57 protein-coding genes and 1 riboswitch (1 of these 58 cut by a window edge) are annotated in these 55,936 nt (G+C 60.0%); of the genes, 21 read left to right on the forward strand and 36 right to left on the reverse strand.

Annotation, left to right across the window (positions count from 1 at the left end):
* Positions 1–138: 138 nt before the first annotated feature.
* From FHT86_RS32380 to larB, 3 genes are read left to right on the forward strand one after another with little or no spacing between them, the layout of a single operon-like run.
* The gene (locus FHT86_RS32380; protein ID WP_246779773.1) at positions 139–1,455 is read left to right on the forward strand and encodes a LarC family nickel insertion protein; all 1,317 of its coding nucleotides are present in this window, start codon (positions 139–141) and stop codon (positions 1,453–1,455) included.
* On the forward strand, positions 1,455–2,252 hold the full coding sequence (locus tag FHT86_RS32385; RefSeq protein WP_133711020.1) for an adenine nucleotide alpha hydrolase: 798 nt from the start codon (positions 1,455–1,457) through the stop codon (positions 2,250–2,252). Before FHT86_RS32380 ends, FHT86_RS32385 begins: the two co-directional genes overlap by 1 nt.
* A complete protein-coding gene (gene larB, locus FHT86_RS32390) occupies positions 2,249–2,935 on the forward strand; it encodes a nickel pincer cofactor biosynthesis protein LarB (protein WP_133711021.1) in 687 nt (228 codons plus the stop codon). Before FHT86_RS32385 ends, larB begins: the two co-directional genes overlap by 4 nt.
* A 3-nt stretch (positions 2,936–2,938) precedes the next feature.
* On the opposite strand, the gene FHT86_RS32395 is transcribed toward larB, so the two are convergent.
* From FHT86_RS32395 to FHT86_RS32425, 7 genes are all read right to left on the reverse strand, one after another.
* Positions 2,939–3,751: a glycerophosphodiester phosphodiesterase gene (locus FHT86_RS32395; RefSeq protein WP_133711022.1), complete on the reverse strand. Its 813-nt coding sequence runs from the start codon at positions 3,749–3,751 to the stop codon at positions 2,939–2,941.
* Positions 3,752–3,790: 39 nt separating this feature from the next.
* A complete protein-coding gene (locus FHT86_RS32400; protein WP_133711023.1) occupies positions 3,791–4,678 on the reverse strand; it encodes an ABC transporter permease in 888 nt (295 codons plus the stop codon).
* Positions 4,679–4,702: 24 nt separating this feature from the next.
* Positions 4,703–5,629 carry an ABC transporter permease gene (locus FHT86_RS32405; RefSeq protein ID WP_133711024.1) on the reverse strand — a complete coding sequence of 309 codons (927 nt, stop codon included), beginning with the start codon at positions 5,627–5,629 and terminating at the stop codon, positions 4,703–4,705.
* Positions 5,630–5,641: 12 nt separating this feature from the next.
* Positions 5,642–6,508 carry an ABC transporter ATP-binding protein gene (locus tag FHT86_RS32410; RefSeq protein ID WP_133711025.1) on the reverse strand — a complete coding sequence of 289 codons (867 nt, stop codon included), beginning with the start codon at positions 6,506–6,508 and terminating at the stop codon, positions 5,642–5,644.
* Positions 6,501–7,469, reverse strand: coding sequence for an ABC transporter ATP-binding protein (locus tag FHT86_RS32415; protein WP_133711026.1), 969 nt, complete (start codon positions 7,467–7,469; stop codon positions 6,501–6,503). The genes FHT86_RS32410 and FHT86_RS32415 overlap by 8 nt, the downstream gene beginning before the upstream one ends.
* Positions 7,470–7,479: 10 nt before the next feature.
* The gene (locus FHT86_RS32420; protein WP_133711027.1) at positions 7,480–9,087 is read right to left on the reverse strand and encodes an ABC transporter substrate-binding protein; all 1,608 of its coding nucleotides are present in this window, start codon (positions 9,085–9,087) and stop codon (positions 7,480–7,482) included.
* 82 nt (positions 9,088–9,169) lie between these two features.
* Positions 9,170–10,273 (reverse strand): LacI family DNA-binding transcriptional regulator, encoded by a 1,104-nt coding sequence (locus FHT86_RS32425; RefSeq protein WP_409527638.1) that lies wholly within the window; start codon positions 10,271–10,273, stop codon positions 9,170–9,172.
* Between the two features lie 295 nt (positions 10,274–10,568).
* Here FHT86_RS32425 and FHT86_RS32430 point away from each other — a divergent pair, with 295 nt between their 5' ends.
* Entirely contained in the window at positions 10,569–10,988 is a 420-nt protein-coding gene (locus FHT86_RS32430) for a heme-binding protein (protein ID WP_133711029.1), read from the forward strand.
* 15 nt (positions 10,989–11,003) lie between these two features.
* Here the strand turns inward: FHT86_RS32430 and FHT86_RS32435 are convergent, their stop codons facing one another.
* From FHT86_RS32435 to FHT86_RS32460, 6 genes are all read right to left on the reverse strand, one after another.
* Positions 11,004–12,206 carry an aminotransferase class V-fold PLP-dependent enzyme gene (locus tag FHT86_RS32435; RefSeq protein WP_133711030.1) on the reverse strand — a complete coding sequence of 401 codons (1,203 nt, stop codon included), beginning with the start codon at positions 12,204–12,206 and terminating at the stop codon, positions 11,004–11,006.
* 13 nt (positions 12,207–12,219) lie between these two features.
* Positions 12,220–12,681 carry a RidA family protein gene (locus FHT86_RS32440; RefSeq protein ID WP_133711031.1) on the reverse strand — a complete coding sequence of 154 codons (462 nt, stop codon included), beginning with the start codon at positions 12,679–12,681 and terminating at the stop codon, positions 12,220–12,222.
* A 20-nt stretch (positions 12,682–12,701) separates the two neighbouring features.
* Complete coding sequence (locus FHT86_RS32445) at positions 12,702–13,496, reverse strand: amino acid ABC transporter ATP-binding protein (protein ID WP_133711032.1); 795 nt, start codon at positions 13,494–13,496, stop codon at positions 12,702–12,704.
* Between the two features lie 5 nt (positions 13,497–13,501).
* Positions 13,502–14,149: an amino acid ABC transporter permease gene (locus FHT86_RS32450; RefSeq protein WP_133711033.1), complete on the reverse strand. Its 648-nt coding sequence runs from the start codon at positions 14,147–14,149 to the stop codon at positions 13,502–13,504.
* Between the two features lies 1 nt (position 14,150).
* Positions 14,151–14,816 carry an amino acid ABC transporter permease gene (locus FHT86_RS32455; RefSeq protein WP_133711276.1) on the reverse strand — a complete coding sequence of 222 codons (666 nt, stop codon included), beginning with the start codon at positions 14,814–14,816 and terminating at the stop codon, positions 14,151–14,153.
* 80 nt (positions 14,817–14,896) lie between these two features.
* Positions 14,897–15,772 (reverse strand): transporter substrate-binding domain-containing protein, encoded by an 876-nt coding sequence (locus FHT86_RS32460; RefSeq protein WP_133711034.1) that lies wholly within the window; start codon positions 15,770–15,772, stop codon positions 14,897–14,899.
* Between the two features lie 154 nt (positions 15,773–15,926).
* Between FHT86_RS32460 and FHT86_RS32465 the strand changes: the two genes are divergently transcribed.
* Positions 15,927–16,733: an IclR family transcriptional regulator gene (locus FHT86_RS32465; RefSeq protein WP_166656997.1), complete on the forward strand. Its 807-nt coding sequence runs from the start codon at positions 15,927–15,929 to the stop codon at positions 16,731–16,733.
* Positions 16,734–16,748: 15 nt separating this feature from the next.
* Here the strand turns inward: FHT86_RS32465 and FHT86_RS32470 are convergent, their stop codons facing one another.
* Positions 16,749–17,357, reverse strand: a complete 609-nt coding sequence (locus tag FHT86_RS32470; protein ID WP_312862611.1) for a DUF922 domain-containing Zn-dependent protease — start codon at positions 17,355–17,357, stop codon at positions 16,749–16,751.
* 245 nt (positions 17,358–17,602) lie between these two features.
* On the opposite strand from FHT86_RS32470, the gene FHT86_RS32475 reads away from it, so the two are divergent.
* From FHT86_RS32475 to FHT86_RS32485, 3 genes are all read left to right on the forward strand, one after another.
* Positions 17,603–18,382, forward strand: a complete 780-nt coding sequence (locus FHT86_RS32475) for a glycoside hydrolase family 19 protein (protein ID WP_133711036.1) — start codon at positions 17,603–17,605, stop codon at positions 18,380–18,382.
* A 50-nt stretch (positions 18,383–18,432) separates the two neighbouring features.
* Positions 18,433–18,828, forward strand: coding sequence for a hypothetical protein (locus tag FHT86_RS32480; RefSeq protein ID WP_166656998.1), 396 nt, complete (start codon positions 18,433–18,435; stop codon positions 18,826–18,828).
* A 98-nt stretch (positions 18,829–18,926) separates the two neighbouring features.
* Positions 18,927–19,038: riboswitch (TPP riboswitch) on the forward strand.
* A gap of 89 nt (positions 19,039–19,127) precedes the next feature.
* Complete coding sequence (locus FHT86_RS32485) at positions 19,128–20,426, forward strand: LLM class flavin-dependent oxidoreductase (RefSeq protein WP_133711038.1); 1,299 nt, start codon at positions 19,128–19,130, stop codon at positions 20,424–20,426.
* 16 nt (positions 20,427–20,442) lie between these two features.
* Here the strand turns inward: FHT86_RS32485 and recX are convergent, their stop codons facing one another.
* The 3 genes from recX to uxuA all read right to left on the reverse strand — a co-directional run bounded on the left by recX (position 20,443) and on the right by uxuA (position 23,740).
* Positions 20,443–20,979, reverse strand: coding sequence for a recombination regulator RecX (recX, locus tag FHT86_RS32490; RefSeq protein ID WP_133711039.1), 537 nt, complete (start codon positions 20,977–20,979; stop codon positions 20,443–20,445).
* 155 nt (positions 20,980–21,134) lie between these two features.
* The gene (locus tag FHT86_RS32495) at positions 21,135–22,541 is read right to left on the reverse strand and encodes a mannitol dehydrogenase family protein (protein ID WP_133711040.1); all 1,407 of its coding nucleotides are present in this window, start codon (positions 22,539–22,541) and stop codon (positions 21,135–21,137) included.
* Positions 22,541–23,740 (reverse strand): mannonate dehydratase, encoded by a 1,200-nt coding sequence (gene uxuA, locus FHT86_RS32500; protein WP_133711041.1) that lies wholly within the window; start codon positions 23,738–23,740, stop codon positions 22,541–22,543. The genes FHT86_RS32495 and uxuA overlap by 1 nt, the downstream gene beginning before the upstream one ends.
* Positions 23,741–23,894: 154 nt before the next feature.
* Here uxuA and FHT86_RS32505 point away from each other — a divergent pair, with 154 nt between their 5' ends.
* The gene (locus tag FHT86_RS32505) at positions 23,895–24,596 is read left to right on the forward strand and encodes a GntR family transcriptional regulator (RefSeq protein WP_133711042.1); all 702 of its coding nucleotides are present in this window, start codon (positions 23,895–23,897) and stop codon (positions 24,594–24,596) included.
* A 223-nt stretch (positions 24,597–24,819) separates the two neighbouring features.
* Positions 24,820–25,851 (forward strand): aldo/keto reductase, encoded by a 1,032-nt coding sequence (locus FHT86_RS32510; protein WP_133711043.1) that lies wholly within the window; start codon positions 24,820–24,822, stop codon positions 25,849–25,851.
* Between the two features lie 173 nt (positions 25,852–26,024).
* On the opposite strand, the gene FHT86_RS32515 is transcribed toward FHT86_RS32510, so the two are convergent.
* The 8 genes from FHT86_RS32515 to FHT86_RS32550 form a co-directional block, all read right to left on the reverse strand.
* On the reverse strand, positions 26,025–27,092 hold the full coding sequence (locus tag FHT86_RS32515; protein ID WP_133711044.1) for an isocitrate/isopropylmalate dehydrogenase family protein: 1,068 nt from the start codon (positions 27,090–27,092) through the stop codon (positions 26,025–26,027).
* On the reverse strand, positions 27,092–28,459 hold the full coding sequence (locus FHT86_RS32520) for an MmgE/PrpD family protein (protein ID WP_183868994.1): 1,368 nt from the start codon (positions 28,457–28,459) through the stop codon (positions 27,092–27,094). Before FHT86_RS32520 ends, FHT86_RS32515 begins: the two co-directional genes overlap by 1 nt.
* 115 nt (positions 28,460–28,574) lie before the next feature.
* Complete coding sequence (locus tag FHT86_RS32525; protein WP_133711046.1) at positions 28,575–29,330, reverse strand: SDR family oxidoreductase; 756 nt, start codon at positions 29,328–29,330, stop codon at positions 28,575–28,577.
* Positions 29,327–30,709 (reverse strand): MmgE/PrpD family protein, encoded by a 1,383-nt coding sequence (locus tag FHT86_RS32530; RefSeq protein ID WP_133711047.1) that lies wholly within the window; start codon positions 30,707–30,709, stop codon positions 29,327–29,329. Before FHT86_RS32530 ends, FHT86_RS32525 begins: the two co-directional genes overlap by 4 nt.
* A complete protein-coding gene (locus FHT86_RS32535) occupies positions 30,706–32,244 on the reverse strand; it encodes a tripartite tricarboxylate transporter permease (protein ID WP_133711048.1) in 1,539 nt (512 codons plus the stop codon). Before FHT86_RS32535 ends, FHT86_RS32530 begins: the two co-directional genes overlap by 4 nt.
* 10 nt (positions 32,245–32,254) lie before the next feature.
* A complete protein-coding gene (locus FHT86_RS32540) occupies positions 32,255–32,740 on the reverse strand; it encodes a tripartite tricarboxylate transporter TctB family protein (RefSeq protein ID WP_133711049.1) in 486 nt (161 codons plus the stop codon).
* 55 nt (positions 32,741–32,795) lie between these two features.
* On the reverse strand, positions 32,796–33,758 hold the full coding sequence (locus FHT86_RS32545) for a tripartite tricarboxylate transporter substrate binding protein (protein WP_133711050.1): 963 nt from the start codon (positions 33,756–33,758) through the stop codon (positions 32,796–32,798).
* Between the two features lie 69 nt (positions 33,759–33,827).
* Positions 33,828–34,526 (reverse strand): FCD domain-containing protein, encoded by a 699-nt coding sequence (locus tag FHT86_RS32550; RefSeq protein WP_246779787.1) that lies wholly within the window; start codon positions 34,524–34,526, stop codon positions 33,828–33,830.
* Positions 34,527–34,684: 158 nt separating this feature from the next.
* On the opposite strand from FHT86_RS32550, the gene FHT86_RS32555 reads away from it, so the two are divergent.
* Positions 34,685–35,233 (forward strand): chromate transporter, encoded by a 549-nt coding sequence (locus FHT86_RS32555; RefSeq protein ID WP_133711052.1) that lies wholly within the window; start codon positions 34,685–34,687, stop codon positions 35,231–35,233.
* Between the two features lie 13 nt (positions 35,234–35,246).
* The gene (locus tag FHT86_RS32560) at positions 35,247–35,777 is read left to right on the forward strand and encodes a chromate transporter (protein WP_133711053.1); all 531 of its coding nucleotides are present in this window, start codon (positions 35,247–35,249) and stop codon (positions 35,775–35,777) included.
* Positions 35,778–35,834: 57 nt separating this feature from the next.
* Here the strand turns inward: FHT86_RS32560 and FHT86_RS32565 are convergent, their stop codons facing one another.
* Positions 35,835–36,668: an alpha/beta fold hydrolase gene (locus tag FHT86_RS32565; RefSeq protein WP_133711278.1), complete on the reverse strand. Its 834-nt coding sequence runs from the start codon at positions 36,666–36,668 to the stop codon at positions 35,835–35,837.
* A gap of 286 nt (positions 36,669–36,954) precedes the next feature.
* Between FHT86_RS32565 and FHT86_RS32570 the strand changes: the two genes are divergently transcribed.
* Positions 36,955–37,395: a MarR family winged helix-turn-helix transcriptional regulator gene (locus FHT86_RS32570; protein ID WP_133711054.1), complete on the forward strand. Its 441-nt coding sequence runs from the start codon at positions 36,955–36,957 to the stop codon at positions 37,393–37,395.
* Between the two features lie 49 nt (positions 37,396–37,444).
* Here the strand turns inward: FHT86_RS32570 and FHT86_RS32575 are convergent, their stop codons facing one another.
* A complete protein-coding gene (locus FHT86_RS32575) occupies positions 37,445–37,885 on the reverse strand; it encodes a DUF4142 domain-containing protein (RefSeq protein WP_166657000.1) in 441 nt (146 codons plus the stop codon).
* Between the two features lie 454 nt (positions 37,886–38,339).
* Here FHT86_RS32575 and FHT86_RS32580 point away from each other — a divergent pair, with 454 nt between their 5' ends.
* Positions 38,340–39,101, forward strand: a complete 762-nt coding sequence (locus FHT86_RS32580; protein ID WP_312862613.1) for a TIGR01458 family HAD-type hydrolase — start codon at positions 38,340–38,342, stop codon at positions 39,099–39,101.
* A 45-nt stretch (positions 39,102–39,146) separates the two neighbouring features.
* Here the strand turns inward: FHT86_RS32580 and FHT86_RS32585 are convergent, their stop codons facing one another.
* From FHT86_RS32585 to FHT86_RS32600, 4 genes are all read right to left on the reverse strand, one after another.
* The gene (locus tag FHT86_RS32585) at positions 39,147–39,377 is read right to left on the reverse strand and encodes a hypothetical protein (protein ID WP_133711057.1); all 231 of its coding nucleotides are present in this window, start codon (positions 39,375–39,377) and stop codon (positions 39,147–39,149) included.
* Between the two features lie 131 nt (positions 39,378–39,508).
* Positions 39,509–39,826 carry a DUF982 domain-containing protein gene (locus tag FHT86_RS32590; RefSeq protein WP_133711058.1) on the reverse strand — a complete coding sequence of 106 codons (318 nt, stop codon included), beginning with the start codon at positions 39,824–39,826 and terminating at the stop codon, positions 39,509–39,511.
* Between the two features lie 308 nt (positions 39,827–40,134).
* Entirely contained in the window at positions 40,135–41,535 is a 1,401-nt protein-coding gene (locus FHT86_RS32595; RefSeq protein WP_133711059.1) for an FAD-dependent oxidoreductase, read from the reverse strand.
* Between the two features lie 131 nt (positions 41,536–41,666).
* On the reverse strand, positions 41,667–42,344 hold the full coding sequence (locus FHT86_RS32600; RefSeq protein ID WP_133711060.1) for a peroxiredoxin-like family protein: 678 nt from the start codon (positions 42,342–42,344) through the stop codon (positions 41,667–41,669).
* Between the two features lie 115 nt (positions 42,345–42,459).
* Here FHT86_RS32600 and FHT86_RS32605 point away from each other — a divergent pair, with 115 nt between their 5' ends.
* On the forward strand, positions 42,460–43,353 hold the full coding sequence (locus tag FHT86_RS32605) for a LysR family transcriptional regulator (protein ID WP_133711061.1): 894 nt from the start codon (positions 42,460–42,462) through the stop codon (positions 43,351–43,353).
* A 7-nt stretch (positions 43,354–43,360) separates the two neighbouring features.
* On the opposite strand, the gene FHT86_RS32610 is transcribed toward FHT86_RS32605, so the two are convergent.
* From FHT86_RS32610 to FHT86_RS32625, 4 genes are read right to left on the reverse strand one after another with little or no spacing between them, the layout of a single operon-like run.
* Positions 43,361–44,518: a mandelate racemase/muconate lactonizing enzyme family protein gene (locus tag FHT86_RS32610; protein WP_133711062.1), complete on the reverse strand. Its 1,158-nt coding sequence runs from the start codon at positions 44,516–44,518 to the stop codon at positions 43,361–43,363.
* A gap of 43 nt (positions 44,519–44,561) precedes the next feature.
* Complete coding sequence (locus FHT86_RS32615; RefSeq protein ID WP_133711063.1) at positions 44,562–45,647, reverse strand: ABC transporter ATP-binding protein; 1,086 nt, start codon at positions 45,645–45,647, stop codon at positions 44,562–44,564.
* Between the two features lie 14 nt (positions 45,648–45,661).
* Complete coding sequence (locus tag FHT86_RS32620) at positions 45,662–47,395, reverse strand: ABC transporter permease (protein ID WP_133711064.1); 1,734 nt, start codon at positions 47,393–47,395, stop codon at positions 45,662–45,664.
* 9 nt (positions 47,396–47,404) lie between these two features.
* Entirely contained in the window at positions 47,405–48,538 is a 1,134-nt protein-coding gene (locus tag FHT86_RS32625) for an ABC transporter substrate-binding protein (protein WP_166657001.1), read from the reverse strand.
* 179 nt (positions 48,539–48,717) lie between these two features.
* Between FHT86_RS32625 and FHT86_RS32630 the strand changes: the two genes are divergently transcribed.
* Together FHT86_RS32630 and FHT86_RS32635 are read left to right on the forward strand one after the other, a co-directional pair.
* Positions 48,718–49,473: a GntR family transcriptional regulator gene (locus FHT86_RS32630; protein ID WP_133711066.1), complete on the forward strand. Its 756-nt coding sequence runs from the start codon at positions 48,718–48,720 to the stop codon at positions 49,471–49,473.
* 28 nt (positions 49,474–49,501) lie between these two features.
* Positions 49,502–50,590 carry a mandelate racemase/muconate lactonizing enzyme family protein gene (locus FHT86_RS32635; protein ID WP_133711067.1) on the forward strand — a complete coding sequence of 363 codons (1,089 nt, stop codon included), beginning with the start codon at positions 49,502–49,504 and terminating at the stop codon, positions 50,588–50,590.
* Between the two features lie 36 nt (positions 50,591–50,626).
* Here FHT86_RS32635 and FHT86_RS32640 read toward each other — a convergent pair whose 3' ends face one another.
* Positions 50,627–51,271, reverse strand: a complete 645-nt coding sequence (locus FHT86_RS32640) for a GntR family transcriptional regulator (protein ID WP_133711068.1) — start codon at positions 51,269–51,271, stop codon at positions 50,627–50,629.
* A 192-nt stretch (positions 51,272–51,463) separates the two neighbouring features.
* Here FHT86_RS32640 and FHT86_RS32645 point away from each other — a divergent pair, with 192 nt between their 5' ends.
* The 4 genes from FHT86_RS32645 to FHT86_RS32660 all read left to right on the forward strand — a co-directional run.
* The gene (locus FHT86_RS32645) at positions 51,464–52,888 is read left to right on the forward strand and encodes a M20 family metallopeptidase (RefSeq protein WP_133711069.1); all 1,425 of its coding nucleotides are present in this window, start codon (positions 51,464–51,466) and stop codon (positions 52,886–52,888) included.
* On the forward strand, positions 52,881–54,563 hold the full coding sequence (locus tag FHT86_RS32650) for a M28 family peptidase (RefSeq protein ID WP_133711070.1): 1,683 nt from the start codon (positions 52,881–52,883) through the stop codon (positions 54,561–54,563). The genes FHT86_RS32645 and FHT86_RS32650 overlap by 8 nt, the downstream gene beginning before the upstream one ends.
* 74 nt (positions 54,564–54,637) lie before the next feature.
* Entirely contained in the window at positions 54,638–55,489 is an 852-nt protein-coding gene (locus tag FHT86_RS32655) for a transporter substrate-binding domain-containing protein (protein ID WP_133711071.1), read from the forward strand.
* A gap of 167 nt (positions 55,490–55,656) precedes the next feature.
* Positions 55,657–55,936, forward strand: partial view of an ABC transporter permease gene (locus tag FHT86_RS32660; RefSeq protein WP_133711072.1) — the start only. Its footprint extends 440 nt past the window's final position; only the first 280 of its 720 coding nucleotides appear in the window; its start codon is at positions 55,657–55,659; its stop codon lies off the right edge, out of view.

Raw genomic sequence — 55,936 nt, forward strand, 5'->3', positions numbered from 1 at the left:
AGCTCTATACCACTGGGCTTGCCGGCGACGACCGGACCTTGACCGGTGTTACGATGATCGACGATATCAAGGCAGCAATCGACCGCAGCATCGCAGCATCCGGCGATCCCACCGTCGCCATCATTCCGGAGGGACCTTATGTCGTTCCCCGTTATGCCGCGTGAGCCGACCATGATACCGGAACGTCTCGAATTGCATCTCGATCCTCTCGGCGGCATCGCGGGGGATATGTTTGCTGCCGCCCTGCTCGACCTGAGGCCAGATCTGGAGGCGGGATTGAAGCGAACGCTTGCTCTCTGCCCGCTGATCGAAGATGTGGAATTCGAATTTGCCGCTCACAATGACGGTGTGCTGACCGGTCACCGCTTCCTTGTGCGCCGCGATGGCAACAGGCGCATCGCGGAAGATCAACACCATCATCACCATTCGCATGAGCATCATGATCACGATGAACATGGTCATGTGCACGGCAGCCACCATCACACGCATTGGAGCTTGATCCGCGAAGCCCTGATCACATCCAAGCTCGACCGCGACACCGTAAAACACGCCGTCGGCATCTTCTCCCGGCTCGCCGAAGCGGAGGGAAAAGTACATGGTGTCGACCCTGATGCCGTCAGCTTCCACGAGGTCGGCGCCTGGGATTCGATCGCCGACATCGTTGCTGCCGCGTGGCTGATATCGCAATTCGATACTATCAGTTGGACAGTCGGCCCCTTGCCGCTCGGCGGCGGCCGGGTGCACACGGATCATGGTCTGCTTCCCGTTCCTGCGCCTGCCACGGCTCGCCTGCTCGAAGGCTTTTCCACGATCGACGACGGCATCGGCGGCGAGCGCGTCACACCGACGGGAGCCGCCATTCTCGCCTATCTCTGTGGCCGGACGCCGGTGCCACCGAAGCCACGAACCCTAACGGGGTCCGGCTACGGTTTCGGCACGCGCCGGCTGCCGGGCATCAGCAACTGCCTACGTATCCTGGCCTTCGAAAGTGCGGAAGCCTACACCGACCTGAAAAACCAGGTCGCTGTCCTGGAATGTGAAATCGACGATCAGACCGGAGAAGACCTCGCACAGGCGGTCGAACGATTGCGTGCGCAGACAGGCGTTCTCGACGTTATCCAGGCGCCGGTTTTTGGCAAGAAGGGTCGGATGATGACGCATTTGCGCATTCTCGCAGAACCTGCCGCGCGGGACGATATCCTGGCAAGCATTTTCGACGAGACCACGACCATCGGTGTCCGTCATATTCTGGTGGAGCGCAGCACCCTGCCCCGGCAGGCGGCGACGACCGAAGCCGACGGCCGGACGCTACGGCTAAAGGTCGTCGAACGACCCACAGGCCGCACCGCCAAGGTCGAAGCCGACGATCTCGCCGATGTAGCTGGAAGTGCGGCCCGCAATAGGCTGCGCCACATCGCAGATACCGCCGTTCGGAAAGGTGAAGAGGAAGACTGATGCAAGCCGCCCTGGAAACCGTTCTCTCTTCACTCGGGCCTTCCGCCGTCGCCGTCAGCGGCGGTGTCGATTCCATGACGCTTGCCGTCTTCGCCAACCGGCTTCTCGGCAAGGAGCGCATCACCATGATGCATGCGGTCTCCCCGGCCGTACCGCCGGAAGCAACCGAACGCGTCAAGGAATGGGCCGGACGCGAAGGCTGGACGCTGCGCATTCTCGATGCCGGCGAGTTCAGCGACCGCAATTATCTCAGCAATCCCGTCAACCGCTGCTTCTTCTGCAAGAGCAATCTTTACAGCGCGATTGCCGGCCTATCCGACCGGCTTATCCTCTCCGGCGCCAATACCGACGATCTCGGCGAATATCGCCCCGGCCTCGATGCCGCACGCGACCACGGCGTACGCCATCCCTATCTTGAGGCGGGCATCGACAAGCAGACGGTTCGCGCGCTCGCCCGCGACCTCGGCCTCGGCGAACTTGCCGAGCTGCCGGCTTCTCCTTGCCTCTCCAGCCGAGTGGAAACGGCGATCGCCATCGATTCCGAGGTGTTGAAGGCGATCCATGGTGTGGAACGTCTCGTCAGCGAGAAGCTGGCGCCGCAGACGGTCCGTTGTCGCGTCCGTCGAAACGGCGTGGTCATCGAAATGGATGCAACGAGTCTCGCAAACGCCGATGACGAGAAACGCGACGCCCTGTCGCGTTCCATCGCCGGCTTGCTGCCGGCTTCCCTTTCCGGCAAGCCCATCGGCTTCGAGCCCTATCGCAATGGCAGCGCCTTCATCGGAGTAAAATCGTGACCAGCGAAGATGTCGTCTTCGATTTTGCCCGTGCCGGCCGTATCGGCCTCGACGAGTCGGTGTTCTGCGCCGGCAAAAGTGCCGGTCAGATCGCCGGCATCCTCGAAAGTGCGAGGGATCGGAGCGTCGGGTTGCTGCTGACACGATTGGACGCGGACAAACTGGCGCAACTGCCTGCCGAATTGCGAGAGGCGATCGACTATTGCACTCTATCCCGCACCGGTTTCTTCGGTCCGCTCCGGCCGGTCGCGATGTCAGGCAAGATTGCGATCGTCGCAGCCGGCACTTCGGATGCGCCGGTCGCTCGTGAAGCGGCGCGTACGCTGCGCCATGCAGGGATCGACGCGACCGTCATCACGGATGTCGGTGTTGCGGGCCTCTGGCGGCTGATGGACCGGATCGAAGATATACGCCGCCATCCCGTCGTCATTGCGGTTGCCGGCATGGATGCGGCTTTGGCAAGCGTGCTCGGGGGCCTTGTTTCCAGCGCCCTGATCGCTGTGCCGACCTCCGTCGGCTACGGTGCGGCGGAAAGTGGCCGCACCGCGCTCAACGCCATGCTCGCGAGCTGCGCGGCGGGCATCACGGTCTGCAATATCGATAATGGTTATGGCGCCGCCGCCGCCGCCATACGCATCCTCAACAGCTTTGCTGCTTTGACGGACAGATCCGTGCAGAGTTGAGGCTTAGTCTTCGATCTCTGTCGCGGTTTTGGCCAACATGCAAAGAAAGTCGACATCGTCGCCGATCAGGGCGTCGATGAGCCCATCCTTGATGCAGCTGCGGATCATCGGCAGCTTGTCACGCCCGCTTTGCCAGAATACGGCGAGCTTTTCCGGGAGAGGCAGGCTCAGGCGCACCGCAATCTCCGCTTCCCGCAGAGCTTCGGCATCGGCACGGTGAAAATGGTTGAGCTCCAGCGAGACGCCGTCGACGTTGCCGGCGCGCATCGAGTCGATGAGACCAAGCGGACGGTGATACACGATCGCTTCCGTCTGCAGGCGCGGTTCGATTTGCTTGACGCGCTGCAGATCGTGATGATCGAAGGAGGAAATGGCGACATGAGCGAAGGCGTCAGCGTCCTTGATCACCTCGATCATGATATCCGTCATTCGATCCGGGCGCGCACGTTCCTTCATCTCGACGGCAAGACGCGTGTCGGTCCGCTTAGCCCAGGCAACGACTTCGGCAAATGTCGGAACCCGTGTTCCGGCAAAACGCGAATCGAACTTCGCGCCTGCGTCGAGGGTCAGGATATCGTCCAGATCATGATCGGCAACCAGGCCCCAGCCGGAAGTGGTTCGATCCAAGGTGCGATCGTGCATGACGATAATCTTATCGTCGCGGGTCAGCATCAGATCGATCTCGCATTCATTGGCGCCGGCATCCACGCCTTTTTGATAGGCAAGGATCGTATTTTCGGGAAAGTGCCGGCTGAAGCCGCGATGGGCGGCAATACGGAGCGATCCTTGACGGGCGGCATGAAGAGGCAAAGGCACGGGAATTTCTCCTTGGGTTATGAAAAGGCTTTTTGAAGCTCAGTGCAGCGTCGGATCAAAAGCGTCGCGCAGGTAGTCGCCGATCAGGCTGATCGACAGTGACAGCAGGAAGATCGCGATCCCCGGCAACGTTGAGATCCACCACTCGGTCATCACGTAGTCGCGGCCGGCGCCTACCATGCTGCCGAGGCTGACCATGGGCGGCTGGATGCCGAGGCCGAGGAAGCTCAGCGCCGATTCCTGCATCAGGATGTCTGGCAGAACGACAGTCAAATTGACGAGAACGACCGAGAGGATGTTCGGCAGAACATGCATGACCGCGATGCGCGTTGTGCTCGCGCCGTTGCGTTTCAGCGCCGCGACATAGCCTCGTTCCAGCTCCAGACCGGTCATGGTGCGGACGAGCCGGGCATAGCGTTCCCAGCCGTAGAGGCCGAGCAGCGCCATGAAGAGCCAGAGATTGTCACCGAAGAAGGCAAGCACGGCGAGCGCGATAATGAGGAACGGCATCGATGCCTGGAAATCCACCGCGACGCGGATCAGCATATCGGCAAACCCACGACGAAACGCCGCGAGAAGGCCCAGTGTCGTGCCGAGCAGCAGGCTAATCGCCGAGGCGCCGAGCGCGATCAAAAGGCTGGTGCGAACGCCGTAGAAGACCCGGCTCAGAATATCGCGCCCGAGTTCATCGGTACCGAGAACATGCTTTAGAGTACCTCCGAACAGGAACGGCGGTGCCTTTCGAGCATGCAGATCGATCTGCGCAAAGCCGTAGGGTGCAAGCACATTGGCAAAGACCGCGAGCACGATGAAGGTGACGAGAACGACCAGGCAGATTACGGTCGTCAGGTCCAGCCGCGCGCTACGCGACAATCTCTCGGCCTTCGTCTTCGCCGAACTGTCGATGTTCGTCACTACATTCGCCATGGTCATCCCTTTCGAAAATGCGGATCAGGCCGCCGCCCGATGCCGCAAACGCGGATCGGCGAGAATGTAGAGAAAGTCGATGAGCAGGTTGGCGCTCACCATGGTCGCGGTGATGAGGATGACGATAGTCTGCACGATGTTGAGGTCACGCTGCGCCACCGACGAGACGAGAAAACGGCCGACGCCCGGCCAGGCGTAGACGGTCTCGACAACAGCCGCACCGCCGATCATGCCGCCGACCAAGAAACCAAGCATGGTCAAAAGCGGCAGGGCCGCATTGGGCATCACATGCTGCAGCAACACGGCCCGCTCGCCGATCCGCTTGGCGCGAGCTGCCAGAATGTAGCGCTGTCCCAATACCTCCAACGCGCTGGAACGCACGAAGCGAGCGATGATGCCGGCATTGGCAAGGCCGATGACCATAACCGGCATGACGAGATGCGCCGGCGTCGACCCGCCGCCGCTCGGCAACAGACGCAGAGACACGGCGAAAAGCTGGATCAGCAAAATGGCGACCAGAAAATTCGGCAGGGAATGCGTCAGCACCGCCAACCCCATGACAAGGCGGTCGATCAGGCTGCCGCGGTTCTGCGCGGCCAGAATGCCGAGCGGCACGCCGGCGCCCAATGCCACCACCAGAGCGGCCCCCATCAGTTCGAGCGTTGCGGGAACCTTGGAAAGAACCAGCGCCAGCGCATTCTGCCCATTCTGCAGCGACGTGCCAAAATCGCCGCGCAGAAGATGGCCGAGATAGGAAAAATACTGGATGTAGAGCGGCTGATCGAGGCCCCATTGCTGACGCATCAGGGCCACCACCTCCGGCGGCGTCTCGACCGGCAGCAGCGAATGCAGGGGATCGCCGCTGACGCGCAGGATAATGAAGGTAAAAGTGATGGCGAGGAAAAGCGTGACGACGGCCCGCAGGAGGGCGCGCATGACAGCCTGGAACATGGCGGATCTCCTTCAGAGCGTTTCAAGGACGGTATTTGTCTGACGCAATTTCTGCCGCCGTCCGCGCGGGACAGCGGACAGAAGCTTCGCGGTGTAGGGATGGGTGGGATTCGAAAAGACCGCTTCCGTCGCGCCTGTCTCGACGATCTGTCCCGCCTCCATGATCGCCACGCGATGCGAAACATGACGAACGACCCGGACGTCATGGCTGATGAACAGCAATGACAGACCGCGGGTACTCTGAAGTTCCAGCAGGAGATTGAGAACTTGGGCCTGCACCGACACGTCGAGCGCAGAGACGGGCTCATCGCACAGTAGGATTTGCGGTTCGACGATCAGGGCGCGGGCAATGGCAACGCGTTGGCGTTGGCCGCCGGAAAGCTGGTGCGGAAACTTCTGTAATGCCGAAACAGGAAGGCTGACGGCCTTGAACGTTTCGGCGGCGCGGTCGCGTCGGCTTGCCGGCTCGCCGATCGTGTGGATCGCCAGCGTCTCCAGCATCTGGTGCCCAACGGTGCGGCGCGGATCGAGCGCACCCAGGGTGTCCTGCGAGATTACCTGCAAGTGCTTCGCCAGCCCGCGCCGGTTCGGCTTCATCAGGCCGCTGAAGGACTTGCCGAAGAGTTCGATTTCACCCGACGTCGGAGCCCGGTCGCCGCAGAGAAGCGAGGCGAGCGTAGACTTGCCGCAGCCTGATTCTCCGACCAAGCCCAGCGTCTCTCCGGACTTCAGCTCAAGGCTGACATCCCTGATCGCATGAAAGCCTTTGGTTCGGCGGGGCCATATCGTAAAGCCGGGCGAATAGGAAAATTGCAGGTTGCAGGCGGCGAGAGCGATCTCCGTCCCACTCCCATTCAGCGGTGATTTTTCCTCAGGCATCATGTGCGCTCCATGGATTGAAGCAGGCGAGCGAGGCCGCGCCCGTAATCAGGGGCGGAACCGCCGTTGCGCAATGCGTTTCGGCACGCGGGCAACGTGGCGCGAAGGCGCACGCGGAAGGCATGGCGTCATGCAGTTTCAATTCGCCAGGAATATCCGCCAGCTTTTCCAGCGGCGTGCCGTGTCCGGGCATCGCTTCCAGCAACAGCCGCGTATAGGGGTGGTGGGGATTGTCGTAGATGTCTTCGGTGCTGTTGATCTCGACCAGCGATCCCGCATACATCACCGCGATGCGGTCGCAGACCTCGGAGACGAGATCGAGATCATGGCTGATGAAGATCATGGGGATGCCGCGTTCGCGCACCGCCTTGACCAGCAGCGCCACCACTTGCGCCTGCACTGTGACGTCGAGTGCCGTGGTGGGTTCGTCGGCAATGATCAGCCGCGGCTGCATGGCGAGGGCGGTCGCAATCATCACACGCTGGCACATGCCGCCGGAAAACTGGGCCGGATAGGCATTGTAACGTATCTCAGGCTGCGGGATGGCGACTTCCGCCAAAAGCCGGAGCGCCTCGGCCTTCGCCTCGGTCGCCGACATGCCGGCGCTCATCGCGGCCTCGGCGATCTGCGAACCGATGGTGCGGACCGGATCGAGGCAGGAGACAGGCTCCTGGAAGATCAGACCGATGGAGGGGAGTTTCGAGCGCGCCATCGCCCCGAGCTCGCCGACATCATACATCGCATCTTCGAAGGAGATAAAGCCTGTCGCGCTCGCCGTCGGCCCCAGCAGACCCGCAAGAGCAAGGCATGTCACGCTCTTGCCTGAGCCGCTTTCCCCGACGATGCCGAGGATTTCACCCTCGGCAAGGTCAAAGGAGACATTGTTGACCGGATGGGACCAGCCGGCCTTTGTCCGGAACGCAACGCTCAGGTTGTCGACCGAAAGGATAGGAGTGGCCATAGCGAACGGCTCAGCTCTTCTGCTCTTCGAAGGCAAGGCTGCCGGCACCGAGATCCATCTGGAAGGCCGGCAAGGGCTGCCACTTGATGCCGTCGCGAATGCCGTAAAAGACGGCGTTCTGATGCAGTACCGTCTCGCCCGGATCGTTCCATTCGATCAGTTGCAGCATGTCGCGGAATATCTTGGCACGTTCAGCGGGATCGACGGCCTTTTCCATTTTCGCGCCAAGAGCGTCGAAATCCGCATTCTGCCAGATCTTGAACGAGTTCAAAGAGCCGGCCGAGCCGAACTGTGTGTAAAAGGAGATATAGGGATCCGGGATCTGCGCGGTGCTCGACCAGTTGCCGGTCGCGCGGCCAGGCGCATTCTCGAACAACTTGCCGCCCTCGACGAACTTCATTTTCGCATTGACGCCAATCGCCTGCCACATGGCGACCACGGCCTGAGTGACCGGATTTTCCGCCGTGTAGTAATTGTTCTGCGAGCGGACTTCGATTTCTTCGCCGTTATAGCCGGCGTCCTTGAGAAGCTTGGCGGCCTGATCCGGGTCGTATTTATAGGCCGGATAGTCTTTGAGATAGACGGGGCCGTAAAGCTCGAACTGCAGGCCGTTCGGGACACGGGTCCGGCCGTCCCAGATCGAATCGACGATGGCTTGCCGGTCGATAGCGAGGATGAGGGCCTGGCGGACGCGCGGGTCCTTGAGCGCCGGATTGGTCTTGTCGAAATAGAGGATGCGATGATTCGGAACCGGGCCGCCGACGATCGAATGGCCAGGGCTGCCGGTGACAGCGGACAACTGATCCGGCGGCAGGTCGGTTGCGATGTCATAGTCGCCGGCAAGAAGACCGGCGATGCGTGAGGAGACTTCCGGCACGATGCGCAGGGTCACGCGCTTGGCGGCCGGCTTGCCGCGGAACGCCTGATCGTGGGAGGCGAGAACCACGTTTTCGTTCGTCGCGTAGCTCTCGACCTTGTACGGACCGGCGCCGATCGGCTTCTGGCGCCAGGTCGTCCAGTTTCCGCCATTCTTTAGCCAGGCATCCTTGCTGATGACGACGGCGGCATAGCATGCCAGCCGCTGCAGGAAGATCGGGTCCTGGAACTTGGTGATGAAACGCACCGTCAGCGGATCGACCACTTCGACGTGATCGAGGCTGGTGAAACTGGTGAGGTAGACCGGATAGCCCGGCGCATTCTTGTTAAGCAGTCGCTCAGGACCAAACGAGAAGGCTACGTCGTCCGCGGTCATCTCGCGGCCGTCATGGAAAATAACACCGGGACGCAGCTTCATTTCCAGAATGGTCGGCGAAACCCAGGTCCAGGAGGTCCCGAGATTAGGCTTTACGGAAAAATCGCCCCGCATGTCGATGGCGAGAACCGTCTCATGGATCGAGTAGTTGTTGCGGAAGGCGACGTTGCTGGCAGCATCGACCGGCTCCTGCGAGGTCGGGTTCTGCTGAACGGCGATGCGAAGCTCAGGCCGGTTGTCGCCGGCATCGTCCGCGGCCGCGGGCAGCGCCGGCACAAAAGCGGAGAGGCCAGCCGCGGCTCCCATGAGTAAAGTCGTGCGGCGGGTGATGGCCGTATTGAGGCCGGTGAGCGTGTTTTCGGACATCAGCAGACTCTCCTGTTGGTGTTTGCACAAACGTTTGCGCAATAGAAACAGCATAACCTGCGGTGAAAAATTGCTTTTCAAACTACGCAGGAGGAATGTGCTGCAAGCTAGGGAAGTCCGATGACGCACGTATGACAAGTTCGGGCGGAATAAGACGCATCGGTCGCATGCTGGTCCGGGCATCCGCTGAAAGGTTCGTCAATTCCAGAAGCAGATCGAGCGAAGCTTCGCAAAGAGAATCCGTCGGTTGTGCCACCGTCGTCAGAGGGGGCGACCAATAGGCCGTATCAGGCACATTGTCATAGCCGACGACAGAAATATCATCTGGAATCTTCAGTCCTAGCTCCCGCAGGAGCGCCACGACCTCGATTGCGAGGCCGTCGCTTCCGCAGATCAACGCCGTCGGCCGCGTTGACGGGGCCGTTAGTATCCGCCGGAACACTTCACGGTCGATGTCCGCCCTTTCGAAGGAAAGAACATCCCCTTTGATTTCGCCTGCGCTTTCGCTGACCATTTGCCGGAAAATTGATCGGCGATCACTCAAGGCGAGCCGGCTTACGCGGTAGACATAATCAATACGGTGGTGTTTGAGCGCTATCAGATGATCGAGGAGCATGCGCATGCCGATCCAATCATCGGCCAGCACCGCCGGTTTCGGGCCCGTAAGACCGCCGCACAGGGTGACATGCGCCTTGCCCATCCGGTCGAGATGCTCGCACAGAGCTTCATGGCCGGGGAGATCGCTGACCATGATCACGCCGTCGAAAAAATCGTCCTGGAACAGATTCAACTGTCCAGCGACCTCGCCGGCATCGGCTTTTGCCTGTGCCACCAGCAGTTCCACCCCGCGCCTCTGCGCCACCGCCTGCAAGCGGCTGGTCAGATGCGGCTGATAGTGCCCAGAGAGGCTGCCGACGATCGCACCGAAGACGCCCGTTCGGTGGGTTCTGAGCGAAGTCGCCAGCCGGTTGACGACATAGCCGGCATCGCGCGCCGTCGCTTTGACGCGCTCTTGTGTTTCGATACTGATGCGGGCATCGGCACGACCGTTCAAGACGCGCGAAACCGTCCCAGCAGAGACACCTGCCAGCCGCGCGACTTCCAAAATTCCGATTCTCGCCCGCGTTTTCACATCTGCCCCGAAGCACTCTTTTGCCGTGCGGCGACAATGGCGAAAGGCGATCACAGGGGCAAGCCGTCAGCATGATATCAAGCGCACTGGTCCAGACCGGGCGAGGTGGATAGGGGCCTCCAACGCCATCAAGAGGAACAGGTAAATAGGTTTATGCCTTTCCGGAAAATCAGTTTCACCAGACTTCACGTGGACGACTTCGTTTCTCCACGTTGCCAATCAGGAGAATGCCGGTCTAGCTAGGAACCACCAGCGTGGCGCATGAGCAGGCGTCCGCCAAGATCCCCGTTGGCGCGGCCGCACGGCCTGTGTTCACCGTAAGAATTTGATATTGAGGAGTTACAAGCCCATGTCCGTTACGCGCGAAACCCTGATCCTGTCCCACGCCGGCGCAATCCAGGCTCTTGCGGCCGCGATTGCCCATGCCGAGAAGATCGGTATCCCGCAATGCGTCTTCATTGTCGACGCGAGCGGCGAAACCATCGCCAGCGTCCGGATGGATGGCGCGAAATATCTGAGCATGCACACGGCTCGCGCCAAGGCCCGCACAGCCGCCTCAAGCAATGCGCCGACGGGCGCCATGTCCTTCGAATTCGGAACCGCCGCCGGCATTGCCTCGCAGGGCGGCGTCACGCATCTGCCGGGTGGCCTGCCTATCCGTTTCAGCAGCCGGCTTGCCGGTGCGATCGGCGTAGGGTCAGGCACGGGCGATCAGGATTTCGAAGTCGCCCGCGCCGCACTTGCCGCCATTGGAGCCGATGCCGTTTAAGGCATGCCTCCCCGCTCAGTCCGGCCACTTGCGAATGTTGCGTGCCGATTTCTGCGGCACCAGCATCGCGTCCGACGGCCTTTCCTTGGCTGACAACAGCGAATGGAGTTCGCGGGCAACGGTCTCGGCCTCTCCCGGGTGGAGATTGCAGGGATCAAGGAAGAAATGCCCGCGTTCGACCTCATGATTGCGGACGATGATCGGTATTTGCGCGCGGGCAAGGGCAGTAGCAAGTCCTGCCGCCGTAAAGCCGCTCTCCGGCAGTACGTTGATTTCCAGCCTGTCCAAGGGATTGTTGGTCGGATCGGGAACGATCACCGCCTCGATACCCGCGAGCCCCTCCAGCGTGCCCTTCCATAGATCCAGCGCCTCGCGCTCGCGGCGGCGAATGCCGTGGTGATCGCACACCTCCCACGCCTCAAGCGCTGCCATGACACCGGCAATGCTCTCCTTCCCAACCTTCATGCCGCGGCCAATCCCGCGGTTCTGAAGGAAAGTGGCTCGCACCAGATCCTTTCGCCCTGCAACAATGCCTGTCGTCGGGCCACCGAGGAACTTGTGCCCGCTATAGACGACGATATCTGCGCCCTGCTGCAGGAAGGTCCGCAAATCATACTCGGATGCGGCATCGACGATGACCGGCACGTTTCTGGCGTGGCAGATGGCCGCGAACTCCGGCAAGGAGAGCATGCCGTATTGCACCGTATGGTGCGAAACCACGTAGAGAGCGGCGGCCGTACGTTCATTGATCGCGTCGGCGACGTGATAGTCGTTGACGACGCTGACGGTCCCGGCTGCAATGACCTTGCCACCGGCCAGCCGGACGGCTTGGTCGATATTGCCGCCGAAGCTCACCATATGGCCGATCTGCACGATGACTTCTGTCTTCAATCCTTCGGTCCGGTCCGGAAGGTTTTCGATCGCCAGGAGATTGTCGCCGGTGATCGCCGCGGCCAGCGATAGGCTGATGCCGCTCGCGCAGGATGCGGTGACAAAACCGGCTTCCCCACCGGTGAGGCGCGCAATCACTTCGCTCGCGCGCCGATGCAGATCGTCCATCTCCACGAACTGCGAGGCGATTTCGCTCATCGCCTTGATCGCCTCCGGCACGATGATCGACGCACCCAAGGCGGTCATCGTGCCGGAGACGTTGATGATGGGCCGGAGATTGAGGCGTTCTCTGATCGGCTGTTCGGAGCCTTTTGTAGTCGCAACCATTGGATTGGGCCTTCTAACTCTGAATTTCGATAATTGCTTCGATTTCGACGGTGATATTGTTGGGCAGCGAACCAACGCCGATCGCCGAGCGTGCATGCATGCCGATATCGCCGAAGACATCGGCAAACAGATCCGAGCAACCGTTTATGACCTTGGGGTGGTCGGTGAAATCCGGCGTAGCGTTCACGAACCCCAGCAGCTTCACGACCTGCTTGACCTGGCTGAGATCACCAATACTGGCCGACAAGGCCGATAGAACATTGAGCCCCGTCAACCGCGCATGCTGATAAGCTGTTTCCACATCCACATCCTGCCCGACTTTGCCGGTGCGCAGCGTGCCATCGGCATCCACAGGCCCCTGCCCCGAAATGAACAGCAGCGAACCGCATCGAACGAAATTGCGAAAATTGCCGATTGGCGTGGGCGGCGTAAAGAGTTCCAGACCGAGAGCCTTCAACCGATCGTGAGGCGTCATTTCCATTCTCCCATTCAGTCTCAGACGGCCGCAGCCGCGTGGAAGCGGGAAAGAAAAGCCTTCAGCCGTTCATTCTCCGCCACAAGCGCCGGAAGGTCCTTCGGCGCGCCCTGGGCGGACACTTTTCCATCGGCCATGAAGACGATGCGGTCGCTGGCATCCCGGGCAAAGGCGATTTCATGCGTGACCATCAGCATCGTCATGCCCTCCTCGGCCAGTTGCCTGACAACATCGAGAACTTCGTTCACCAGCTCGGGGTCGAGCGCCGAGGTGATTTCATCGAGCAGCAGGATCTTCGGGTCCATCGCCACGGCGCGTGCGATTCCGACGCGCTGCTGCTGACCGCCAGACAATTCCGACGGCAGGTTGTCGATCCGGTGCCCGAGACCTACGCGATTGAGCCAATGTTCGGCTATCTCCCGCGCCTCCTTCTTGGGCTTGCCCCGGACCTTTTGAAGGCCGAGCATCACATTTTCCGCAGCAGTCAGATGCGGAAAGAGATTGAAACTCTGAAACACCATGCCCGTTTCGGCACGCATGCGCGCCAGGTCCTTCTCGCCGCGGCGCTGCTGATTGGCGTCGTCCCGATAGCCGACTTCGACGCCGTCGATCTGGATCGATCCGCCGTCGTAACTTTCAAGAAAGTTCACGCAGCGCAGAAGCGTCGTCTTGCCGCTGCCCGACGGGCCGATGACCGAGACGACCTCGCCTTTGGCGACATCCATATCGATGGAGTGCAGAACCTGGACGGGGCCGAACGCCTTGGCAACATTGCGTATTCTGAGGAGCGGCGTGGCAGATTGCGTGTTGTTCATGACGGTCAATCCCTGATGTAGGAGTAGCGGCGCTCCATTCTCCGGCTCAGGCTGGAGAGACTGTAGTTGATCGCGAAGTAGATGAAGGCTCCGAGAAGGTAGAGCGGCATGGCCTCATAGGTCCGGCCGATCACCTCGTTGATCGACTGCATGAGGTCGACGATGCCGAGCAGCGAGATCAGCGCGCTACCCTTGACGGCGTCGGTGACCCCATTGATCCAGGGCGGCAGAAAGCGGCGCGTCGCCTGCGGAAAGATGACATAGCGCAGGCGCTGCACGAATGTCAGGCCGATGGACATGCCGGCCTCCATCTGTCCCCTGGGGATGGAGAGGACGGCACCACGCACATATTCGATGACTTGAGCTGACTTGAAAAGCGTCAACGCAACCACGCCGGCCCAGAAGGCGACGATGTGGATGCCGAGCGCCGGAAATCCGTAATAGACGATGAAGATGAGAACAAGGATCGGAATGCCGCGGATACAGTCGCTGAAGAAGCGCACGAAAAGCTTGACCGGCCAGGGGCCGTAGATCAGCCCGACGCCCAAGATGATGCCGATGCAGAGCGAAAGCGCGACGACGATCGCGGAGACCCAGAGCGTGATGAGCAGGCCTTTCAGGAGGAACGGCAGGGCATAGATGATCGCGGCCATTCTAACGCTCCACCCTGAAATGGCCTTCCAGCCGCCGCAGGCCGAACAGGATGAGATAGCCAGTAACGAGATACATCAGGGTCGTGATGATGTAGACCTCGACGATGCGGAAGGTATTGAAATTGATCCATTGCGCCCCGTATGTGAGCTCTGGAACGGCAATGACCGAGGCTACCGATGTATCCTTGAACAGGGAGATGAATGTGTTGGATAGCGCAGGCAGGGTAATTCGCGTCATCGTCGGCAGACGGACGTAGAGAAGGCGCTGCAACGGCGTCAGCCCGATCGCCTTGCCCGCATCGATCTGGCCGCGCGGCACGGCCTCGAGGCCGGACCGGAATACCTCGACGAGATAGGCACCGGCATAAACCGAGAGGGTAATGACGAATGATGCCGTCGCGCTATAGGCAATGTTCACCGCGGTCGGAAGCCCGTAAAAGACGAGATAGACGAGCAAGATCAGCGGCACATTGCGGATGAATTCGACGTAAGCAGCGATGAAACCGCGGACAACCTTGCCAGCCGACACATACCAGATGGCGAGGACAAGCCCTATCAAGGCACCGATGGCGATGGAAATGACAGCAAGCTCGAGGCTGAGCAGAAGCCCGCTCCACAGCTTGTCGATGTTTCGCCAGATAAGATTGAAATTCAGGTGATAGCCCATGCCGGCCGCCGTCTCCCGGGATGCGATCGATGTCTGCTGAGGAGCCAGCGCCAGCCGAGGCTGCACTGGCTCCGTTCAGATCAGATGGCGGGGAAACCCGGCTTGCGGACCGGTGCGTCCAGGCCGAAATATTCCTTGAAGGCCGCATCGTAGAGCGCGGACTCATGGCCGAACATGGCAGTATTGAACGCCGTATTGACGAAATACAGCCAGTCGAGATCGCCTTGGCGGACGCCGGCGCCATAAAGCATGGCATTCCACTGCTTGCCGGCGTCGAAATAACGATCGGGCGTTCGTGATGCGAGCCAGCGTACCGTCGACAAATCGACTGCGGCCGCGTCGACGCGCTTGGCTTCCAATGCCTGAATGACATTTGCCTGCGTGTCGATCTGCATGACCTGCGCATCCGGCAGAACGAGGTGAACGGTCTTTTCCGCATCCACGTTCTGGAGAATGGAAATGCGCGTGCTGCTACCACCGGCCAAGAGCTTGTCAAAGGTCTTGTTGTCGGCGTCCGGACGCGTCAACAGGGCTACGCCTTCGACATAGTAAGGCCTGGAGAAGTTGATGAGCTGCGCGCGCTGCGCCGACATCGTCATGAACTGAATGGTGATGTCGACCTTGCCGGTGACGATGTTCGGAATGCGCTGCTGTGCATCCTGCTTGACGAACTCGACCTTGGTCTCATCGTCGAACAGGCCCTTGGCAAGGATACGACCCATGGTGATGTCCATGCCGACCAGCTCACCGGCATCGTTCTCGAAATGCCAGGGGGCGTTGGTGCTGCCGGTGCCGACGATCAGGTGGCCGCGATCCAGCACCGTACGCAACAGGCTGTCGCTTGCTGCCTGAGCCGCTGCCTCTTCGCTGCTGGCCATCAGGCCGACTGCAGTACCGACCGCCAGGCCACCCAGACCCAGCTTCAAAAAGTCACGACGCTGCGAAATATCGCTCATGTAAGCCTCCAAGTTTGAGATAAAGTTCCCGTTATCAAGCTTGTTTTCGCAAGCCTGTTGTCTTATATACAAGACACGCTTCTTATATTTAGGACGATATACCGAATTTGACGCTGGCGCAATGCCAGAGCGGCAGCAATGGAGCATTTCTGGCATGGTTTCGAATAACGAGGGTGCGCGAAAGACACGAGAAGCTCATGGCCCCCGTGAGCGTGGTATCGATAGGGTATTGAAATTGCTGGGCTATCTGAACAAGGCCGGGCAGCCGGTTCGGCTCGCCGACCTGCCGAAGGCGATCGACGCACCGCGATCGACCATCTATGACCTCGTCGGCATCCTCTCGGACGCGGGCATTCTGGAGACGAACGGCAGCGACAACAGGGTCTATTTCGGCAAGCTGCTCTACCTTTACGGCACGCGTTACCTGCAGGAAAACGACATCATCATTCGCGGCAGGGAAGCAGTCGAGCGGCTATCGAAGCAGACGGGCGAGACGAGTGAGCTCTGCGTGCGCCACAGGAACAAGCAGGCGATCGTTCATGCCGCCCCAGGCTCCCGACCGCTCCGCATCAGCTCCGAAATCGGGTCGCAGGTGCCGATCCCTTGGACCGCATCGGGAAGGTTGCTGCTGTCGCATCTGCCGAAAGAGGAAATCGGCAAATTGCTGGAGGAAGGCGACTTGACCCTTCCCGACGGACGTTCGGTCGACCTTGAGGATTTTGCGCGCGAATGCAGCGAAGCCAGAAGAAAGAAGCTGATCATCACCACAGGGCTGATCAACAGCTTCACCCAATGCATGGCCGCCCCTATCTGGAACTCGAACGGCATCGTCGAAGCGACCATCTGTTTCGTCTTGCCGATCGATGTTTCCGAGGACCATAAGACGGCACTGGGCGCGGAGCTCGTGCGCACTGCCGAAGCCCTTTCGATCGGCAACAGCTATCTGGCCGCGGCGCAATAGGGGCGCCGGCGGGGTCTACTGCTCCCTCACCAATCCCAGCACGAGTTGCTGCAGGTTGCCGCCGTCGCTAAGTTCGGTTTTATCGAAATCCCGAGCCCTTTGCCGTTGCCTGTTGGAGATTTCCAATAGCCGCTGGGTCAGATCGGCTCTGATCTTGCGGCAACCGGGATCATTTGCGGCGGACAGGCCTATGCTTGCCGCCTCGATCTCTCTCACCATGTCCTTGATCATCTCGCCATGCACGCGTTCATGTTTGTGCACTCCGGCGATGAATGTATCCCAGCTTCTTCTGGTGGAAGCTGGGAGTTGCGCCGAAGGCTTAGGTAGCACGTAAGTGATTATCAGTTTCGGCTGTGCTGAAGCCAGAATGCAGGCATCACCCTGCGGTTCGTATTTCCGGGTCCATGTCAGTCTAAAGCTCGTATGTGCGATGGCGCGCGCCTTGCCACCAACCCCAGGCCCGCGTTCGCCGATCGACTCGTAAAGTTCCGCTCCGGACGTCCCGGCAATGGCGTAGGTTTGGACTTTCTCGACTGCCTGCCACTGTGCATGCGCAACTATTGGCGAAGCGAAACAGCCCACCAGAAGAAAAAGCCTGATACCTAATTTCACACAGATCCCCACAGAATGATGCCAGTGGCGGCAAGACTAATGGGGTCGGACACCGCTTTCAATCAGGCGCGGATATTCGGAAAAATCAAGATCCGACTTTTGATGTCGATTTCTCGCCTGCCTTCCCGAGACAAGCAAACAGCTGATAGTGCCATTGCGATACAGCGCATAATTGAAATTAACTGGACAAAATGCAGCAAATTCTGATTATTAATACAACTATATATTGATTATTATTGTTATTCTGGGGAACCCATATGACAAAGTGGTTAAAACGGCTAGTTTCCGCAATTGCTGCTTTTGGTTTCGCGTTTCCAGCAATTGCTGAAAATGCCAACCAATGCGCCAATGCCTCCATGACCACCGTAAGATTTTCAAAGGTGGAAACAAACTTCAGAGAAAAATTCTGCGACAAGCCAACGTCGAAAAGCTGCGATGCCAGATACAAAAATATCAGCGACCTGGTGGCACGCCTTTCAAAAGACAGTCGGATCAATAACATAGCGACAGGCGCTTACATCCTCGCGACGGTGAGCCTGGAAACCGGAAGCCAGAATTTCAGTCCGGCAACCACTGAGGCGATTGGCGCAGCTCAAAAGAAGCGCTCCTACTATCCGAACTTTATCGGAAGAGGCTGGGTCCAGCTGACCCACGAAGACAAATACAGACTGGCGGGGAGAAAGCTGAATATCGATCTCGTCAACCATCCGGAATTGGCACTCAAAACCGACAACTCCTACGAGATTCTGGTACGCGCCATGACCGAAGGCTGGCTGGAAACATACCGCTCGTCCGCGAAGGGCGCCGGCGGCGGTACTCCAATTCTTCTCGCCGACTTCATCAACCATCAGAAAGTCGACTACGGTTCCGCGCGCGCGATCATCAACGCCAATTGCATGGCCGCCAAGCCATGTGATGACACTAGATACAATGAAAAAGGCTTTATTCCTGCCCCAGCCAAGCTGGACAACGGCGAGCATGGCGCGCGCAATGCCCGCATTTTTGAGCAGCTTCTCTGCCGTGCACGCGAACAATGACAAATCGACCGAGGATTCCGCTCATGAAAGTCAGGTTCATTGCAACCGCGTTGGCTCTTCTGCTCGCACCTGTCGCCAGTGAGGCGGCGGCAAAAGTCCGAGACGGATTGGACATCAAATGTGACTGCCTCAAGATGTCGGATGGTTCCAAGTGTCCCGACGATCTTGGGATGGAAGTTCACGGGAAGAAAGGGTCAATGGAAACGCCATCGATCATTACAGACATGGACTTCGTTTATAAGAAGCGCAGCGGCATTCCATATGTGGTTGGAACCGTTGGCAAGGATTTTGAGGGACCTTCATACTATGCGATCCTCTATTTCCCCCATAAATTGTCCCGCGTCGAAATGTCGTCCGATATCAACGTCAACCGGCCGCTCACTTTCAAACCCGGTAGGCCGTCGACAGCATTCCTGACCTGTAAGGCGGTTCCGCCGAGCAAATGAAACTGGCGAACTGTTTCACGGTGCGCTGGGCCGATTGCCATCGAACCGAGGCTAGCTTCAACGGCCCTTGCAAAGAACGCCAGACTTGTCCTAAGTGCTCCCAACGACAGGGGTGCTCCGTATTGCCGGGGCTGAGATGGGGTCGCCATGGCCGCAAACTCTTGAGCTGATCTGGATAATACCAGCGGAGCGAGGCGAGCGATGTTTTCGGGCATGCAATTTTCCTTTTACCCTGCCCTCGGTGACAATGCCGGCAGCGAGATATCCTTGCTGCGTGGCCCTCGGAGCGGTGTCTGATCATGCGCCGTCTTCACCTGAATGCGGTCATTTACGGCCTCGGGAGCCACGAAGCCGCATGGCGTTTGCCTGAAAGCGATCCGCGTGCGATCACCACCCTCGCCTACTGGGCCGATATCGCCAGAACGGCGGAAGCCGGCGGCTTCGACGCTTTGTTTCTTGGCGATGTGCTGGCGCTGCAGGAGGGAGCCGCACGGCACCTCTCCGATGCCATGGATCCCTTCATCATCCTCTCGGCGCTGGCGGCTGTCACCAGCCGCATCGGCCTGATCGGCACGGCGTCGACAAGCTTCGACCATCCGTTTCATCTCGCCCGGCGCTTTGCATCGCTCGACCATATCAGCAACGGTCGCGCAGGCTGGAATATCGTCACTTCATCCAATGCCCTTGAGGCCCACAATTTCGGCCTTGACGACATGCCGGAGCACACCGAGCGATATGCGCGCGCCGACGATGTCGTCGAAGCGGTCAAGAAACTTTGGGATAGTTGGGACGCAGATGCGCGGATCGCCGACCAGGCGAGCGGTCATTATCTCGATCCCGCCAAGGTGCGCGCCATCGATCATGTCGGCCCTTATGTTCGCAGCAAAGGGCCACTTAACGTTCCGCGACCGCCGCAGGGACGACCGATCCTTGCGCAAGCCGGTTCGTCGGCGGCCGGCCGCGATTTCGCCGCTCGCCATGCCGATATCGTCTTCACCGTTCAGTCCTCGATCGATGAGGCCAAGGCGTTTTACGCCGAGATGAAGACGAGAGCCGTTTCGGCCGGACGACCGCCTGACAGTCTGCAGATCATGCCAGGTATTATTCCCGTCGTCGGCGAAACGCGTGGTGCAGCGGAAAGGAGGCTCGCGGACATGAACAGCTTCGCCGTGCCCGAACATCTGCTCGCCAAGATGTCATCGTTTCTTGGCGTCGATCTGAGCGGAGCAGATCTCGATTCTCCCCTCCCGGAGGATTTCGCCCGCGCGGATGCCAACCAGTCGAGCCAGAGCCGCGTGACGGTTCTGGTCAGCATTGCGAAGCGCGACGGCCTGACGCTGCGGCAATTGCTGTTGCGGCTCGCCAGCGGCCGTGGCCATCTGCTGGCCGTCGGTACGGGAGGTGACATTGCCGATGTCGTTCAGGAATGGTTTCAAGCAGGCGCGGCCGACGGCTTTAACGTCATGTGTTCCGTCATGCCCGGCGACCTGCAGGCATTCAACGATATGGTCATGCCGGATCTCGTGAAGCGACAATTGCGCCAAGCCGATCTCAGTTCAGACACTTTGCGCCAGCGGTACCGGCTGACAGGCATTTGAACCCCGTTCGCCTCGCTCAAAAAACCGACGAGGAATGCAGGAGCTCTTCGGCCTCCTTGCGGCTCATATCGAAAATCATCTTACCGATCTCAAAGCCGAATCCGTTACGGGCGAATGCGGACAATTCCTTCGCTTTTCGCTTCTCGTCGAGTTCATTTCGACGAAACGGGCCGAAGCCACGCTTGCGGGCAAAGACGACAGCCGCGAACACGTCGTTCGTAGCATCCAAAGCCGTCACCGCCATATCGCCATTTATGCCTTTTGAAGCGAGCTTGTAGGCGATGGCCTTCCTTGATTTGCCAGAACGCACCGCAGACCGTGTGCTGATCTCGGCATAGGCAACATCGTTAAGCGCATTCTGATCGTAGGCAAACTTGACGGCGAAATCAGCGACAGCCTTGATCTGGGCCTCGCTGATACCTTCGAACTTCTCTTTCGCTTTTCTCGTGATCGCATCGAACAACTGCTTCTCTGTCATCATCTTGCGTTCAAGACGATAGATCGTCGAATTGCGTGCCCAGGCCAGCATTCGGGTCGTAGGGGTTTGGTCCATGGGCGGATAGGTTCAGAGTAGCAAAACGGAGATTCGGGGGTGAGGTTCTTTACGTCACGCACCCCGTTTTCGCAATGAATCCCTTCTCTTTGTATCCAAGGATGCTGGAGGGCCAAGACCATTTTTTGGATACGATCGACAAAGTGCCTCTTGTCTCAACGAAGGGATTTCAGGAGCGAATTCACCCGGTCTCTCCAGGCTCGGTTTGCCTGCAATTCCTTGGGGAAAAGCCCCGGCACGGCAAAGAAAGAGTCCGTCTCGTCGTCCGTCCGCACTACGTCCGCCGCGGCCTTCAACAGCTCCGCGGAGCGCGGATCATTCAAGGTATCGGCCTGCTTGATAAAGGCTATCCAGACAGCCGTCGCAAAGGCGAATTCCGCCCCATCACTTCCCGAAGAAAGGGCGTCGACGGCGGGCTGAAAGAGGCGCTGCGGCAGTTTCTGCGAGCCGTCCATGGCGATCTGCAGCGTGCGATGGGCGATGGCAGGGTTGGCGAACCGCTCCACAAGCTGGTCCATATAGTGGGCGAGATCGATGCCGGGCACGGGATCGAGCGTGCGAACCGCCGCCTGCATGTGCTGCCGGACCAGCGCGACATTCTCCGGCACGCCCATGACGTCGCGGACGAATTCGAGCTTCTGCAATTGCCCGAGATAGGCGATCAGCGAGTGCGAACCGTTCAGCAGCCGCAGCTTCATTTTCTCGTAGGGCTCGACATCTTTGACAAAGAGGGCGCCGCCCGCTTCCCAAGCGGGGCGATCCGAAACGAAATCATCCTCGATCACCCATTGCGAGAAAGTCTCCGCCTCGATGGACAGTCTGTCCTCCACTCCCAGCAACCTTTCAGCACGGGCGCGGGTTTCCGCCGTCGCGGCCGGAACGATACGATCCACCATGCTACACGGAAAGGACACTTTTTCCGCGATCCATGTCGCCAGACCGGGATCGCGTGCTGTTGCCATCTCGATCACAAGACGCCGAACGACGCGGCCATTGCTCGGCAGGTTGTCACAGCAAAGCACAGTGAACGGCGGCAAATCGGCATCCCGTCGCCGTGCGAGCCCTTCCGCCAGATAACCGATCACGCCGGTCGGGCGGGTCGGCGATTTCAGATCGCTGGCGATTGCGGGATGAGCGTGATCGAGCCCGCCGCCGACGGGATCGATACCGTAAGCCTTTTCGCTGACGGTCAGCGTAACGACATGGACAGCCGGATCGGCGAGCCTCGCAAGGACAGCCTCCCCGTCCTCGCTGGCCGCAAGCGCCTCCACGATCGAGCCAACGACCTGGACGCTATCGCCGGAGCGGTCGCGTGCAACAACACTATAAAGGCAATCCTGCGCCTGCATATCGTGTGCGATCTCCGTCGACCGCAGGCTGACGCCGACAATGCCCCAATGTCCGAACGCATGAGCCAGAGCCGCATCCGTGTAAACCGCCTGGTGCGCACGGTGAAAGGCACCGAGACCGATGTGAACGATCCCCGGCTTCAGCGCCTGCCTATCATAAGCAGGAGAGTGGATCGAATCATGCAGTTGCGTGCGAGCGGTCAATCGTTCCATTAGCGGGCCAATCCATATTGGGGGTGTGACAAGGCACGCTCGATGCCACGCAGTTCTGCGAGGCCCTTCAACCGGCCGATAGCAGGATAGCCCGGCTGGGCACCCCTCGCCAAGTCATCCAGGATTTCCTGGCCGTGATCAGGCCGCATGAAGATCGTATGATCCGCACGCCCCTCGGCCTTCCGCCGCCGCTCCTCTGAAAGGATCGCGGCGATCACCGCGACCATATCCGCGTTTCCCTCAAGATGTTCATCCTCGAAAAAGGAGCCCGGCTGCACCGTCGTCTCACGACGGACATTGCGCAGGTGGACGAAATGGATCCGCGAAGCCAGCCGCGAGACCATCGCCGGCAGGTCGTTGTCACCGCGCGCGCCGAGCGAACCCGTGCAGAAGGTGACACCGTTGGCGGGGCTGTCGACGGCCTTGAGGATGCGCGCATAATCCTCTTCGGTCGAAAGAATACGCGGCAGGCCGAGAAGCGGCCACGGCGGATCGTCTCCATGCGCGCAAAGCCGCATACCCAGTTCTTCCGCGACCGGCACGACCTCGGACAGGAAGTTGACCAGATGACCGCGAAGGCGCTCGGCATCGATCATGCTATAGCGTGCGAGTTCGGTGCGCAGTTCCGACAAGGTATAGGCCTCGGCCTGCCCGGGAAGTCCGGCGCCGACGCTGCGCGAAAGAACCAGGCGTCTTTCTTCCGGCATCTCGGCAAAGCGCTGAGCGGCAGCCTCTACCAATTCCGCGGAATAATCGGCGGCCGCATCCGGCCGCTGCAGGATATGCAGATCGAAGGCGATAAAGTCGACGAGATCGAACCGCATGGCCTTTGCGCCGCTGGGCGTCGTCCAGCGCAAGTCGGTACGGGTCCAATCGAGAACGGGCATGAAATTGTAGCAGACGGTGGAAATTCCAGCCTCGGCCAGACGGAGCAGCGTCTCCGTCCACGCCTTCATATGCTCTTTCCAATCGCCCGACATGGTCTTGATGCTTTCGGAAACGGGAATACTCTCGACCAGCTCCCACTCCAACCCGCCCTGCCGGATCTCATCCTGCCGCTTGCGGATTTCCTCCAATGGCCAGGCGACACCGGTTGGAATGTGATGGAGGGAGCTGACGATACCGTCCGCGCCAGCCTGAACGGCATCCCTGACGCTGACCTTGTCGATAGGTCCAAACCATCTCCAGGTATGTCTCATCCTGACTTTTCCTTTGAAAACCGACGCCGCCAAACCAGGCAAAATTCGCTCTCGATTCAAATACACTACCATGGTAATATGTCAATGAAGCGAGGAGGCGAGCGCAGCCATACGCTTGTGGTTGAGACGCTCTACCTCACACCGGAGAACGCCATTGGCCCTGACCGATAGACAGTCGACATCCCTGCTTGCGATCGATCCGAAGTTGCCCATGGCGCCGCAGATCTATGGCAATATTCGCCAGTCGATCCTCAATCTCCGTCTCGCGCCCAAGCAAGCCTTGAGCGAAAAGGAACTCGCCCTCATGCTGGGCGTCAGCCGCACGCCGGTTCGCGAAGCGCTGATCAAGCTCGCCGAGGACGGGTTGGTCGATATCTTTCCCCAGCGCGGCACATTCGTTGCGCCGATCCGTGTTTCGGAAGTCCTGGAAGCGCAATTCATTCGCGAGGCGCTCGAGGTCTCCGTGGTGGCACGGGTGGCCGAAATGTCCGATCCCACCGTTACCGCCCGCCTGCATGAGAGCCTGGCGCGGCAGAAGCGCGCGGTCGACAATGGCGATCTGGACGGATTCTTGGCGGAGGATGAAAATTTCCATTTTATCCTGTCTGCATCCGTTAATCTGACACGGGCCTGGAAGGTCATTCAGAATGTCAAAGGCCAGCTCGACAGGGTTCGTATTCTGAGCCTGCCTGAGCCTGGCCATTTGGCTGAGCTCTACGAGCAGCATCTGGCAATCGTGACCGCCATCGAATCCGGTAATTCTTCGGCTGCCAAAAAACACATGGCCAAACATCTTCAGCAGGTCTTCCGCACCATCGATCTGCTGTTGGCGCAAAGACCCGAGATTTTTGATTGATCCATCCCACCATAATCAACGTAGCTTATTTTTCCGAACCCACTTGTAGCGGCGATTTGATTGGCTATGTTTCGTCACGGCCCCTGCGCTGCAGCGTGGAGCGCCGAACGTCATTCGATGGCCGGAGGCCATCTCAAGCACAACATCGCTATAGATCACGGGGCTCTCGCTCTGCCGACCGCTTTGCGGATCGGATGCAGGTGCTCCACCAGAGGAGGCAGGAATGGATTATCGCAAGCTCGGCCCCACCGGGGCTGTCGTCACGGCATATTGCCTTGGCACCATGACCTTCGGCGCAGAAGCGGACGAAGCGGAATCTCACAGATTGCTGGACGATTATTTCGCCTGGGGCGGCAACTTCATTGACACCGCCGATGTCTACAGTGCCGGCAAATCGGAGGAGATCATCGGACGCTGGCTCAAGGCGCGGCCGAGCGAGGCGCGGCAGGCAGTCATCGCCACCAAGGGACGCTTCCCGATGGGCAACGGGCCGAACGATATCGGTCTGTCACGCCGGCATCTCAACCAGGCTCTGGATGACTCGCTGCGGCGCCTCGGCGTCGAACATATCGATCTCTATCAGATGCACGCTTGGGACGCGCTGACCCCGATCGAGGAGACGCTGCGCTTCCTCGATGATGCCGTCTCTGCCGGCAAGATTGGCTATTACGGCTTCTCCAACTATGTCGGCTGGCACATCGCCAAGGCCGTCGAAATCGCCAAGGCGCGCGGCTACACACGGCCGGTCACGCTTCAGCCGCAATACAACTTGCTCGTCCGCGATATCGAGCTTGAAATCGTCGCGGCCTGCCAAGATGCCGGCATGGGCCTGCTGCCGTGGTCGCCACTTGGTGGCGGCTGGCTGACCGGCAAATACAAACGCGACCAGATGCCGACCGGAGCGACCCGCCTCGGTGAAAACCCCAATCGCGGCAGCGAATCCTATGCGGCGCGCAATGCGCAGGAACGGACCTGGGCGATCATCACCGCCGTTGAGGAGATCGCCAAGGCGCATGGCGTCAGCATGGCGCAGGTGGCTCTCGCCTGGACGGCAGCACGGCCGGCCGTGACCTCCGTCATCCTCGGCGCCCGCACGCCCGGACAGCTCGCCGACAATCTCGGCGCGGCGGAACTGACACTATCGGAAGCGGAGATGGCCAGGCTCAACGAGGTCAGCGCACCGCAACCGTCGGATTACCCCTACGGCAAGGGCGGCACCAACCAGCGTCATCGCAAGATCGAAGGTGGTCGGTAAAATATGATGTGACTGGGCGGAGAGGAATTGCTTCTCCGCCAGTCATAGCTGAAACGGAGTGCGGTCGCCGTTCGCAGAGGGGCGGCCAGCAATATCGAACCTTGCCGATCGGGAAGTGCAGCACGTTGTCGAGCCAGAACATTCCGATCGGTAAGTTTTGAGACAGCTATACGCTAGGCCAGCGCATCGATTTTCGATCGGATAGCCTCGCCCATCTCACTCGTAGACGATCGGCCGCCGAGATCGGGGGTGACGAATTGTTTCTCTTCGATGATCGCGTCGACTGCTTCGCGTATGAGCGCCGCCGCCCTGGTCGCTTTCGGCTCCTGCTTCTTGCGGCCGAGCCAGTCGAAGAGCATGGCGCCAGACACGATCATGGCGAAGGGATTGGCGATGCCCTTTCCAGCGATGTCAGGCGCAGACCCATGCGTCGCCTGCGCCATGGCAAGGTCCGGCCCGGCGCACAGGCCCGGCGCCATACCGAGCCCACCGACAAGACCGGCTGCTTCGTCCGAGAGAATGTCGCCGAACATGTTGGTGGTGACGACGACGTCATATTGCTGTGGCTTCATCGCAAGACGCATGGCGAAGGTATCGACCATCGTCTCTTCATATTGGACGTCCGGAAAATCTTCGGCGACGCGACGGCATTCCTCGGCGAACATGCCGCAGCCGAGCTTGAACACCGTATCCTTGTGAACGGCGGTCAGCTTCTTGCGGCGGCTTCGGGCCAATTCGAAAGCCGCACGGGCGACCTTGGAAGAGCCGTTGCGCGTGATGACACGCACCGAAATCGTCATGTCCTCGCTCGGGCGGAATTCACCCGACCCCGCGACGACATTGCGGTCCGGCTGAAAGCCCTCGTTATTCTCCCGCACGATTACGAGATCGACGCCTTGATGCACACAAGGAAGGCTCAGATAGGAACGTGCCGGCCTTATATTGGCGTAGAGATCGAAGTGCTTGCGCAGGATCGGATGCGGATTGATCGCCGATGGGCTCTTCGGATAGGCTTGGTGACCGATCGGTCCCAGCACCCACCCATCAAGCTTCGATAGCCGCTCCAAGGTATCGGCCGGCATCGTCGTACCGAGTTCGTCATAGGCAGCGCGGCCGATGGGCAGCGCCGTCCAGGCAACTTCCAGCTCCGTCACGGCTGCCGCTGTGCGCATGGCTGCGATCGTCTCGGGGACGATTTCGTGACCGATATCGTCGCCATTCAATATCCCGATGCTGAGCATTAGACTGCCTCCGCCTTTCGTACCTTGCCGACATTCGCGCCGGCGCGAGCGATTTCGGAGGCATCAGCGAGTTCGCCGATCTTCCAGGCGAGTTCGAGAAGCGCTGCCGTGCCAGCCTCACCAAGCACCGGTTCCACCAGCCCGCGGAATTTCGCTTCGAGATCTGCGTTGCTCATCGGCCGCTTCAGGCTACCGATCGCGTGGGCGACATGCTTGTCGAGAACGCGGCCATCGGTCGTCGTCAGCCGCACCTTCACCTCGTCCTCGTGAATGCTCTGGCTCGCGGTGGCGTTCACCCGATCGCGCAACGCGATGACTTTGGGATCACGCACCACGTCGTCGTCATATTCGCCTTCGCCGGCCGCGCCATAGATGATTGCGGCAGCGGCGGAGTGGTAGACACTGAACTTGCCTTCAAGGCCGGTGCGCGGCGTCTTCTTGCCGGTGAGTTCAAGCACCAGCGGATGCACTTCGAGTTCGATCGAGGCGACATCTTCGGCTTTCAGGCCGCGTTCATTGCGAAGCTGTACGCAACCGTCGATCGCCGGATGGATGACGATGCCGCAGGCGAACGGTTTATAGGTGTTGAGGCTGATCTCGAAATGCTCGCCCAAGCCCTGCGTAATCTCATCGAAGTTGCGGGCGGTCGACATGACATGCGCGAAACCGCGCGGCGCCTCCAGCACACGATCAGAGCTGGTGAAGTTCTGCTTGGCCAGCAACGCCGCCGTCATGCCGTTCTGTGCGGCGCGGCCTGGATGGAAGCTCTTGCACATCGTTCCGAACATTTCGCGGAAACCCGAAGATTGCGTGCCGGCGATGCCGAGCGCCCAAACCATCTGCTGCTCGTCGAGTTTCAGCAGCTTCCCCACAGCTGCCGCCGCACCGAAAACGCCGGCCGTGCCGGTGATGTGCCAGCCGATATCATAGTGGGCGGGATAGACCGCATTGCCGATCCGGCATTCAGTTTCGACGCCGAGAATGAAGGCGTGCAGGAAATCGGCGCCGGAAACCGGGTGATGTTCGGCAAAGGCCAGAATGGCCGAGGCGATGGGACCGGCGGGATGGATGATCGTGCGCAGATGCGTATCGTCGAAATCGAAAACGTGGCTGGAAATGCCGTTCAGAAGGGCGGCGTTGAGGATATCGGTCTTCTCGCCGCGGCCAAGCACGGTTGCCTGGCCTGCGCCCATGAACGGCCGCAGCGCCTCCGTCGCGCGATCGAGGGTCTGATGGATGGAACCGCCGACCGCGCAACCAAGCCAGTTCAGAAACGAGCGCACGGCCTCCTGTTTGACGGCCGCGGGCACATCTTCCGGCTTCGCCTGAACCAGATAGCGCGCAAGAATCCGGGTCACTTCAGTCATGGGTATTCCTTTTCAAAATCGACAATGTCTTGGGATGGGACGCATAGCTTTAGGAAAGCCGCAGTCGCCGTTTAAATCGCAGGACCGCCCTCGGCGCGATCGTGCAAACCTGAATTCATGGCAGGAACACCCCGCCATTCGCATGAATCGTCTGACCGGTTAGGTAGCGAGCGTTCGGGCCGGCGAGGAACTGCACCAGGGCGGCCACCTCTTCCGGCCGTCCGCGGCGACCGACCAGCGGCGTATGGCTGGCATGATGGCTTGGATTCTGTGCCGCGGAACGCCCGCGGGTGGTGCCGATCATGCCGGGCACGACGCAATTGACGGTGATACCCTGCGGCGCAAGGTCATGCGCCAGCCCGCGCGTCAGTCCGACGAGGCCGGCCTTGGCGGTCACCACATGCGCGCGGTTGGCCGCGCCCGTATGGGCGGACATGCCGCCGATGTTAATGATCGCCGCATTGTCGGAACGCGCAAGCGCCGGCTGCGCGGCCTTCGCCACCAGGAAGGCACCGTCGAGAATGATGCTCAGCACCTCGCGCCATTCTGCGAAGGTCAATTCGGCAAAGGGTGTCTCGCGTCGGACGGCGGCATTGTTAACGACGCAATCGAGCTTGCCGAAGGTGTCAAGCGCGCTTGCGACCAACCGGGTGGCCCCCTCCTCCGTCGCAACATCCGCCAGCGTTACGATCGCGTGGCCGCCGGCGAACTTAATCTCCGCCGCAACAGCTTCCGCTTCTGCCCGGGAACTGAGGGCATTGACCACAACAGCGGCGCCGGCAGATGCCAGGTCGAGCGCGATCTGACGGCCGATGTTGCGGGCAGCGCCCGTCACGATTGCGACCCGGCCCGCGAGACTCTGTTCGCTCACAGCGCAAACTCCTTTACCCGCCCGAGATCGGCACCGTCGAAGATCGTTTGGGAAAGATCGAGGAAGGCGAGCGCCGTCTCGCGGCTCCAACCGCCATAGACGGCATTATCGACAAACTTGGTCTCGATCTCCTGGACCGTCAGCGGCGCATGCTTGCCGCCGCGCATATAGGGCTGACGGAATTCCTTTTGCGAACCGTCCGAGAGCGTCGCCAGCAGATGGCCGGTGAAGTTCTTGGGGTATTCGTCGTTCGGATCGATGCGATAGCGGATCTTCGCCGCAAGCGCTCTCACCGCCGGATCGGCGATGCGTTCTTCGGTGAATTGCGCGAGCCCCGCCTTGCGATCAAGGAAGCCGAAGGCCATGCAGATCGGCGTCGAGAACTTCGCGGCATAGGGCGTCTGCGGCGCATGCTTGACGGCAAGCGGCTCCCATAGCCGGTGCACCGTACCTTCGCCGACATCGCAGACGATCTCGACGATCTGATCGGCGCTAACGCCCGTCTCGGCGAGCTGGATGGCGCAGTCGATGAACGGCTGCGTCATCGTCCCGCAGGCATAGGGCTTGAAGGCGATGGTCTCCATGATCCAATCGTGACCGAGATCGCGGAGGAGGACGCCGAAATCAGGCGCGCGCGACGGTGCGAAAGCATGGAAGAAACCATGCGTACCTTCGATCACCGTGCGGGGACCGAGGAACCCGCCGCGTGCCATCAGCGCAGCCCGGATGCCGGACTGGGCCGCGTTGCCGGCATGCATGCGCTTCGTCCAGGTGCCTTCGGCCAGATATTCGATGATGCCCGCCGCCATGCTGCCGGCGATGCCGATCGCCGAAACCGTCTCGCTTTCGCTGAGATCGAGGCTTGCGGATACAGCAGCGGCCGCAGCGATCGTGCCGATCACGGCGGTTGGATGGAACCCGGCAGTATGGATCGCCTTCGGTGCAACCAAGCTCAGGCGGCAGAGAAGCTCGACGCCGACAGCAACGCCTTTCAGCAGCCTGTCGCCGCTGAGCCCCTCGCGCTCGCAAACGGCGAGCACGGCAGGCACGATGACGGCGCCGGAATGAACCGGGCCGCCCTCGAAGGTATCGTCAAAATCCTCGCCATGCGCGGCAGTGCCGTTGATCAGCGCTGCGCTGAAGGCATCGAAGCCGCCATTATGACCGATCGCGGTCGCGACACCCTTGTCGGTCGCGGCAATTGTCGCGGCGACATAGTCTTCCTTGCGAGCAGCGATCGCGAGGCCTGCCATATCGATGATCAACATACGGGAAATGTCGATCGCCTTTTGCGAAATCCCGTCACGGGAGAGGCCGACAATCCACCGTGCCAGGGTCTCGGCGATAGTGGTTGTGGCAAGAGGGCTATGCTGGTTCACGAGTGGCCTTTCACAATCTGGGACTCTTGCACAGGCTCGGAAGACTGCGCTGTCTTGCTATTCTTGCGGCGGCCCCGGACATGTCCGACGAACGAGCCGACAATGAAGAGAAGTGCGACGGCGAGCAGGCCGGCGGAAATCGGATCGGTGACGAAGGTAGAGTAATCACCGTCCGACAGGACCAGAGCCCGGCGGTAGTTGGATTCGATCAGGAAGCCGAGAACGACGCCCAGCACCATCGGCAGGAAGGGCAATCGGAAGTAGCGCATGCCGTAGCCGAGCGCGCCGAAGCAGAGCGCGACGCCCACCTGGAACAGGCTGTATTCGATCGCGTAGACGCCGGAGACCAGCAGCGCGAAGATGAAGGCCATCAGGTAGGATTTCGGCCGGTTCACCAGCCAGATGCAGGGCGGCATGAAAGCATAGCCTGCGACCAGCAATGCGATAACGCTGACGCCGAGACCGACATAGAGGTCGAAAACGATATCGGCATGCTGCACGAACAGCATGGGGCCGGGAACGAGGTCCTGGATCAGGAAGCCGCCAAGGAGGACCGCCGTGGAGTTGGTGCCGGGAATGCCGAGGCTCAGCAACGGAATGAGAGCGGTTTTGGAAACCGTGGTATTTGCGGTTTCAGGTGCTGCGATGCCTTCCGGCGCGCCCTTGCCGAACTCGTCCTTGTGGCGCGACCAGCGACGGGCCTCGTTATAAGCAATGAAAGCTGCGACGGTGCCGCCGGCGCCGGGCGTCACGCCTTCGATCACACCGACAACCATGCCGATCAGCTGTGCCGGCCAGATGCGCTTCCAAATGGCTTTGCTGGGGAACCTGATGCGGGCCGAACCCGCGTCCGCTTTTTCCCATGCAGGTTCGCTGGCGGTCGTCATCAGCTCGCTGAGCGCATAGAGACCGACAAGAACGAGGATCGGCGGAATGCCGGAGAGAAGTTCCGGACTGCCGAAGGTAAAGCGATTGAGGCCCGTCACGGGATCGGTGCCGATGGCCGCGATCATCAATCCGAGAACGCCGGCCATCAGGCCCTTGATCAGATTTTCGCCGGCCAGCGAACCGATGACACTAAGACCGAGGATACCCAGCGCGAAATAAGAGGTCGGATGAAAGGCCAGCGCCAGTCGCGACAATGGTTCCGTGAGCAGTACTAGGACAACCAGCCCGAAAATGCCCCCGAGAATACCGGAATAGAGCGAAATCCCAAGGGCCTCGCCCGCACGTCCCTGCTGCTTCATCGCATAGCCGTCAAGAACGGTAGCTGCTGCCGCATTGGTCCCGGGCGTACGGATCAGGATGGCTGGGATGGAGCCGCCATATTCCGCACCGAAATAGGCCGACGCCAAAAGCACGATCGCCATCGACGATTGCATGCCGTAAGTGAAGGGCAATAGGAGCGCCATTGCGATCGATGCGGAGATGCCGGGCATCGAGCTGCCGACAACGCCCCAGGCGACGCCGGCAAAGGCTGCGAAGATGATGCCCGGAGTGGTCAGGACATCGAGCAGATGCATGAAAACAGCCATGCCGTCCTCCTTAGATCAGCGACGGCCACAGCCCGGCAGGCTGCGGAACTTGCAGGATTTCAACGAAGATCACCCAGAAAACCACACCGCCAGCGGCTGCGATCGGCAGCATCCATCGCGTCAGGCGACGCTCCAGGTACCAGGCGACAAAAAAGATGAGCAGGGCCAATGACAAGATATAGCCAAGCCAAGGCAGGACAGCGACATAGGCTGCACCCATGAGCACCATGCCGCAGGCACGCAATGCGGCGTAGCGGTCACTTCTACCAGCGCTCTTGCTGGCGCTGACAATGGCCTGAATGCCGCCGCCGCGCCCGAGAAGCGTATTGGCGATCAAAAGCAGCGAAAGGATGCCGAGCACGATAGCGTAACTTATCGGCAGCCCCTGCGGGCCGACGGAGTCGGCAAGCATGCTGTGCGGGATGGCCGCTGCAACGCTGTAATAGGCTATGGCGAGCGCGAGCATCAGGATGCCGCAAACGAGATCGCGTTTCATGGGACGGAGCCTTTGAACTCGAAGGGAAAGCAGGCGGCGATAACGCCGCCGCCTGTTATTGGATAACGCCGGAAGCCTTCAGAAAGGCCTGCGTATCGCTGCCGAACTTGTTCATGAAGCTGACGTACTCATCATGCTTCATGAAACCCGGCTCAAGATCGTTTTCAGTATAGATCTTCTTGTATTTCGGGTCTTCGAGCAGCTTCGGGATCGCCGCTTCCCAGGCCGCAATGACCGCCGGCGGCAGGTTCTTCGGGCCGGCGAGGCCGCGGAACTTGACCACCGATACGTCGATGCCCTGCTCCTTTGCCGTCTTCAGATCGGGAAAGAGGTTCAGACGGTGGTCGCCGACGACGGCCAGCATGCGCAGCTTGCCGGCGTCGAGCTGGGCGCGAATTTCGCCAATTTCGCCGACGCCGATATCCAGCGTGCCGTTCAGTACGTTGATCTGCATATCGCCGCCGCCTTCGAAGGTGATGATGGACGCGTTGACGCCGGTCTTCGCCTTGATCTGCTCGAGAACCTGCCGCTCGAGCGAGGCAGGGTTCGCAGCACCCCATTTGCCGCGGCCTTGCTTGGCGGCGGCAATGACATCTGGCAGCGTCTGGAACTTCGAATCCACCGAGGTGTAGATCACCTCCGGATCGTAGAAGACGTTCACCAGTGGCTCCATATCCTTGTAGGTCGCCTCCGGCGTGCTGAGCAGCGAAGTGTAGATATAGGTCGGCGTCGTCGCATAGAACCAGCTACCGTCAGGCGTCGAGGAAGCTACCGTCGACATGGCCTTGGCGCCGCTGCCGCCGGTGACGTTTTCGACGACCAGCTTCGGGCCCAGATAGGGCTGGAGATAGGGCAGCATTTCACGCAGAAACACGTCGCTGCCGCCGCCGGGGCTGGAATGCGTGACGAGCTTGACGATCGGCGCCGGATAGCTTTCCTGAGCGACAGCAGCGCCGACGGGTAAGGTTACGAGCGCGAGCGCCAATGAAATTGCTTTAAGTTTAAAATTAATTCCCATGCGATATTTCCTCCCATCGCAATTGGATGTTGAATGTCGCTCACAGCGCCATCCCAGCAAGAAGATGAATTAGGCAGTCTTGTCGGTTAGTTCCTTGGCCTTACCGGGATCTTCGACATGCAGCATTCGATCCTTACCCCGTTCAACGTGGTCGAAGGCGGCCTTGGACGACGCCTCTGGATCGCGCGCCTTGAGAGCATCGACGATTTGCCGGTGCTCCAAGTTCGAGCGCTTGAGACCGCCGCCATGCAGCAGGCCCCTCGCGCGGAAAAGATGCAGCTCCTTGATCAGCGCCGCATAGTCGTCAACCAACCGCTTGTTGCCCGACCCCTGCAAAATCGCCTGGTGGAACTTCAAATTGACCGCGTAATATTCGTCTAGCGACCCCTGCTCGGCAAACCTGTCCATCGTATCCAACAGCTCGTCCAGCTTGCCGACGTCGGCTTCGCTCATGCGGGTAGCCGAAAGTCTGGCGGCCAAGCCGAAAAGCGCGGCACGCACGTCGTAGACATCCAGAGCCTCCTCCTCGCTGACGCTGCGCACAAACACGCCGCGATTTGGGATGAGTTCGAGCAACCCGCTCTCGGCAAGCGCTCGGCATGCCTCACGGATCGGCCCGCGGCTCACCTGAAAGCGCGCCGCCAGTGCGTTCTCGTTCAGACGCTCTCCACTGGCGAAATGGCCTGACAAAACAAGCTGTTCGATCTCGTGCTTAAGCACGCTCGTCATGGACTGGAAACGGAGGATATCGAGATCTGGTGTCTTCATGGTCAAAGTGGTAAATCGCAATTCGTAGATTGTCAACAATTTTCAATTTACGAAATTGTCGCACCTCCATCGCTTGCTAAAGGCCATGGTCGTCAATAATAACGATGCGTCCGTACCTCCATTTGCAGCTACCGCACACACAGAAGGACGCGCTCATCATGCGGAACTCGCAAGACCAAAGCCCGACCGCTCTCGGACTGTTTCTGATCTTCGCCCGCATCGGCCTAACGAGTTTTGGTGGCGGACTAAGCGGATGGTTTCTGCGCGAGTTTGTTCAAGTGCGGAAATGGATGACGGAAGAAGAATTCTTCAATGGGCTCGCCATTTCGCAGGCTTTGCCCGGGATTAATATCAAGAACCTGGCTATCTGGATCGGCTATCGCATGCTCGGTCGCAAGGGCGCTATCGCCGGCTTTCTCGGCATCATCGTCCCGCCCGGGATCGTCATCGTCCTTCTCGGCACCTTATTTGCTTCCCTGATGCGGTTCGATGTCACCCATCTGCTTCTCGAAGGGGCGGCCGCGGCGGCTGTGGGACTGTCTCTGTCGATGGGATTGACGGCGGCTTGGCGCGTTCCGCGCAAGGCCATACCGATTGCCCTCATGGTCGCCACCTTTATTGCGATCGGCATCTTCCACTGGCCTCTGATCTGGACGGTGCTGGGCGCCGGATCGGTCAGCGTCACCCTCTCCTATTTCAACGCCTGAGGACGTCGGATCGATGTCAAATCCGCTTTGGGGGCTGCTGACCGTCTTCGCGCCAATTTCCATCGTCACGATCGGCGGCGGGCAAAGCGCCATTGCCGACATCCACCGCCAGGTGGTCGACGTCCACCATTGGATGACGCAAGCCGAATTCGTCAACGCCTTCGCCATTTCGCGCATGACCCCGGGACCGGGCTCATTGTTGGCGACGTTGATCGGCTGGCAGGTCGCAGGCTTCTGGGGCGCCATCATCGCAACGCTCGCCCTGTTCGGGCCTACCGCCTTTCTGATCTACGGCGTCGCGCATGTCTGGTCGCGTTTCCAGGGCGCGCGCTGGCAGATTGCCCTGGAGACCGGCCTGAGGCCGATTGCGGCCGGCATGATCCTGGCTGCGACCTACATTCTCTTCCAAGCGATGGACGGCGGGCGGCTGGCCGAAGGTATCGCGCTGGCATCGACTGCGGTTCTCATGTTGACCCGCATCAATCCCTTGCTTTTGTTGGCATGCGGCGCGGCCGTTTTTGTGGGCCTACAAGGAATTGTGTGAGACGGCTTAGCACGTTGCGCCCGCCTCCCGGCGGGCGCTCTAATTTTCTGAGGATCGTTATGCCTTGAAGAAGGCAAGCAGGTCGGCATTGATCACGTCTGCATGCGTGGTGGCCATGCCGTGCGGAAAGCCCTTATAGACCTTCAATGTCGCGTTCTTGAGCAGCTTGGAAGACAGAAGCGCCGAATCCGCAATCGGCACGATCTGGTCGTCGTCGCCGTGCATCACCAGCACGGGCACATCGATCTTCTTCAGATCCTCGGTGAAATCGGTTTCCGAGAAGGCCTTGATGCAGTCGTAGTGGGCCTTGGCGCCGCCCATCATGCCCTGACGCCACCAGTTGTCGATGATGCCTTGCGAGACTGTCGCACCCGGACGATTGAAGCCGTAGAATGGGCCAGCCGGAACATCGTGAAAGAACTGAGCACGGTTAGCAGCAAGTGCTGCACGGAAGCCGTCGAATACTTCGATCGGCAAACCACCCGGATTTTTCTCGGACTTGACCATGATCGGCGGGACCGCACCGATCAACACCGCCTTGGAGACCCGGCCATTACCGCCATATTGGGCCACATAGCGGGCAACTTCGCCACCGCCGGTCGAATGGCCGACGTGAATAGCGCCCTTCAGGTCGAGGTGGGCAGTCAGCGCTGCGACATCAGCAGCGTAGGTATCCATTTCATTGCCGGTCGCTGTCTGGCTCGAGCGGCCATGGCCGCGGCGGTCATGGGCGATGACGCGGAAGCCCTGGTTCAGAAAGAATAGCATCTGCGCATCCCAGTCATCGGCACTCAGCGGCCAACCGTGATGAAAGACGATCGGCTGGCCTGTGCCCCAATCCTTGTAGAAGATCTGCGTTCCGTCCTTGGTCGTAATCGTGCTGCTGCTCATGATGTCCTTACCTTTCGAAGACTGTTTTACGGAAGAGGCTTGTGCGGTTTGAGCGAAGGGCATGACAGCCGCCGTAGCGGCCAGGCCAAGTCCGGCCGTCATGACACCTCGGCGGGTAGCTTGATTGATCGACTGGCTCATTTCAATCTCCATTAATTGAATATCACGCGATTTGTTATCGCGATATCGACATGCTTAAAGCTGTTTCGAATTGTTGTCTATAAAAAAATTATCGCGATATCATTTTTCGTGATATAGAAAGAGGCGTGCCAATTGGAAGACATCCATGTCCGAACTCAAGCCCGTCCCCTTGGACAATCAGCTTTGTTTTTCGCTGTACGCTGCAAGCATAGCCATCAACCGGACATACAAGCCGATGCTGGATGCGATGGGCATCACCTATCCGCAATATCTTGTTCTATGCACGTTAGGTGAGAAAGATGGGCTGACGGTCGGCGCGATCGCCGATCGGCTCGCACTGGAATCAAGCACGATCACACCGCCGGTGCAGCGTCTGGAACAAGCGGGCCATGTGGAACGCAGACGCAGCAAGGTCGACGAGCGCCAGGTCCATGTTTGGCTCACCGTGGCCGGCCGCGCCCTGTTCGCCCGGAGTAGCTGTCTTGGCGAGACCCTGATGGGGCGCTCGGGCATGACGCCTGAGCGGTTCGACGCGTTGAACCAGCAGGTCCGCGAGCTGCGCGAGGCGCTCGGCGGAGATCAATAGCCGGAGTCTATGAAGAGACTCAATCTGCTGTCACCATCGAGCGGTGTGCTCAACGCCCACTCAGGGACTGCGCGAGTTGCAGATGTATCTGCAGCGTCGGTAAAGTTTTCGCCGCAAGTTCAGGGACCTGCCTGTTGCCCTCGCCAGCCTTCTCCTTGAACTCGGAAATGACCTTCTCATGTTCCGCCGTCATGAAGCCGACGAACTCCTTGTCGAACTCGGGGCCGGTCAAATGCTGCAATTTGTCGAACTCTTGTTGCGCCTCCTCCGTGACGCCCTCTGAAATCTTCACTTCGAGACCCGCAGCGAGGGCGGCTGCTTCGTCCTTTGCTTTGCGATGATCGGTGACAAGGGTCTGCCCGAACGAGCGCACACCGTCGCTCCCACCCTTCTGAGCAGCCAATTGACCGAGTGTGATTTCCGCATTGTCGCCTTTGATCGCGTCGCTCAGAAATTGCTTGTCGCTTCTTGCCAATGCCGATGAGGCCATCAGGCATCCAATTATTATCGTTGCAGTCGCTAGTGTTAGTTTGGATTGCATCGCCACACCCCTTGTTTGAACGATCCGGCACCGTTCCACTTGAACCAATGTTGCTTTGCGCTTGATATATGCGGGGGCGATAGCCGCGAACCTTGTTCCCAAGACTCGTTATTGTCGCGCCTGTCGTGCCCTCGCCTGCTTCGGCGTTAACCGTGCGGCAAAGGACATTGTTCCGGCGCTCTTCTTGGAATTATTCTCACCGGAGGGATCGACGGAAGATAACGACAAACAGTCGAGCATAAGCGGCGATACGTGGGGCGCTCGACATTCCGGAACATTTGGCCAGCAATCCAGTTGAAATCCTGGATCATACGAGGGACAAAGTGGAAAACGGGACCGAATGAGGGGGCGGCAAGGCCCGGATGATACGAAGACAAGGTAATCTTCTTCGATGATCAGTTGCGTGCTTTTGGATCTCGCAGGCGTCATCTACGATGGCGAAAACCTTATCGCGGGCGCAAGAGCCGCCGTTACCCGCTTGCATGAGGCAGGCGTTCCTATCCGCTTCGTGAGCAACACGACACGCTCACGCAAGCAGGCCATTCTGGACCGTCTTGATGGGTTCGGCCTCTCCGTCACGAGCGACGAGCTCTTCACACCTGCGCAGGCGGCCCGCGCGTGGCTTGGCCGCCATGACCGATCGCCCTACCTTCTGGTCCATCCTGATCTGGCGCCGGACTTCCACGGTCTGACCGGCAGCCAAGGCAAGGCTCTCGTCGTTGGCGATGCCGGCGAGATTTTCGACTACCGGACGCTGAACACGGCATTTCGAGAATTGATCGAGGGCGCGGACTTCCTGGCACTCGCGCCGAATCGGACGTTCAAGGATGCGGATGGAAAGCTCAGTCTCGATGCAGGTGCATTCGTGGCGGCACTGGAGTTCGCAAGCCAAAGGCGTGCTGTCGTCTTGGGGAAGCCTTCGCCCGAATTCTTCCTGTCCGCGCTCGCGAGCATGCATTGTTCGAAAGCGGAAGCCGTGATGGTGGGTGACGATGCGGAAACCGATATCGCGGGGGCCTTGCGGGCCGGACTTTCGCACGCTGTGCTGGTCCGCACGGGCAAGTACCGTCGCGGCGATGAAAAGCGTTTCAAACCTCAGCCAACGGCAACGGTGAGCGATATTTCCGCCGCTGTCGATTGGATCATCGCCAATCGCGGCATATAGCCAAGCTCGGATGATTGTGCGGCACGCGCTGAGTTGTTGTGAAACCTACATCGCCGGCACGAACTTCCAAAATACGCCCTCATAGCGCTCCGGATAATATTTGAATTCGCATTCGAAGCGCCGGCCATAGGCCTCGGCATTCTCGAGGGCCATCTTGCTGACCGGGTTCATGCCGGTCCCCGGGGCAAACCAATCCTCCAGCAGGTCCTCGGGCACATAGGCACCGATCCGAAGCGGAAGCTTCCTCAATACGTCGTTCATCTCTTCGGGAGGCATTGTCTTCTCCAACGTGTAATGTTGCTGATATCGGACATCGCGAACCGGAGACACTCCGTTCGTTGGGCGTCTGACGACGGGAATATCTATATCCGCCAGTAGGGAGCTCCGCCCTGGGGCGGAGCTGTTGCTCAAATTGCGCTATAGCGTGACGTCCGCAAAGATCCCAAAGTTGGCTGCGGCCCCGCCTTGCGAGGCGCCATCACCGCCGGCATATCGGCCTCCAGGCACGCGGCCAGGAAAGACTCGCGCGCAATGACCGAGGGAATCGCACCATTCAATGCTCCGCGGCATGTCCTGACTGCGCGGTCATAGCGCTCTCCATGCCGGAGGGGCCACTCGTTTTCGAGGAAATCCAGCGCATCGTAGGCGCCAGTGAAGCTGCGTTCCAGACCGCATTGCAATCGAATGGTGACGGGCCGCGTCCATGGAACGTTGTTGATCAGCATTTTCTTCCTCCTGTCGAATGCCGTTCGAGTCGTTCTGGAATATGTCGTCATCAATTTCATGTTCAAGAGACGTCGGTGGCATTTGAAGGCCTGCCTCTTTCCCTTCCGACACGCGCCCGATAATCTTGAAACATTGGCTTCGTTCGCGAAATTGATATTGCCAGTTGGGATCGGCGTGTCGGGAAGCCACTATCGGCTTCCTTAGCGTCTGCGTCGATCGCGTATTTTTCGCCCTGCTCAGGGCGGTCAGCGAAAAGGCCCGGGATGGCATATCATCCCGGGCCTTTTCATCGAACATGGCAGCGTGACTATCGTGCAGACCGCGGAGCTACGTTCCCGAACAAGGGGCCCAGGCCTTCAGCGATAGTGAGATGGACGATAACGGCGTCGCGAAGCTTTGAGTAAGGCAAACCGGCCAGCATAGCGGTCTGGACCGCAGCCATAACCTCGCCGGCCTCCGAGCCGATCATCGTAAAGCCGAGAATGCGATCGTCCTCAGCGCTGACGAGCACCTTCATGAAGCCTTCGGTTTCCTCCGTCGCCTCCGTGCGCAGAACATTGCTCATCGGCAGCGTTGCTATGCGCACCGCAATGCCCTGACGCTGCGCCTCGCCCTCGCTCAATCCGACACGGGCAAGCGGTGGATCGGTGAACATGACATAGGGAACCAGCCGATCGTCAGTCCTGCGGTTGCCGCCCGCCATATTGTCCCTGACGATCCGGAAATCGTCGACGGAGACATGGGTGAACTGCGGACTGCCGGCGCATTCGCCGATCGCCCAGACGCCGGAGGCGGCAGTCTCCAGCCTCTCGGTGACGCGAATGAAACCGCGACCGTTCAGCTCGATGCCGGCCTGTTCCAAGCCGATATCTGCCGTATTGGGAATGCGTCCTACGGCAACGAGAAGATCGCTGCCGTCGATCCGCTGTTCACCTGCGGCCGTACGCACAGTCACACTTACTTCGTCGCCCGAAAGGCCACGGACATTGATCGGTTCGCCGCCGAGCAGCACCTCGATGCCTTCGCTCGTCAGAATGCGCAGCATTTCCTCGGCGATATCAGCGTCTTCCCGGCCCATCAGTCGCTGGCCAGGCTCGATGATCGTCACACGGCTGCCAAAGCGGCGAAAGGCCTGAGCCATCTCGATGCCGACATATCCGCCGCCGAGCACAAGCAGATGCGCCGGCAGGTAGTCGAGTTCCAGCGCTTCGATATGTGTGAGCGCACGGGCGGCCTCGATGCCGGGAATGTTCGGGATAGCGGCATGCGAGCCGACATTGACGACGACCTCGTTGCCGGTCAGCAAACGTGTACCGCCGTCATTCAGCGCCACCTCAATGGTCTTGGGGGCGACGAAACGTCCGCTTCCCATGATCAGCTCGGCACCGCTGGTCTTATAAGCGTTCAGATGAAAGGCAATCTCGCGATCGACCATTTCCTGTTTACGTTGGCGTACCCTGGTCATGTCGATCTTGACGGGACCCGTGACCGTGCCGAACTGGGCGGCGTTCTGGACCACGTGCGCGACCCTGGCGCTCCAGATCTCGTTCTTGCTGGGCAGGCAGGCGACGGCGGGGCAGGAACCGCCGACCCAACGCCGCTCGACGACGGCAACCTTTTGCCCTGAACGAGCCAGGTGCCAGGCAAGCAACTTACCACCCTGCCCGCTGCCGAGGATCAGGGTATCGAACTGTTCTGGGTTAGACATAGAGTTTCCTCCTTCAAGAATCATTGACGCTGATGCAATCAGATCGCAGCCATCGGCCCGATCGAGGTGAGGTGGCGCTGCTGCTGACCACCGAGAGGGTACCGATGGTCGAGCTATGGACCTGCGGGACTTTATGCTGCACGTCGGCTCGCCAGAAGGTCGAGGGTCGGCAGAAGTTCCGAAGGATCCGGCCGCTTGGTGTAGTCCGGATTGATTTCAGAATACGCGATGACACGGTCGCGATCGATGATGTAACGGGCGGGCATCGGAAGGGTCCACGAGCTATTGCCGTTGAAAGCCTCAAGGTCGGCGCCAAGGGTCTTCTGAACGGCGATCATCTCTTCGGAGAGCTTCCAACGAAGGCCAAACTTCGCCGCCAGCTCGCCGCCGGCATCGTTCAGCATGGGGAAAGTCAAATTATGCTGACGGATCGACTTGCGGCTATGAGGGGCGGTCTGCGGAGAAATGGCAACGAGGCTAGCGCCACGGGCGACAATCTCGGGCACCGCCTCTTGCAAAGCCGAAAGTTCCAGGTTGCAATAGGGGCACCATGCGCCGCGGAAGAATGTCAGCACGGCGGGGCCCTTGGCGAGCAAATCTAAGAGGCTGACCAGCGTGCCATCGGAGCCTCCGAGCGTAAAGTCCGGGGCGACGTCACCAGCCCTCAGGGCTCGCTCCGCTTGGCCCGACGCAACCAGCGCCGCCGTCGAGCGATGGAAAGCGTCGATGATGGTGCGGGGAATGTTGTAAGGGGGATCCCCGGACTCGAAATCCTCTTTGAAAGCGTCGAGGCGATCTTGAAGGGACATTGCCATGATCCTTGGCTCGGCCGATCAGCCCATGCCGATCGCACACTCAAGAAATGACCCATTCCGCAAAAAGCGGGTATCCATTGATATCGGATATGATCTATACGCCTGACGTATGAGTGATCGACTTCAGCAATTGACCTTGTTCGTCCGCGCCATCGAAGCGGGCAGCTTCTCCAAGGCTGCGCGGGAGCTTGGTCTCTCCCAACCATCCGTGTCGCGCAATATCGCGGACCTGGAGGAACGTATTGGCGTCAAGCTGTTGCTGCGAACCACCCGTAAGCTGATGCCCACGGATGCCGGCCGGGTTTTCTTCAAGCAGGCAAGGGACATTCTCAACGGGCTCGACGAGGCGGAGAGCGCCGCGCGAGGAGCCGACAGTCTCTCGGGCGTTCTGCGCCTCGCTTTGCCCGTCGCCTTCGGCACACGGGAAATCACGCCCCTGCTCCGTCCATTCCTGGATCGACATCCGGCGCTGACGATCGATATGCTGATGGCCGATCGTTTCGACGATCTGGTTGCCGAAGGCGTCGACATGGCATTGCGCCTCGGCCGGCAGCCGGACTCGAGCTTTGTTGCTCGTCGGCTGGCCAGCGCGCGGCGCCTCATTGTGGCCTCGCCCGACTATCTCGCTCGCCGCGGCACTCCGGCGACGCCCGCAGAGCTCGCCCAGCATGATTGCCTGAGAGGACCCTCTGACCCCTGGACCGAAGGCTGGTCGTTCAAGCACGGCGACACCGTGACCTCAATCGCCGTCGACGGGCGGATCCGGGTCAATGCCGCCAGCGGCCTGATTGCTTGCGCGGTCGAAGGCCTGGGACTGGCTCTCGTTTCGCTATGGATGTGCCGTGCCGAGCTAATCGCGGGAACTCTTGTGCCTGTTCTCAACGACTACACCCTGAATCCGGTCGATGCCTATGCGGTATTTCCGGGCGGTCGTCAGCCATCCCACAAGGCGCGCGCGCTCACCGAGTATTTGGCAAACGCGCTGCGATCCGAGCTTGAGTAGCACTCCATTATTGATCGACGACCGAGCCGTCGACATGAAGACGGGTGTGCATCTTTCGGGGGCGATACGGATATTTCTGTGCCGCATCCGGCCGCAGAGTGATGCCGATGCCCGGTTCGTCGCTGATCGTCAGAAAGCCCTCACCGTCATGTTGCGAGGCGCCGGCGAGGAAACTGTCCGTGTCCGGGCGCTTATCCGTGACGTCCCATGTATCGTTCGGGAATTCCTGCAGCACGAAGTTCGGCGCAGTCGCCGCAATCTGGAGGCACGCGGCCGTCGACACTGCGCTCAACGGATTGTGTGGCACGACACCGACATGCGACGCCTCAGCAAGGGCCGCGATCTTGCGGGCGCCGGAAATGCCGCCGACGATGCAGACATCGGGGCGAACCATCTGTACGGCATTCCGCGCCAGAAGCATCTGGAACTCCCACAGCGACGTCATGCGCTCGCCGGTCGCAATCGGAATGCCGATCTTGTCGGCGACATAGGCCATTTCATCGAGATTATCGGGCGTGACCGGATCTTCCATGAACAGCGGCAGGAACTCCTCGATACCCCTGCCAAGCTGAACAGCCTCGAAAGGAACCATTCGTCGATGGATCTCAATGCAGAGATCCATGTCACGACCGGCAATCCTGCGATATTCGCGCACCGTATCAATGGCGTCGCCGATCTTCTGCGCATGCGTCTGGAAAAAGGGTACCTCGCGGCGGGAATCAAGAAAGGGCGTCAGGTGACCGACGGCGGTAAAACCCATTTTTTTGGCATCCTCGATGCCAGCGAAAAGCTCCTCCTTGGTCTCTCCGAAGACATGGTAGTATGCGCGCGCCTTGTCGCGTACCTTGCCACCAAGAAGAGCGTGTACCGGGGCTTCGAAGTGCTTGCCGGCGATGTCCCAAAGAGCGATATCGATGGCGCTGATTGCTGCCATGATCGCCGAGCCACGGAAATGCGCCCAGCGATACATATATTGCCAGTGATGTTCGATGCGCAGCGGGTCCTCGCCCAGGAGGTAATCCTTGAAGCGGGTCACCGCGCCGGCCGTCGCCTCGTGAAACCCCCAGGCGCCGCCCTCACCCAGACCGACCAATCCGTTATCCGTGCGGATTTCGACGAAGAAATATTTGTCGATAAAAATGCTTTCGATGCTTTCGATGCGCATGTGCAAATCCTTTCGTGCCGTTTCGTCCGCAAAGGCGTGCGGCTCAATGTTCCGAGATGATGATGACGTCGTCGGGTTCGATCCGGATCCGGATGGTTTCGCCGATTGCGGGAGGCCGGCGCGCCGGCAGTTCGGCGCGCAGCGTCACTTCGCCCAACCGCAAACTGCATGTCACGAGCGGGCCAAGGAAACCGAGGGATTCGATGCGCGCATCGAAGCAATTCGCGCCGGTCTCGTCGCCGGGGATACGGCTGATGCTTTCGGCCCGGATGCAGGCAAGAACCGCACCTGACGCACGGGCGTCTTGTCCGCGTGAAAAATGCCCTTCCACGGTTACGCCGCCGGGGAGTGCCACCTGCGCCGTACGATCGCCGGCGGAGCGAACGACTTCGGCTTCAACGATGTTGGCATTACCGATGAATTCGGCAGCGAACCGGCTGGCCGGCCGCTCGTAAAGGTCGCGCGGCGTGCCCGACTGCATGATCCGTCCGTCCTTCATCAGGATGATGCGATCGCTCATCAGCATCGCTTCGGACTGATCATGGGTGACGTAAAGCGAAGTCTGGCCCAGCCGGCGCTGCAGTTCCACCAATTCGAAGCGCATGCGGTCACGCAGGCCGGCATCGAGATTGCTCAAGGGCTCATCGAACAACAACAGCCGCGGCGAGGTGACGACGGCGCGGGCAAGCGCCACGCGCTGCTGCTGCCCGCCGCTCAGCTCCGTTCCGTAGCGGTCGGCAAAGCCGTCAAGGCCGACGAGTTTGAGTGCCTCGCCGACTTTCCTCTCAATATCGGCAGCGGGCTCGCGACGGATGCGCAGCCCATAGGCGACGTTCTCGAAGACCGACATATGCGGCCAGACCGCATAGGACTGGAAGACCATGTTGATGCCCCGCTTGTCGGGCGGTACATCACGGCCGTCCGCTGCCATAGTCGCTTCGCCCAGGCGGATGGTTCCGCCGGAGGAACCTTCGAGACCGGCGATGCATCGCAACGTTGTCGTCTTGCCGCAACCACTCGGACCGAGCAGTGAGACGAATTCACCGTCCTCGACCGTGAAGGAAATATCGCGGACGGCGATCACGGCGCCATACGCCACAACAAGATCTTCGACCCTCAGCCTAGCCATGAGACTTCCTCCTCTTAGGTGGCCTGCGACAGCTTCACGCGCAGCACGAAACGCCCGATGAAAATACCGGCGCCAAGGATCGCGGTTTGCAGGAGGCCGATGATGGTGGCGTTCTGGACATTGCCGAATTCGAGGTAGTCCCAGGACATGACCGACAGCACCTTGTTGCTCGGTGATGCCAGCAGTATCGCTGCGCTGATCTCACGGATCGAGAAAATGAAGACCAGGATCCAGGCTGACAGCACGCCCGGCTTGATCAACACGAAAGTGATCTTGCGCGCCGTGTGCCAATGCGACCCTCCGCAGACGGACGATGCCTCTTCCAGCGACTTGTCTATCTGGATCATCGACGTGTCGATCATCCGGTAGGCAAAGGGGATGTAGGACGCCACAAAAGCGATCACGAGGATCCAGATCGTTCCATAGGCCGGCGTCATCAAATAGGTCCAAAAGATGCCGGTGCCGAAGACGATGCCCGGCACCGCGATCGGAAACATCGCGATATAGTCGAGAATATCGCCGCCCCTCACCCGCAGGCGGCGAACCGCATAGGCAAGGACGATGCCGAGCGCGACACAAAACGTGGGAGACAGGATGCCGACCAGCAGCGTGTTCCAGATTGACTGCTGAACGGAAACCGATCCGAGAACCGCCCTGAAATTGGCAAGCGTGAAGTGGGCTTCGAGGATCGACGACGAGGTGAAGCTGGTGAAGGCGACATAGAGCAGCGCCAGGTAAGGCAGGATGATCGCAAGCACGACGTAGGCCAAGATAAAGAGCAGCGCGGCGAACTGCCAGCCGCGAAGCCGGACAAGCCTGGTACGATACCCCCTTGCGGTCACCGTGACGAAACGCGTCGCAACCCGCGAGGCAAAGCGATAGAAAGCCACGCCAATCAGCGATATCCAGAAAAGCAGCGTTCCGATCGCCGCCGCCCGCGAATAATCGAGCGGAAAAGTGGCGACGGCGCGGTAGATATCGACGGCGAGGAACGGCATAGCCTGCGTGCCGCCGAGCGCGGCCGGGATGGAAAAGGTGCCGCAGGTCAGCACGAAAACAAAGAAGAAGGCCGAGATGATGGCCGGGCGGACGATCGGAAGCGTGATCTTATAGGCCGTCGTAAACGTGCCGGCACCGTTCAGATAGGACGCCTCCTCCATCGAGGGATCCATGCCCTTCAGCGCCGAGGACACCGTCATATAGGCATAAGGCACATTGTAGAGGGCCATGATCAGAATGACGCCCGTGGCGCTGACGACATTGATCACGGCGCCCTGGATGCCGAGGAGGTCGCGAGCCATAACATTGAGCAAGCCCGCGTTCGGCGAGGCCAGGATCAGCCAGGCGAGAGCCCCGACGAAGGGCGATAGATAGAGCGGCGCAATCACGCATTGCTCCATGAAGCCCCGCGCCCGGATGTCTGTCCGCGACAGCAGCCAGGCAAGTGCGATCCCGACAAGGCAGGCGATCAGCGAAACGAGAAGCGACGCGCCGATGGTGACGGCAAGCGTCTTCAGATATGGCAGCGTCGTATAGACGGTCTGCAGGCTCCTCGGGGAAAACTGTGCGCGCGGATCGACAAAGGTTCCCGTCCGCATCGCGCCGAGGAACATCAACAGGATCGGCAGCAGCACCAGTACGGTCAGCAAAATGCCGAGCGCCAGCGGCAGAGCCAGCCCGCGCCGGCTCCGCAAGCGCTCGGAGCGACCGGCCGGGATGACCTGCGCTTGTGTTTGCGATATCGACACGTCGCTACCTCACCGTCCGAAAATCTGGTTCCATTCGGCGATGATGGGTTTGGCCGGATCGACGTAGCCGGGATCGTTCAGGTAATCGAGGTACAGGTCCGCGGGGTCGGCATACCAATCCTCCTTGTACCAGTCGCCCTTGTTCGCTTTGCGGCCATCGACGGTATCTTCGCGCGCAGACGCAACGCCGGAGAGCTTGAACCACTCGGCCTGCCCCTCCTGACTTGCGGCCCACTCCTGAAAGAGTTTCGCCGCGTTGGAGTGTGGCGCATGGGCGGAAATCGCCTGAACAGTGAGATTGGCCGGCGTCGGCGACGGAAAAATCCAGCGGATCGGCGCGCCCTTGAGATAGAGATTGCCCATATCGCTCTGCGACGCCTGATCGACAATCGCATGTTCGCCAGCGCCGACCCGGTCATACATCGGCGACTTGCTTTCATAGATCTGCGGTTTCAAAGCAGCGATCTTGGCCTCATAAGCAGGACCGAACTGGTCGCGCTTGCCGCCTAGAAACATATAGACGAAGGAATAGCTGCTGCCCCCGGATGCCGGCGTCGAGGTGGCCATTCGGCCTGTCCAACGCGGATCGGTCAGGGCCTGCCAGCCGCCTTCGCGGATCAATTTGTCTTCTTCCGGCGTGACCTTTTGAGAATTCCAGGCAATCCCCATCGCGTTGACGAAGATGGTGTACCAGATGCCTTCCTTTTTCATCGACGGACGAATGCCAGCGCCGGAGGGAGGCGTATATTCGCCGATCAACCCCTCATCATGGGCGGATTCGATGAGCACCGTATCCGTGATCTGGATGACATCGGCAATGTGCTGGCCGACGCGCTCCTCCGTCAGCCACCGATCGAAGAGCGGATAGCTCGGACCGCGGACATTCTGTGTCGTGATGCCATATTTCTTGGTGAAGGCCGACGTCCAGGTCGCCGTGATGTCGATCGCGGTCGTATGATAATAGGTTAGCGTTCCCTCGGCCTTGGCGGCGGCGATCAGATCGGCGTCCGGCGCTGCTTGGGCCAGAGCGCGGCCGGAAAAGGGAATCGCGGCGGCAGCAGCGCCTATTGCACCCAGTTGAAGCAAATGTCGCCGGGAAATCTCCCGACGGAATCCGGGCACGCCATTATTGTCGGTCGTCATTCGCATTCCTCCCTGACAAGGCGACAGGCTCCTCTCCTATCGCCACTTGCTATCCTATATTTGCGCAAATATAGGATGAGTCAACGCTCGATCGGAAGATTTGCGCAAATATAGGATTTCGTGCAAGAGCCCGACTATTCGTCTATGATCCAGCCTGCGAGCAACAAAAGGAGTGATTGATGAGGGTGAGTTCCAAGAGTTTGGCCAGCATACCCCCGCTCAATGAACCGGTTTATCTGCGTGTCAAACGGGCGATCGTGGCCGATCTGGTCTCAGGAGAATTCTTGCCCGGCATGCATCTGACCATCGACACGCTGACAACGCGCTACGGCGTCAGCCATATGCCGATCCGGGAAGCGCTGCGTCAGTTGGAGGGTGAAGGCATCCTGATCTCGCTCGCCCATCGCGGCTTCAAGATCGAATCAGTGACCGAGGATTACATCCGCAATATCTACGACATCCGTGTCGGCATCGAATCTCTGCTCGCGCATCGGGCGGCGGAACTGGCGACCGATGAGGACATTCGCGACATCAGAGAGTTGCATGAGAACCTGTCCGCGTTGATCCGCAGCGGCGGCGGGGTGCCTGCTGCGCTTGAGAACGTCAAATTCCACAAGCGGATCTATGCCATCGCCCGCAATCCCGAAGCCGAGCTCATTCTGGAGGGACGAACGCGCGTTGTGCGCAGTGTTGGCGACGGCTTCGGCGGCTATACGCCCGACGTTTACGAAATTGTCATCGCCGAGCATGAAAAAATGGTCGTGGCCCTCGAACGAAAGGATCCTAAAGCCGCGGGCGACGCCGTGTTCGATCACGTCAGCGCGGCGCGCGACCGCCTTTTGGCGAAGATGGCGGAGACGCACAGGTTCACGTCTGACATCGCGCCGCAAAGCGGAACACAGCCATCCCACGGCATTCCGGGCCAAACCCTTTGACGACCTTATAAGAGCTCAAGAGGATTTCATGACCATCAAATCTGCCCGCGTCACCGCCTATGCCGCACCCTATGACGAACCAATCACCAACGGCCTTTATACCTACACCCATACGCAAATCGTGGTTGTCGAGCTGGAGACCAGATCCGGGATCGTGGGCCTCGGATGGACGCATGGTGGCAAGATCGTCTACGAGGCTCTGCGGGAAATAGCGCAGCTCGTCGTCGGTCAGCCGCTCAACACCGAGCGGATCTGGAAACTCATCTATCAGCCGAAGCTGTTCGGCCGTCGCGGCCTCGAAACCCGCGCCCAGAGCGCCGTCGATATCGCCGTCTGGGACGCTATCGGCAAGGAATGCGGCCGATCCGTTCATCAGATGCTGGGCGGCTATCGCGATACGGTGCCGGCCTATATCGCGGGCGGCTACTACGGCAAGGGCAAAGGCCTCGACGGCCTGCAGAAGGAAGTTTCGGACAAGGCGGCAAAAGGCGCCAAGGCAATCAAGATGAAGATCGGCGCCGTGCCGCTGGATGAGGATTTCGCCCGGGTCGATGCGGTCATCGAAGCCGTCGGCCCCGGTGTTTCGGTCCTCACCGATGCCAACAATGCCTATAACCGCCTGGACGCCCTGAAGATGGCTCGTTTTCTCGAAGAACGCGGTTGTTTCTGGTTCGAGGAGCCGCTTTCGCCGGAAGACAATGCCGGTGCTGCTGACCTCGTTCGCAGGACGGATATTCCGATCGCGCTCGGCGAAAACGAATATACCATCACCGGTTTCCGCGACCTGATCACCGCGGGCGCGGCAGACGTGCTCAACGCCGACGCGCAGATTCTCGGCGGCATCACCGAATGGCAAAAATGCGCCCACTATGCCGATGCCAACCATATCCCGGTTGCGCCGCACGGCGACCAGGAAATCCACGTCCATCTGGTTGCCGCCGTGCCGAACGGGCTGATCGTCGAATATTACGACAACAGCCTCAATCGTCTGAAGGACGCGATGTTCCACCAGCAACTCGAGGTGAACGCCGACGGCTCCATCAGCGCTCCGACGCGCCCCGGCCTCGGTTTCGACCTCAACCACGCCGCGTTGGAGAAATTCAAGGTCGAAAGTTGAGGCGCCAATCTTTGGATGATGGTGTCCGTGAGGACCTTAGGATTGGCGGATGTGGCGTATCGTCAGACGTTTCAATTCTTCGACATCCCCGGCATCAATGGCATCGATCATCAGATGATGCTCCCGCCCTGACTGTTCGACGCGCGCACGGGTGCGCCATTGCGAAACCGGCGCGGAAGAGGTGCGCTGGCGGATCTCGGTGATCAGTTCCACCAATTCCCTGTTGCCGCCGAGCGTCAGCAATTCGCGGTGGAAGGCAAGATTGGCTTCGTAAAGCTCCAGCATGGTGCCGAGGAGAATCATCTCATCAAACCGCTTGGCCAGAGCGCGTAGTTTCCGGATGCTCTCGGGCGAAGCGTTCTGGACGATTTCGCCGGCAATCGCCGTCTCCAATATCACGCGGATATCGCTGACTTCGGCGGCACGGCGGCCGTCCGGCTCATAGACATGATAGCCCCGGTTGGGCACGTGTTCGACAAGCCGCTTCTGCGCCAGCCGGTCCAGTGCGCGGCGCACTTCCGGCCGCGTACACCCGTAGCGCTTTTCAAGATCGATCTGCTTGAGCCAAGTTCCGGGAGGGAGCAATCCCCCGAGGATATCCTGGAGAATGAAATCGGTGACATCACGGGTTGCCTCGTCTTCGACAACCGTCTCGCCGCTCTTCAATCCGACATCGCTCATCTCAATTCCCCTGCCACTCTAGCTGCGATCGATATCACGTTGGCATGGACTTCTGTAGCCGGTCGTACACAACGCACCGAAAGCTCCCGCTGATGAAAAAATATCCATGCCGATATATTGCGCAAAAAATTTTTGTACCCTAAATTGGCGCCAATTTTGGTAACTCTATAATCCGAGCCTCATCGAAACGCCATGAAAAACTCATCAGAAATCTGGGATACGGTCGAAGAAAAACGCCAGGCTTTCTTTGATCTCAGCGATCGCATCTGGGGCATGCCGGAAACCAATTATGAGGAATTCCGCTCCTCGGCCGAGCACGCACTTCTCCTCGAGCAGGAAGGCTTCCGCGTTCAGCGCAACGTTGCTGGGCTGCCAACGGCCGTTATGGGTGAAGCCGGCGAAGGCGGTCCTGTGATTGCGATCCTCGGCGAATTCGACGCCCTTCCCGGTCTCAGCCAGGAAGCCGGGATTGCCGAGGAGCAACCGCTCGTCGCTGGCGGCAATGGCCATGGCTGCGGTCACAATCTGCTCGGATCGGGTTCGATGCTTGCCGCCGCCGCGGTCAAGGATTTCCTGGCTGCAAACGGCCTGAAAGGACGGGTTCGCTATTATGGCTGCCCCGCGGAAGAAGGCGGCTCGTCCAAGGGCTTCATGGTGCGCGCCGGCGTATTCGACGACGTCGACATCGCTATTTCCTGGCATCCGGCCGCCTTTGCCGGTGTCAACAATCCGATCTCGCTTGCCTGCAACGAGATCAATTTCCATTTTTCCGGCCGCGCATCGCATGCCGCCGCAACACCGCATCTTGGCCGCAGCGCGCTTGACGCCGTGGAGCTGATGAATGTCGGCGTCAACTATATGCGAGAGCATATGCCGTCGACGGCACGGATTCACTACGCAATCACCGATGCCGGCGGCGCAGCACCCAATGTCGTACAGGCGCGGGCGACGGTGCGCTATCTGGTACGCGCTCGCACGCTCCCCGAACTGTTGAGCCTCGTCGCGCGCGTCAAGAAGGTTGCCGAAGGTGCCGCCCTGATGACCGAGACCACCGTGCGCAGCGAGATCATCAGCGGCGATGCTAATCTGGTCGGCAACACGCCGCTGGAAGAGCTGATGTTTGCCAATCTCGAAAGGCTCGGGCCGCCGGCCTTCGACAGCGCCGATGAAGAGACGGCACGCAAATTCCAGGAAACCTTTAGCGCGGAGGATATCTCCGCCTCCTACGGCCGCTTCGGCCTGAAGCCGAAGAAGAACAAGGGGCTTTGCGACATCGTCTTCCCGCTTGATGCCGGCGACGGCACCCTGGTCGGCTCGACGGATGTCGGAACGGTGAGCTGGGTGGTGCCCACTGTGCAGATGCGCGGCGCCACCTATGCCATCGGCACACCCGGCCATTCCTGGCAGCTTGTCGCGCAGGGAAAGCTGCCCGCTGCTCATAAGGGCATGGAGCATGCAGCAAAGATCATGGCGAGCACCACCCTCGATCTCATCAGCGATCCAGCTCTTATCGAAGCGGCCAAGGCGGATCACAAGGCCCGTCTCGACGGCACCCCTTTCGTCAATCCGATCCCCGACGACGTCGAGCCGCCGCTGCCGGAGAAGAACAATGCCTGACGGCGGCCTGCAGCCCGATACCAACCGCCTGATGGCGCATATCCGCGAATTCTCCCGGCGCGTAAAGCTCTCGGGAACTGCCGAGGAACTGGAGAGCTTCCGCTATCTCCAGGCTGAAATGGACGCTTACGGCTATCGCACGCGGCTGCTATCCCACGATGCCTTCATTAGCCTGCCGGGCAAAGCCGGGGTGGAGATCGATGGCAAGGCTCTGCGCTGCATCACCCATTCCATGTCCATATCGACACCGGTCGGCGGTATCGATGCCGAACTGATCCGTGTTGGCGAAGGACATGAAGCTGACTTCTCCAGCCTGGATGTCCGCGGCAAGATCGTGCTTGTCGACGGCATCGCGACCGAGGAGGTGGCAGCACTTGCAAGTGCTGCCGGTGCCATCGGGCAGATCCATATCAGCCCCAACGAACATCTCTACGAAATGTGCGTCTCGCCCGTCTGGGGAAGTCCCTCGCAGCATACGCGCAACAAGCTCCCGACGACGGCCATCTGCACGATCGCACTGGAAGATGGCGACCGTCTTCACAAACGGCTCGCCGGCGGCAAGACGATCCGCGCCTCGATCGAAACCGAAGTCGATACCGGCTGGCGTAAGACGCCCATCCTCGTTGCCGAACTCGGTCCGAACAGCAGCGCCGAAGATGCCCCCTTCGTCCTCTTCTCCGGCCATCATGACACCTGGCATTTCGGCGTTATGGACAATGGCGGCGCCAATGCAACCATGCTCGAAGCGGCGCGATTGCTGGCCGCCGGGCGACAGGATTGGAAGCGTGGGCTGCGCATCTGCTTCTGGTCGGGTCATTCGCATGGCCGCTATTCCGGCTCGGCCTGGTATGCCGACGAGTATTTCGACGAACTCGACCGCCGTTGCGTCGCCCATGTGAATGTCGACTCCACCGGCGGCGAAGGCGCGACCGTGCTGACCAATTCCGGCGTCATCGACGAATTGCGGTTCGTTGCGGCCGAAGCGATCGAAGCCGTATCGGGCCAGAAACATGCCGGTCGGCGCCATGGCCGCGCCGCCGACCAATCCTTCTGGGGCGTCGGCATTCCCTCCATGTTCGGCAGCCTCAGCCACCAGCCCCCTTCCCCGGTCAAGATGCTGACGGCGCTCGGCTGGTGGTGGCATACGCCACACGACACCGCCGAGCATATCGACCCGGACAACCTCGTCCGTGACACGCGCATCATCCTTTTGGTGCTGCACCGCCTGCTGACGGCTCAGGTCCTACCCTTCGACTATGCGGTCTATGCGCGGTCGCTCGGCGACGAGCTTGCGCGTCTGGATAAAGACCTCTCCGGGCGGCTGGATATCGGCGCGCTTCGAACCTCAACCGCAGACCTCGAGCGGTGGGCGACGGCGCTGACACAGCATTCGGCCGGCGCGATAGAGGCTGCGGCAGAACGGATAAACGCAGCCCTGATGCGCGCATCGCGTCTGCTAGTGCCGCTCAACTACACCAGCGGCGAACGCTTCCATCCGGATTCCGCTCTGCCGCACGCGCCTTGGCCGTCGCTCGATGGCATACGGGAACTTGCGCGGCTGCCGGCCCATTCGGAAGACACGGCCTTTTATGCCGTTCATGCGCGTCAGACCCGCAATCGCATCGCGCATGCGCTGCGCGAAGCCAATGCCGTCCTCAAGGGCGCTCTCGACTAACGAAACCGACAAGGGGCGGACAACGCTCTACACAACCGGCGGCAACGACGCCGCACCGAAAAGGGGAATGAAAAATGAGGAAGAAATTTATCCTGACGGCCATTGCCGTTGCCCTTGCTTTCACACCTGTCGCCGCGAATGCCAAGGATTGGACCCATGTCAAGGTCGGCATCGAAGGTGCCTTTCCTCCGTGGAATCTCATGAATTCCAGCGGCAAGCTCGCCGGGCTGGATGTCGATCTCATCAACGACCTATGTGCTCGCGCCAAGGTCGAATGCGAGCTGATCGCCGGCGATTGGGCCGGCATGATCCCCGGCCTCAACGCCGGGAAATACGATCTCATCATGACCCTCGGCATCAATGAGAAGCGCAAGCAGGTCGTGGATTTCACCGTGCCTTATGCCAGCGGCGTCGCATCCTTCCTGTTGCTGAAGGGCGGCACGGTCGACGAGCTGCCCGACACCGGCAAACGCCTGAACCTCAATGACAAGGCGGCGGCAGATCCGATCATGGCTGAGATCGCCGACAAACTGAAGGGTAAGACCATCGGCGTCGTGCAGTCGACCAGCCAGGAACAGCTCATCAACGCCTATTTCGGCAGCAATGTCAGTGTCCGTTCCTATCAGAACTCGGGCGAGCGCGATCTCGACCTCAAGGCTGGCCGCATCGATGCCGGCTTCGACAGTGGTGTCTACGGCATGACGGCGCTTGCCAAACCCGGAAACGAAGACCTGGAAATGTCCGGCCCACTGATGAAGGGCGCCATGCTGGCAACGGAAGTCGCCATCGGCATGCGCAAGGGCGAGACCGACTTGAAGGCGAAGTTCGATGCCGCAATTGAGGACGCGGCTAAGGCCGGCACCATCAAGACGCTCTCCGAAAAGTGGAGCAAGCTTGACCTGACGCCGACCTTCGGAACGAACTGAGGCATTTTCCGTCCGGCAGCCATTTCCGATCATGACGGCGCTCGCCGGCGTGCAGGAACTGGCTTTGCAGGATATGAGCCCGGCCGGAAGGCATCCTCCACAAGCGAGATCATGGATATGTCAATTCCAATCCCTGTCTTGACCCCCAGCGTCCGACTGGTTCGACAATGAATCAGCCGGGTTTCTTCGACATTCTGAGCTTCGGACCCGACGGCTGGGCGAAAGCCTTGCTTGCCGGCGCCTGGATGACCATTCTCATCGCGATTGCCGGCTATGCCATCGGCATCGTCATCGGCGGCTTCGGCTCCTGGGCCAAGGTTTCGGGTGGCCGTGCCACCCGCGTTGCCGCCGATACCTATACGACCGTCTTGCGCGGCATTCCCGACCTACTGGTTATCTACCTTCTCTATTTCGGCGGCAGCACGGCGGTAACGGCTGTCGGGCGCC

Origin of the sequence: Rhizobium sp. BK313 (assembly GCF_014193655.1) — a bacterium.
Lineage (GTDB): Bacteria > Pseudomonadota > Alphaproteobacteria > Rhizobiales > Rhizobiaceae > Rhizobium.

What these genes read in the sequence shown, in the direction of transcription:
- FHT86_RS32380 (WP_246779773.1), top strand. Translation starts at nt 139, where the DNA reads ATGTCGTTCCCCGTTATGCCGCGTGAGCCGACCATGATACCGGAACGT.
- FHT86_RS32385 (WP_133711020.1), top strand. Translation starts at nt 1,455, where the DNA reads ATGCAAGCCGCCCTGGAAACCGTTCTCTCTTCACTCGGGCCTTCCGCC.
- FHT86_RS32400 (WP_133711023.1), bottom strand. Translation starts at nt 4,678, where the DNA reads ATGGCGAATGTAGTGACGAACATCGACAGTTCGGCGAAGACGAAGGCC.
- FHT86_RS32405 (WP_133711024.1), bottom strand. Translation starts at nt 5,629, where the DNA reads ATGTTCCAGGCTGTCATGCGCGCCCTCCTGCGGGCCGTCGTCACGCTT.
- FHT86_RS32410 (WP_133711025.1), bottom strand. Translation starts at nt 6,508, where the DNA reads ATGCCTGAGGAAAAATCACCGCTGAATGGGAGTGGGACGGAGATCGCT.
- FHT86_RS32415 (WP_133711026.1), bottom strand. Translation starts at nt 7,469, where the DNA reads ATGGCCACTCCTATCCTTTCGGTCGACAACCTGAGCGTTGCGTTCCGG.
- FHT86_RS32420 (WP_133711027.1), bottom strand. Translation starts at nt 9,087, where the DNA reads ATGTCCGAAAACACGCTCACCGGCCTCAATACGGCCATCACCCGCCGC.
- FHT86_RS32430 (WP_133711029.1), top strand. Translation starts at nt 10,569, where the DNA reads ATGTCCGTTACGCGCGAAACCCTGATCCTGTCCCACGCCGGCGCAATC.
- FHT86_RS32435 (WP_133711030.1), bottom strand. Translation starts at nt 12,206, where the DNA reads ATGGTTGCGACTACAAAAGGCTCCGAACAGCCGATCAGAGAACGCCTC.
- FHT86_RS32440 (WP_133711031.1), bottom strand. Translation starts at nt 12,681, where the DNA reads ATGACGCCTCACGATCGGTTGAAGGCTCTCGGTCTGGAACTCTTTACG.
- FHT86_RS32445 (WP_133711032.1), bottom strand. Translation starts at nt 13,496, where the DNA reads ATGAACAACACGCAATCTGCCACGCCGCTCCTCAGAATACGCAATGTT.
- FHT86_RS32450 (WP_133711033.1), bottom strand. Translation starts at nt 14,149, where the DNA reads ATGGCCGCGATCATCTATGCCCTGCCGTTCCTCCTGAAAGGCCTGCTC.
- FHT86_RS32455 (WP_133711276.1), bottom strand. Translation starts at nt 14,816, where the DNA reads ATGGGCTATCACCTGAATTTCAATCTTATCTGGCGAAACATCGACAAG.
- FHT86_RS32460 (WP_133711034.1), bottom strand. Translation starts at nt 15,772, where the DNA reads ATGAGCGATATTTCGCAGCGTCGTGACTTTTTGAAGCTGGGTCTGGGT.
- FHT86_RS32465 (WP_166656997.1), top strand. Translation starts at nt 15,927, where the DNA reads ATGGTTTCGAATAACGAGGGTGCGCGAAAGACACGAGAAGCTCATGGC.
- FHT86_RS32475 (WP_133711036.1), top strand. Translation starts at nt 17,603, where the DNA reads ATGACAAAGTGGTTAAAACGGCTAGTTTCCGCAATTGCTGCTTTTGGT.
- FHT86_RS32485 (WP_133711038.1), top strand. Translation starts at nt 19,128, where the DNA reads ATGCGCCGTCTTCACCTGAATGCGGTCATTTACGGCCTCGGGAGCCAC.
- recX (WP_133711039.1), bottom strand. Translation starts at nt 20,979, where the DNA reads ATGGACCAAACCCCTACGACCCGAATGCTGGCCTGGGCACGCAATTCG.
- FHT86_RS32495 (WP_133711040.1), bottom strand. Translation starts at nt 22,541, where the DNA reads ATGGAACGATTGACCGCTCGCACGCAACTGCATGATTCGATCCACTCT.
- uxuA (WP_133711041.1), bottom strand. Translation starts at nt 23,740, where the DNA reads ATGAGACATACCTGGAGATGGTTTGGACCTATCGACAAGGTCAGCGTC.
- FHT86_RS32510 (WP_133711043.1), top strand. Translation starts at nt 24,820, where the DNA reads ATGGATTATCGCAAGCTCGGCCCCACCGGGGCTGTCGTCACGGCATAT.
- FHT86_RS32515 (WP_133711044.1), bottom strand. Translation starts at nt 27,092, where the DNA reads ATGCTCAGCATCGGGATATTGAATGGCGACGATATCGGTCACGAAATC.
- FHT86_RS32520 (WP_183868994.1), bottom strand. Translation starts at nt 28,459, where the DNA reads ATGACTGAAGTGACCCGGATTCTTGCGCGCTATCTGGTTCAGGCGAAG.
- FHT86_RS32535 (WP_133711048.1), bottom strand. Translation starts at nt 32,244, where the DNA reads ATGGCTGTTTTCATGCATCTGCTCGATGTCCTGACCACTCCGGGCATC.
- FHT86_RS32540 (WP_133711049.1), bottom strand. Translation starts at nt 32,740, where the DNA reads ATGAAACGCGATCTCGTTTGCGGCATCCTGATGCTCGCGCTCGCCATA.
- FHT86_RS32545 (WP_133711050.1), bottom strand. Translation starts at nt 33,758, where the DNA reads ATGGGAATTAATTTTAAACTTAAAGCAATTTCATTGGCGCTCGCGCTC.
- FHT86_RS32550 (WP_246779787.1), bottom strand. Translation starts at nt 34,526, where the DNA reads ATGAAGACACCAGATCTCGATATCCTCCGTTTCCAGTCCATGACGAGC.
- FHT86_RS32555 (WP_133711052.1), top strand. Translation starts at nt 34,685, where the DNA reads ATGCGGAACTCGCAAGACCAAAGCCCGACCGCTCTCGGACTGTTTCTG.
- FHT86_RS32560 (WP_133711053.1), top strand. Translation starts at nt 35,247, where the DNA reads ATGTCAAATCCGCTTTGGGGGCTGCTGACCGTCTTCGCGCCAATTTCC.
- FHT86_RS32565 (WP_133711278.1), bottom strand. Translation starts at nt 36,668, where the DNA reads ATGAGCAGCAGCACGATTACGACCAAGGACGGAACGCAGATCTTCTAC.
- FHT86_RS32570 (WP_133711054.1), top strand. Translation starts at nt 36,955, where the DNA reads ATGTCCGAACTCAAGCCCGTCCCCTTGGACAATCAGCTTTGTTTTTCG.
- FHT86_RS32575 (WP_166657000.1), bottom strand. Translation starts at nt 37,885, where the DNA reads ATGGCCTCATCGGCATTGGCAAGAAGCGACAAGCAATTTCTGAGCGAC.
- FHT86_RS32585 (WP_133711057.1), bottom strand. Translation starts at nt 39,377, where the DNA reads ATGCCTCCCGAAGAGATGAACGACGTATTGAGGAAGCTTCCGCTTCGG.
- FHT86_RS32590 (WP_133711058.1), bottom strand. Translation starts at nt 39,826, where the DNA reads ATGCTGATCAACAACGTTCCATGGACGCGGCCCGTCACCATTCGATTG.
- FHT86_RS32595 (WP_133711059.1), bottom strand. Translation starts at nt 41,535, where the DNA reads ATGTCTAACCCAGAACAGTTCGATACCCTGATCCTCGGCAGCGGGCAG.
- FHT86_RS32600 (WP_133711060.1), bottom strand. Translation starts at nt 42,344, where the DNA reads ATGTCCCTTCAAGATCGCCTCGACGCTTTCAAAGAGGATTTCGAGTCC.
- FHT86_RS32605 (WP_133711061.1), top strand. Translation starts at nt 42,460, where the DNA reads ATGAGTGATCGACTTCAGCAATTGACCTTGTTCGTCCGCGCCATCGAA.
- FHT86_RS32610 (WP_133711062.1), bottom strand. Translation starts at nt 44,518, where the DNA reads ATGCGCATCGAAAGCATCGAAAGCATTTTTATCGACAAATATTTCTTC.
- FHT86_RS32615 (WP_133711063.1), bottom strand. Translation starts at nt 45,647, where the DNA reads ATGGCTAGGCTGAGGGTCGAAGATCTTGTTGTGGCGTATGGCGCCGTG.
- FHT86_RS32625 (WP_166657001.1), bottom strand. Translation starts at nt 48,538, where the DNA reads ATGACGACCGACAATAATGGCGTGCCCGGATTCCGTCGGGAGATTTCC.
- FHT86_RS32630 (WP_133711066.1), top strand. Translation starts at nt 48,718, where the DNA reads ATGAGGGTGAGTTCCAAGAGTTTGGCCAGCATACCCCCGCTCAATGAA.
- FHT86_RS32635 (WP_133711067.1), top strand. Translation starts at nt 49,502, where the DNA reads ATGACCATCAAATCTGCCCGCGTCACCGCCTATGCCGCACCCTATGAC.
- FHT86_RS32640 (WP_133711068.1), bottom strand. Translation starts at nt 51,271, where the DNA reads ATGAGCGATGTCGGATTGAAGAGCGGCGAGACGGTTGTCGAAGACGAG.
- FHT86_RS32645 (WP_133711069.1), top strand. Translation starts at nt 51,464, where the DNA reads ATGAAAAACTCATCAGAAATCTGGGATACGGTCGAAGAAAAACGCCAG.
- FHT86_RS32650 (WP_133711070.1), top strand. Translation starts at nt 52,881, where the DNA reads ATGCCTGACGGCGGCCTGCAGCCCGATACCAACCGCCTGATGGCGCAT.
- FHT86_RS32655 (WP_133711071.1), top strand. Translation starts at nt 54,638, where the DNA reads ATGAGGAAGAAATTTATCCTGACGGCCATTGCCGTTGCCCTTGCTTTC.